60 protein-coding genes and 1 pseudogene (2 of these 61 only partly in view) are annotated in these 55,282 nt (G+C 71.1%); 21 read left to right on the top strand and 40 right to left on the bottom strand.

Annotated elements, in window-relative coordinates; translation table 11 throughout:
- From ABEA81_RS04285 to ABEA81_RS04220, 14 genes and pseudogenes are all read right to left on the bottom strand, one after another.
- On the bottom strand, positions 1-397 hold the 5' portion of the coding sequence (locus tag ABEA81_RS04285) for an MBL fold metallo-hydrolase (protein WP_345603433.1). The gene continues 470 nt to the left of window position 1, outside the view; the window shows 397 of its 867 coding nt (coding positions 1-397); the start codon lies at positions 395-397; the stop codon falls past the left edge of the window.
- Between the two features lie 36 nt (positions 398-433).
- The gene (locus tag ABEA81_RS04280) at positions 434-1,471 is read right to left on the bottom strand and encodes an aldo/keto reductase (RefSeq protein WP_345603432.1); all 1,038 of its coding nucleotides are present in this window, start codon (positions 1,469-1,471) and stop codon (positions 434-436) included.
- Positions 1,468-1,806 (bottom strand): hypothetical protein, encoded by a 339-nt coding sequence (locus tag ABEA81_RS42520; RefSeq protein WP_425570456.1) that lies wholly within the window; start codon positions 1,804-1,806, stop codon positions 1,468-1,470. Before ABEA81_RS42520 ends, ABEA81_RS04280 begins: the two co-directional genes overlap by 4 nt.
- Positions 1,807-1,905: 99 nt before the next feature.
- Positions 1,906-3,093, bottom strand: a complete 1,188-nt coding sequence (locus ABEA81_RS04270) for a mandelate racemase/muconate lactonizing enzyme family protein (protein WP_345603431.1) — start codon at positions 3,091-3,093, stop codon at positions 1,906-1,908.
- Positions 3,094-3,103: 10 nt separating this feature from the next.
- On the bottom strand, positions 3,104-4,054 hold the full coding sequence (locus ABEA81_RS04265; protein ID WP_345603430.1) for a 2-hydroxyacid dehydrogenase: 951 nt from the start codon (positions 4,052-4,054) through the stop codon (positions 3,104-3,106).
- The gene (locus ABEA81_RS04260) at positions 4,055-4,411 is read right to left on the bottom strand and encodes a thiamine pyrophosphate-dependent enzyme (RefSeq protein WP_345603429.1); all 357 of its coding nucleotides are present in this window, start codon (positions 4,409-4,411) and stop codon (positions 4,055-4,057) included.
- 80 nt (positions 4,412-4,491) lie between these two features.
- Positions 4,492-5,691: pseudogene (locus ABEA81_RS04255) on the bottom strand (thiamine pyrophosphate-requiring protein); the annotation flags it as partial.
- Entirely contained in the window at positions 5,688-6,683 is a 996-nt protein-coding gene (locus tag ABEA81_RS04250; protein ID WP_345603428.1) for a 2-hydroxyacid dehydrogenase, read from the bottom strand. The pseudogene ABEA81_RS04255 and the gene ABEA81_RS04250, both read right to left, overlap by 4 nt.
- The gene (locus ABEA81_RS04245; RefSeq protein ID WP_345603427.1) at positions 6,680-7,477 is read right to left on the bottom strand and encodes an HpcH/HpaI aldolase family protein; all 798 of its coding nucleotides are present in this window, start codon (positions 7,475-7,477) and stop codon (positions 6,680-6,682) included. Before ABEA81_RS04245 ends, ABEA81_RS04250 begins: the two co-directional genes overlap by 4 nt.
- Before the next feature lie 120 nt (positions 7,478-7,597).
- Positions 7,598-8,794: an enolase C-terminal domain-like protein gene (locus tag ABEA81_RS04240; RefSeq protein ID WP_345603426.1), complete on the bottom strand. Its 1,197-nt coding sequence runs from the start codon at positions 8,792-8,794 to the stop codon at positions 7,598-7,600.
- 34 nt (positions 8,795-8,828) lie between these two features.
- Positions 8,829-10,205, bottom strand: a complete 1,377-nt coding sequence (locus ABEA81_RS04235) for an ABC transporter substrate-binding protein (RefSeq protein WP_345603425.1) — start codon at positions 10,203-10,205, stop codon at positions 8,829-8,831.
- A gap of 81 nt (positions 10,206-10,286) precedes the next feature.
- Positions 10,287-11,153, bottom strand: a complete 867-nt coding sequence (locus ABEA81_RS04230; RefSeq protein ID WP_345603424.1) for a carbohydrate ABC transporter permease — start codon at positions 11,151-11,153, stop codon at positions 10,287-10,289.
- Positions 11,153-12,073, bottom strand: coding sequence for a carbohydrate ABC transporter permease (locus ABEA81_RS04225; RefSeq protein ID WP_345603423.1), 921 nt, complete (start codon positions 12,071-12,073; stop codon positions 11,153-11,155). Before ABEA81_RS04225 ends, ABEA81_RS04230 begins: the two co-directional genes overlap by 1 nt.
- Before the next feature lie 52 nt (positions 12,074-12,125).
- Positions 12,126-12,818, bottom strand: a complete 693-nt coding sequence (locus ABEA81_RS04220) for an RraA family protein (RefSeq protein ID WP_345603422.1) — start codon at positions 12,816-12,818, stop codon at positions 12,126-12,128.
- A gap of 323 nt (positions 12,819-13,141) precedes the next feature.
- On the opposite strand from ABEA81_RS04220, the gene ABEA81_RS04215 reads away from it, so the two are divergent.
- Both ABEA81_RS04215 and ABEA81_RS04210 read left to right on the top strand, forming a co-directional pair.
- Positions 13,142-13,858 carry a FadR/GntR family transcriptional regulator gene (locus ABEA81_RS04215; RefSeq protein ID WP_345603421.1) on the top strand — a complete coding sequence of 239 codons (717 nt, stop codon included), beginning with the start codon at positions 13,142-13,144 and terminating at the stop codon, positions 13,856-13,858.
- Between the two features lie 404 nt (positions 13,859-14,262).
- Positions 14,263-15,159: a LysR family transcriptional regulator gene (locus tag ABEA81_RS04210; protein WP_345603420.1), complete on the top strand. Its 897-nt coding sequence runs from the start codon at positions 14,263-14,265 to the stop codon at positions 15,157-15,159.
- A 7-nt stretch (positions 15,160-15,166) separates the two neighbouring features.
- Here the strand turns inward: ABEA81_RS04210 and ABEA81_RS04205 are convergent, their stop codons facing one another.
- The 4 genes from ABEA81_RS04205 to phnA are packed head-to-tail and all read right to left on the bottom strand — an operon-like array spanning position 15,167 to position 20,558.
- Positions 15,167-16,648, bottom strand: a complete 1,482-nt coding sequence (locus ABEA81_RS04205) for an aldehyde dehydrogenase family protein (protein ID WP_345603419.1) — start codon at positions 16,646-16,648, stop codon at positions 15,167-15,169.
- A 13-nt stretch (positions 16,649-16,661) separates the two neighbouring features.
- Positions 16,662-17,834: a TIGR03364 family FAD-dependent oxidoreductase gene (locus ABEA81_RS04200; protein WP_345603418.1), complete on the bottom strand. Its 1,173-nt coding sequence runs from the start codon at positions 17,832-17,834 to the stop codon at positions 16,662-16,664.
- A 21-nt stretch (positions 17,835-17,855) separates the two neighbouring features.
- The gene (locus ABEA81_RS04195; RefSeq protein WP_345603417.1) at positions 17,856-19,169 is read right to left on the bottom strand and encodes an MFS transporter; all 1,314 of its coding nucleotides are present in this window, start codon (positions 19,167-19,169) and stop codon (positions 17,856-17,858) included.
- 42 nt (positions 19,170-19,211) lie between these two features.
- Positions 19,212-20,558 (bottom strand): phosphonoacetate hydrolase, encoded by a 1,347-nt coding sequence (gene phnA, locus ABEA81_RS04190; protein WP_345603416.1) that lies wholly within the window; start codon positions 20,556-20,558, stop codon positions 19,212-19,214.
- A gap of 78 nt (positions 20,559-20,636) precedes the next feature.
- Between phnA and ABEA81_RS42515 the strand changes: the two genes are divergently transcribed.
- From ABEA81_RS42515 to ABEA81_RS04175, 4 genes are all read left to right on the top strand, one after another.
- Positions 20,637-21,161, top strand: a complete 525-nt coding sequence (locus tag ABEA81_RS42515) for an NAD-dependent epimerase/dehydratase family protein (protein WP_425570439.1) — start codon at positions 20,637-20,639, stop codon at positions 21,159-21,161.
- A 153-nt stretch (positions 21,162-21,314) separates the two neighbouring features.
- Positions 21,315-21,545 carry a hypothetical protein gene (locus ABEA81_RS04185; protein WP_345603415.1) on the top strand — a complete coding sequence of 77 codons (231 nt, stop codon included), beginning with the start codon at positions 21,315-21,317 and terminating at the stop codon, positions 21,543-21,545.
- Positions 21,546-21,573: 28 nt separating this feature from the next.
- Positions 21,574-22,443 (top strand): SAM-dependent methyltransferase, encoded by an 870-nt coding sequence (locus ABEA81_RS04180; RefSeq protein WP_345603414.1) that lies wholly within the window; start codon positions 21,574-21,576, stop codon positions 22,441-22,443.
- Positions 22,444-22,446: 3 nt separating this feature from the next.
- A complete protein-coding gene (locus tag ABEA81_RS04175) occupies positions 22,447-23,652 on the top strand; it encodes an FAD-dependent monooxygenase (protein WP_345603413.1) in 1,206 nt (401 codons plus the stop codon).
- 92 nt (positions 23,653-23,744) lie between these two features.
- Here ABEA81_RS04175 and ABEA81_RS04170 read toward each other — a convergent pair whose 3' ends face one another.
- Complete coding sequence (locus tag ABEA81_RS04170; protein WP_345603412.1) at positions 23,745-24,170, bottom strand: DUF6069 family protein; 426 nt, start codon at positions 24,168-24,170, stop codon at positions 23,745-23,747.
- Between the two features lie 213 nt (positions 24,171-24,383).
- Here ABEA81_RS04170 and ABEA81_RS04165 point away from each other — a divergent pair, with 213 nt between their 5' ends.
- On the top strand, positions 24,384-25,031 hold the full coding sequence (locus tag ABEA81_RS04165) for a helix-turn-helix domain-containing protein (RefSeq protein WP_345603411.1): 648 nt from the start codon (positions 24,384-24,386) through the stop codon (positions 25,029-25,031).
- 52 nt (positions 25,032-25,083) lie between these two features.
- Entirely contained in the window at positions 25,084-25,620 is a 537-nt protein-coding gene (locus ABEA81_RS04160; RefSeq protein WP_345603410.1) for a dihydrofolate reductase family protein, read from the top strand.
- A gap of 290 nt (positions 25,621-25,910) precedes the next feature.
- On the opposite strand, the gene ABEA81_RS04155 is transcribed toward ABEA81_RS04160, so the two are convergent.
- Positions 25,911-26,246 carry a hypothetical protein gene (locus ABEA81_RS04155; RefSeq protein ID WP_345603409.1) on the bottom strand — a complete coding sequence of 112 codons (336 nt, stop codon included), beginning with the start codon at positions 26,244-26,246 and terminating at the stop codon, positions 25,911-25,913.
- Between the two features lie 231 nt (positions 26,247-26,477).
- Between ABEA81_RS04155 and ABEA81_RS04150 the strand changes: the two genes are divergently transcribed.
- Together ABEA81_RS04150 and ABEA81_RS04145 are read left to right on the top strand one after the other, a co-directional pair.
- The gene (locus ABEA81_RS04150; RefSeq protein ID WP_345603408.1) at positions 26,478-27,383 is read left to right on the top strand and encodes an AraC family transcriptional regulator; all 906 of its coding nucleotides are present in this window, start codon (positions 26,478-26,480) and stop codon (positions 27,381-27,383) included.
- Between the two features lie 178 nt (positions 27,384-27,561).
- The gene (locus tag ABEA81_RS04145; protein ID WP_345603407.1) at positions 27,562-28,590 is read left to right on the top strand and encodes an aldo/keto reductase; all 1,029 of its coding nucleotides are present in this window, start codon (positions 27,562-27,564) and stop codon (positions 28,588-28,590) included.
- Positions 28,591-28,678: 88 nt separating this feature from the next.
- On the opposite strand, the gene ABEA81_RS04140 is transcribed toward ABEA81_RS04145, so the two are convergent.
- From ABEA81_RS04140 to ABEA81_RS04130, 3 genes are all read right to left on the bottom strand, one after another.
- Entirely contained in the window at positions 28,679-29,053 is a 375-nt protein-coding gene (locus ABEA81_RS04140; protein ID WP_345603406.1) for an ArsR/SmtB family transcription factor, read from the bottom strand.
- A gap of 22 nt (positions 29,054-29,075) precedes the next feature.
- Entirely contained in the window at positions 29,076-29,432 is a 357-nt protein-coding gene (locus tag ABEA81_RS04135; protein ID WP_345603405.1) for a VOC family protein, read from the bottom strand.
- A 223-nt stretch (positions 29,433-29,655) separates the two neighbouring features.
- A complete protein-coding gene (locus ABEA81_RS04130) occupies positions 29,656-30,003 on the bottom strand; it encodes a maleylpyruvate isomerase N-terminal domain-containing protein (RefSeq protein ID WP_345603404.1) in 348 nt (115 codons plus the stop codon).
- On the opposite strand from ABEA81_RS04130, the gene ABEA81_RS04125 reads away from it, so the two are divergent.
- The gene (locus ABEA81_RS04125; protein ID WP_345603403.1) at positions 29,995-30,174 is read left to right on the top strand and encodes a CoA transferase; all 180 of its coding nucleotides are present in this window, start codon (positions 29,995-29,997) and stop codon (positions 30,172-30,174) included. The genes ABEA81_RS04130 and ABEA81_RS04125 overlap by 9 nt on opposite strands.
- Positions 30,175-30,331: 157 nt before the next feature.
- Here ABEA81_RS04125 and ABEA81_RS04120 read toward each other — a convergent pair whose 3' ends face one another.
- The 5 genes from ABEA81_RS04120 to ABEA81_RS04100 all read right to left on the bottom strand — a co-directional run bounded on the left by ABEA81_RS04120 (position 30,332) and on the right by ABEA81_RS04100 (position 34,932).
- A complete protein-coding gene (locus ABEA81_RS04120; protein ID WP_345603402.1) occupies positions 30,332-31,156 on the bottom strand; it encodes an ABC transporter ATP-binding protein in 825 nt (274 codons plus the stop codon).
- A gap of 1 nt (position 31,157) precedes the next feature.
- A complete protein-coding gene (locus tag ABEA81_RS04115) occupies positions 31,158-31,949 on the bottom strand; it encodes an ABC transporter permease (RefSeq protein ID WP_345603401.1) in 792 nt (263 codons plus the stop codon).
- Positions 31,946-32,803: an ABC transporter permease gene (locus tag ABEA81_RS04110; RefSeq protein WP_345603400.1), complete on the bottom strand. Its 858-nt coding sequence runs from the start codon at positions 32,801-32,803 to the stop codon at positions 31,946-31,948. The genes ABEA81_RS04115 and ABEA81_RS04110 overlap by 4 nt, the downstream gene beginning before the upstream one ends.
- A complete protein-coding gene (locus ABEA81_RS04105; RefSeq protein WP_345603399.1) occupies positions 32,800-33,798 on the bottom strand; it encodes an ABC transporter substrate-binding protein in 999 nt (332 codons plus the stop codon). The genes ABEA81_RS04110 and ABEA81_RS04105 overlap by 4 nt, the downstream gene beginning before the upstream one ends.
- A 129-nt stretch (positions 33,799-33,927) precedes the next feature.
- Positions 33,928-34,932: a MarR family winged helix-turn-helix transcriptional regulator gene (locus ABEA81_RS04100; RefSeq protein WP_345603398.1), complete on the bottom strand. Its 1,005-nt coding sequence runs from the start codon at positions 34,930-34,932 to the stop codon at positions 33,928-33,930.
- 138 nt (positions 34,933-35,070) lie between these two features.
- Here ABEA81_RS04100 and ABEA81_RS04095 point away from each other — a divergent pair, with 138 nt between their 5' ends.
- Together ABEA81_RS04095 and ABEA81_RS04090 are read left to right on the top strand one after the other, a co-directional pair.
- Complete coding sequence (locus ABEA81_RS04095) at positions 35,071-37,017, top strand: FAD-dependent monooxygenase (protein ID WP_345603397.1); 1,947 nt, start codon at positions 35,071-35,073, stop codon at positions 37,015-37,017.
- Entirely contained in the window at positions 37,014-37,949 is a 936-nt protein-coding gene (locus ABEA81_RS04090; protein WP_345603396.1) for an amidohydrolase family protein, read from the top strand. The genes ABEA81_RS04095 and ABEA81_RS04090 overlap by 4 nt, the downstream gene beginning before the upstream one ends.
- Before the next feature lie 132 nt (positions 37,950-38,081).
- Here the strand turns inward: ABEA81_RS04090 and ABEA81_RS04085 are convergent, their stop codons facing one another.
- The 3 genes from ABEA81_RS04085 to ABEA81_RS04075 form a co-directional block, all read right to left on the bottom strand.
- Positions 38,082-39,257, bottom strand: a complete 1,176-nt coding sequence (locus ABEA81_RS04085; protein WP_345603395.1) for an FAD-dependent monooxygenase — start codon at positions 39,255-39,257, stop codon at positions 38,082-38,084.
- Positions 39,258-39,271: 14 nt separating this feature from the next.
- The gene (locus tag ABEA81_RS04080; protein ID WP_345603394.1) at positions 39,272-40,657 is read right to left on the bottom strand and encodes an aminomethyl transferase family protein; all 1,386 of its coding nucleotides are present in this window, start codon (positions 40,655-40,657) and stop codon (positions 39,272-39,274) included.
- Between the two features lie 377 nt (positions 40,658-41,034).
- On the bottom strand, positions 41,035-41,211 hold the full coding sequence (locus ABEA81_RS04075) for a hypothetical protein (RefSeq protein WP_345603393.1): 177 nt from the start codon (positions 41,209-41,211) through the stop codon (positions 41,035-41,037).
- Positions 41,212-41,491: 280 nt separating this feature from the next.
- Here ABEA81_RS04075 and ABEA81_RS04070 point away from each other — a divergent pair, with 280 nt between their 5' ends.
- On the top strand, positions 41,492-41,974 hold the full coding sequence (locus ABEA81_RS04070; protein WP_345603392.1) for a pyridoxamine 5'-phosphate oxidase family protein: 483 nt from the start codon (positions 41,492-41,494) through the stop codon (positions 41,972-41,974).
- A 333-nt stretch (positions 41,975-42,307) separates the two neighbouring features.
- Here ABEA81_RS04070 and ABEA81_RS04065 read toward each other — a convergent pair whose 3' ends face one another.
- The 3 genes from ABEA81_RS04065 to ABEA81_RS04055 form a co-directional block, all read right to left on the bottom strand.
- On the bottom strand, positions 42,308-42,550 hold the full coding sequence (locus ABEA81_RS04065; protein ID WP_345603391.1) for an SHOCT domain-containing protein: 243 nt from the start codon (positions 42,548-42,550) through the stop codon (positions 42,308-42,310).
- A gap of 40 nt (positions 42,551-42,590) precedes the next feature.
- The gene (locus ABEA81_RS04060; RefSeq protein WP_345603390.1) at positions 42,591-42,968 is read right to left on the bottom strand and encodes a hypothetical protein; all 378 of its coding nucleotides are present in this window, start codon (positions 42,966-42,968) and stop codon (positions 42,591-42,593) included.
- Between the two features lie 269 nt (positions 42,969-43,237).
- Positions 43,238-43,534, bottom strand: a complete 297-nt coding sequence (locus ABEA81_RS04055) for a hypothetical protein (RefSeq protein WP_345603389.1) — start codon at positions 43,532-43,534, stop codon at positions 43,238-43,240.
- 423 nt (positions 43,535-43,957) lie between these two features.
- On the opposite strand from ABEA81_RS04055, the gene ABEA81_RS04050 reads away from it, so the two are divergent.
- Positions 43,958-44,338 carry a hypothetical protein gene (locus ABEA81_RS04050; protein WP_345603388.1) on the top strand — a complete coding sequence of 127 codons (381 nt, stop codon included), beginning with the start codon at positions 43,958-43,960 and terminating at the stop codon, positions 44,336-44,338.
- Between the two features lie 437 nt (positions 44,339-44,775).
- On the opposite strand, the gene ABEA81_RS04045 is transcribed toward ABEA81_RS04050, so the two are convergent.
- The 4 genes from ABEA81_RS04045 to ABEA81_RS04030 form a co-directional block, all read right to left on the bottom strand.
- Positions 44,776-45,606, bottom strand: a complete 831-nt coding sequence (locus ABEA81_RS04045) for a polysaccharide deacetylase family protein (protein WP_345603387.1) — start codon at positions 45,604-45,606, stop codon at positions 44,776-44,778.
- A gap of 259 nt (positions 45,607-45,865) precedes the next feature.
- Positions 45,866-46,699 carry an SAM-dependent methyltransferase gene (locus tag ABEA81_RS04040; protein ID WP_345603386.1) on the bottom strand — a complete coding sequence of 278 codons (834 nt, stop codon included), beginning with the start codon at positions 46,697-46,699 and terminating at the stop codon, positions 45,866-45,868.
- Between the two features lie 277 nt (positions 46,700-46,976).
- Positions 46,977-47,915, bottom strand: a complete 939-nt coding sequence (locus tag ABEA81_RS04035) for an SDR family oxidoreductase (protein ID WP_345603385.1) — start codon at positions 47,913-47,915, stop codon at positions 46,977-46,979.
- A gap of 51 nt (positions 47,916-47,966) precedes the next feature.
- Positions 47,967-48,599 (bottom strand): NADPH-dependent F420 reductase, encoded by a 633-nt coding sequence (locus ABEA81_RS04030; RefSeq protein ID WP_345603384.1) that lies wholly within the window; start codon positions 48,597-48,599, stop codon positions 47,967-47,969.
- A gap of 289 nt (positions 48,600-48,888) precedes the next feature.
- On the opposite strand from ABEA81_RS04030, the gene ABEA81_RS04025 reads away from it, so the two are divergent.
- On the top strand, positions 48,889-49,800 hold the full coding sequence (locus ABEA81_RS04025; RefSeq protein WP_345603383.1) for a LysR family transcriptional regulator: 912 nt from the start codon (positions 48,889-48,891) through the stop codon (positions 49,798-49,800).
- 175 nt (positions 49,801-49,975) lie between these two features.
- Here ABEA81_RS04025 and ABEA81_RS04020 read toward each other — a convergent pair whose 3' ends face one another.
- Positions 49,976-50,617 carry a TetR/AcrR family transcriptional regulator gene (locus ABEA81_RS04020; RefSeq protein WP_345603382.1) on the bottom strand — a complete coding sequence of 214 codons (642 nt, stop codon included), beginning with the start codon at positions 50,615-50,617 and terminating at the stop codon, positions 49,976-49,978.
- A 255-nt stretch (positions 50,618-50,872) separates the two neighbouring features.
- Between ABEA81_RS04020 and ABEA81_RS04015 the strand changes: the two genes are divergently transcribed.
- From ABEA81_RS04015 to ABEA81_RS04000, 4 genes are all read left to right on the top strand, one after another.
- Complete coding sequence (locus tag ABEA81_RS04015) at positions 50,873-51,607, top strand: SDR family NAD(P)-dependent oxidoreductase (protein ID WP_345603381.1); 735 nt, start codon at positions 50,873-50,875, stop codon at positions 51,605-51,607.
- A gap of 184 nt (positions 51,608-51,791) precedes the next feature.
- Entirely contained in the window at positions 51,792-52,217 is a 426-nt protein-coding gene (locus tag ABEA81_RS04010; protein WP_345603380.1) for a nuclear transport factor 2 family protein, read from the top strand.
- A gap of 215 nt (positions 52,218-52,432) precedes the next feature.
- Complete coding sequence (locus ABEA81_RS04005) at positions 52,433-53,056, top strand: NADPH-dependent F420 reductase (RefSeq protein ID WP_345603379.1); 624 nt, start codon at positions 52,433-52,435, stop codon at positions 53,054-53,056.
- 222 nt (positions 53,057-53,278) lie between these two features.
- A complete protein-coding gene (locus ABEA81_RS04000; protein WP_345603378.1) occupies positions 53,279-53,749 on the top strand; it encodes a hypothetical protein in 471 nt (156 codons plus the stop codon).
- Here ABEA81_RS04000 and ABEA81_RS03995 read toward each other — a convergent pair.
- Positions 53,736-54,827 (bottom strand): amidohydrolase family protein, encoded by a 1,092-nt coding sequence (locus tag ABEA81_RS03995; protein ID WP_345603377.1) that lies wholly within the window; start codon positions 54,825-54,827, stop codon positions 53,736-53,738. The two genes, ABEA81_RS04000 and ABEA81_RS03995, sit on opposite strands and share 14 nt — an antisense overlap.
- A 329-nt stretch (positions 54,828-55,156) precedes the next feature.
- Between ABEA81_RS03995 and ABEA81_RS03990 the strand changes: the two genes are divergently transcribed.
- A protein-coding gene (locus tag ABEA81_RS03990) for a calcium/sodium antiporter (RefSeq protein WP_345603376.1) crosses the window boundary here: on the top strand, positions 55,157-55,282 show its start. 927 nt of this gene lie beyond the right edge of the window; 126 of the gene's 1,053 nt are visible here — the first part of the coding sequence; its start codon is at positions 55,157-55,159; the stop codon falls past the right edge of the window.

Here is a 55,282-nt window from a genome sequence, read left to right as displayed (position 1 = left end):
CCGGGCCGATCGTGAGCGGTCGCCCCGGCTGGGCCGGCTCGATCAGCTCCCGGCGGATCCCGAGCGACTCGAGCCCGTCGGCCACCGGCTCCGGCACCACCCACCGGGCCGCGGAGCCGGCCTCGGCGAACGCGCGGGCGACGTCGACGTCGAGGTGGTCGCCGTGCTCGTGGGTCACGAGCACGGCATCGACCACAGCCGTGTCCGCCGGCGGGAACGGCGGCGGGAACCGCCGCGCCCCGGTCGCGGTCAGGTACGGGTCGACGAGCAGCGTCGCACCGCCGCCGCGCAGCACGAACCCGGCCTGCCCCAGCCACCACAGCAGCACCTCGCCGTCGGCGAGCGGCACGCCCGCCGCATCGGCGAACGACCATGCGCGCATGGTCGCCCGCCGCATCGGCGAACGACCATGCGCGGGTGCGCGCGGCCGCCGTCATGCCGGGGTGGGGGCGTCGGGGGCCAGCAGGCCCGCGTCCTTCAGCGCGGCCCACAGGTCGGCCGGGATCTCGTGGCAGAAGGCCTCCAGGCACGACCGCGCCTCGCCGGCGTTCTTCACCCCGGGGATCACGGCGGCGACGGCCGGGTGCCCGAGCGGGAACTGCACCGCGGCCGCGGGCAGCGGCACGCCGAACGACGCGCACACCTCCTGCAGCCGGCGAGCCCGGTCCCGCTCCCCGGCGGCCGCCTCCCGGTAGTAGTAGGTGGCGCCCTCGGCCGGACCCGTGGCGAGGATCCCCGAGGCCAACGGTTGGCCGATCACGACGCCGGCCCCGCGGTCGGCACACCGGTCCAGCTCCGCCAGCCCGCCCTGCTCCATCAGCGTGTACGGGCCCGCGACGAGGAACAGGTCCGGGTCGAACCGGTCCAGCCAGTGCGACACCAGCCCGATCTCGTTGATCCCGAAGCCGACGCCGCGGATCACGCCCTCCGCCTTGAGGTCCTGCAACGCCGCCCAGCCCGACCGCAGCAGATCGTCGGTGTGGGCGTCCATCCGCGCCTGGGGCGCGAGGTGGACGGTGTCGAGGTCGTGCACGAGGACGAGGTCGATCGCGGAGATGCCCAGCCGCTGGATCGAGTCCTCGATCGAGCGCAGGACACCGTCCCGGCTGTAGTCGTGGTGCACCTCCCAGGTGGCGAGGTCGCCGATCCCGGTCCGCGCCGCGGGCCGTTGCGCCGCGCGGGCCGGGCGGATCAGGCGCCCGACCTTCGTCGAGAGGACGAACGACGGGTCCTCGCCCCCGGAGCAGCGCCCGCCGAGGAAACGGCCCAGCCGCTGCTCACTGATCCCGCGCCCGTAGAACGGGGCGGTGTCGTAGTAGCGCACCCCGCCCGCCCATGCCGCCTCGAGCGCCGCCGTCGCGTCGTCGTCGGAGTACGCGGGCCGGGGCAGCTTGAGCGCCCCGCCGCCGAACCCGAGCTGCGTGACCTCGACGCCGGTCCGCCCGACCTCCCGCGTCGCCGCCGGCTTCACGCCGTCCCCTCCCGCTGTGCCGTCTCCCGCTGTGCCGTCTCCCGCTGGGCCGCCTCCTCCAGCGCGCGCCGCACGAGGACGCGCACGAGGTGTTCGCGGTAGGCGGCACCCGCGCCGGGCTCGTCCGGGGGGTGGGTGCCCTCGGCCGCGAGCCGATCGATGACCGCGCGCAGCGGGTCGTGGTCGACCACCACGAGCTCGGCGGCGACCTGACCCTGGTAGCGCTCGTCGGTGACCACTGCGGCCACCGGCTCACCGACGTAGCGCACGACGTCGAGGCTCGTCAACAGTTTCGAGTCCTCCGTACGGACGACCCGCGTTCCCAGGATGCTCATCGCTCGGCCTCGCTAGCGCTCGGCCGGCCCAGAAAGGAACAACGCAGCGCGCGGGCGCTGTGACACTGGTTCGCTCGCAAGCTCGCTCACTTCTCTCCGCTACTCCCCAGGCGCGAGCCTGCGGGCCAGGTCCTCGTTCAGGTCGTGGCCGAGCCCCGGCCGGTCCGGCACGACGACGTATCCGTCGCGCCACTCGATCGGCTCGTCGAGCAGCTCTGCGTGCAACCCTCCGAACCGCTCGATCGACTCCATGATCAGGAAATTGGCGCAGCACGCGCCGAGCTGCACCGACGCTGCCGCGATCAGCGGACCACCCCACACGTGCGGCGAGATCTGCAGGTAATGGGCCTCCGCCATGCCCGCGATCTTCTTGCTCTCCAGGATGCCGCCCACCTGCCCGACGTCCAGGTTGAAGATCGCCGCCGCCCCGTGCTCGATCAGGCGCGCGAAGTCGTACTTGGTGGTCAGCCGCTCCCCCGCGGTGATCGGGATCCGCGTGCCCCGGGCCACCTTCGCCATCTCCGCCATGTTCTCCGGCGGCACCGGCTCCTCGAACCACAACGGGTCGTGCGGCTCCAGCCGCCGCGCCAGCCGGATCGCCCCCGCCGCCGTCATCTGCCCGTGCGTGCCGACGAGGATGTCGCAGCGACTGCCGACGGCCGCCCGGATCGCGGCGATCACCGCCTCGGCGGTGTCCAGCGCGGACAGCGAGTACTGCACGGGCACCGTCTGGCCCAACCCCTGCTCAGGGGTGACGGCGAACCCGAACGGATCCAGCTTGACCCCGGTGAACCCCAGGTCCACGTAGTACGCGGCGCGCTCGGCCACCAGGTCCGGCTGCATCCACATCTCGTGCCGGTCCACGTCGCTCGCGTCGTCGGGGTAGATGTAGGTGTAGGTGCGGACCCGGTCGCGCACCGCCCCACCGAGCAGCCGGTGCACCGGCCGGCCGACGTCCTTGCCGACGATGTCCCAGCACGCCATCTCCAGGCCGCTGATGATCGCCAGCTTCGTCTGCTCCGGGTAGTGGCTGTAGCCGGCCCGGGTGTAGAGCTTCTCCCAGAGCAGCTCGATCTCGTACGGGTCGTGGCCGAGCAGCTTCGTCTCGACGAGGTCCTCGATCAGCGCGGCCATCGCCCGCGGCCGGAACGCGCCGGCGAGCATCATGACCTCGCCGTAGCCGCGCATCCCCGTGTCGGTGTCCAGGCGCAGGAACAGCCACACCGTGCCGCCCTTGTGCGGTGGCGGAACCTCGATCGGGAAGGTCTCCACCCCGGTGATCTTCATCGTGGCCTCCTCAGGTGGCGGGCGTGACCGCGCCGTTGCCCGCGAACCACGAGCGGACGTTGTCGACCATGCAGTCGTCCATGTCCCGCCGGGTCTCCTCGGTGTTGCTGGCGATGTGCGGGAGCAGCACCACGTTGTCGGCGTCGCGCAGCGCCTGCGGCACGTTCGGCTCGTCCTCGAAGACGTCCAGGCCCGCCCCGGCGATCGTGCCCGAGACGATCGCCTCGACGAGCGCGTCCTCGTCGACGAGCCAGCCGCGCGAGATGTTGACGAACACGCCCTGCGGGCCGAGCGCGGAGAGCATCTCCGCGTCCACGAGGTTGCGCTGCCCGGGGCCGCCCGCTGCGCACAGGAACAGGAAGTCCGAGTCGCGCGCCAGCTCCACCCCGCTGGGGTACAGCGGGTAGTCGACGTCGGTTGCGGGCTTCGGGTCGAAGTACCGGACGTCCATGCCGAAGGCGGCGAGCCGGGTGGCCAGCACCCGCCCGATCCGGCCCATACCGAGGATGCCGGCGCGCTTGCGGGAGAAGCGGTGGCCCGACGGGAACTGCCCGCCCGCAGCCCACTTGCCGGTCCGCAGCCACCGGTCGGCCTCGGTGACCCGCCGGGTCACGTCCAGCGCCAGCACCACGGCGAGGTCGGCCACGTCCTCGTAGAGCACCGGCGTGGTGGTCACGACGACGCCGCGCTCGCGGGCGGCCACCAGGTCGGTGCGCTCGAGCCCGACGCCGAACAGCGCGGCGATCTCCAGGTTCGGCAGCGCGTCCATGACCTTCGTGGACACGCCGATCATGGGGCTGGTGACGACGCCGCGGACCCGCCCGGCCGCGGGGCCGAGGGCGGCGGCGACGTCGTCGGTGGCGGCGATCTCGTGCAGGGTGAACTCGGCGCGCAGCGCCTCCAGCACCCGCGGGCGCTGCGGCCCGATAGCGGCGATCTCAACGCGGTCCGATGTGGTCACTCAAGACTCCCTGGGGTATCGGGAGACCGTGGTCTCCTTGCTGGTCATGAACTCGAGCAGCGCCGGCCGTCCCGCCTCCGTCGCCGCGATGCCGCGCTTGATCGCCGCCACGATCTCCGCGGGCTCGGTGATGCGTTCCCCGTACCCGCCCAGCGCCCGGGCGAAGGCGGCGTAGTCGCCGGAGATGTCCGTGGCGCGGAAGCGCTCGGTGGACACCGGCATCCGGGACAGCTCGATCGCCATGCTGTGGTTGTTGAGCAGCACCGACAGGATCGGGATGCGTTCGCGCACCGCGGTCTCGAAGTCCATGCCGGTGAAGCCGATCGCCGCGTCGCCCCACACGTTGACGCACAGCATGTCGGGGCGGGCGAGCTTCGCCCCCATCGCGAGCCCAGCCCGTATCCGAGCTGGGTGGTCTTGCCCCACCCGAGGTAGGTCAGCGGGCGGGTGCTCCTCCAGAACGGCGAGAGCTGGTCGCGGGGGCTGCCGGCGTCGTGCGTGATGATCGTGTTCGCCACCTCGACCGTGTGCTGCAGGTCCCACAACACCCGGTACGGCGACAGCGGCGTCTCGTCCGAGGTGAGCTTGGGCAGCCACTCGGCGAGCCATTCCTCGCGCATCCGCGCGATCTCGGCGGCGACCGGACCCGCGTCGCGGGGCGCGACCCGTGTGCGCAGCTCGGTGAGCAGGGCGTCCAGGGTGAGCGCCGCGTCGCCGAGCAGGCCGACCTCGACGGGGAGGTCCTTGCCCAGGTGCATCGGGTCGAGCGTCGCGTGCACCACCCGCTTGTCCAGCGGCAGCTGGGTGCCGAACGCGGTCTCGGTGAAGCTGCACCCCACCCCGAAGATCACGTCGGAAGCGTCGAGGTAGTGCCGCACCGGCTTCGGGATGGCCAGCCCGCCCGAGCCGAGCGCGAGCGGGTGGTCCTCCGGGAAGGCGCTCTTGCCCTCCAGGCTGGTGGTCACCGGGGCGGCGAGCAGCTCCGCGAGCTCGCGCAGCCGGTCCCACGCCTTCGCGTAGTGCACACCCTGCCCGGCGTAGATCACCGGGTGGCGCGCCCCTGCGAGCAGCTCAGCGGCACGCCGCACGTCGCCCGGGTCCGGCCCGTACCGCATCCTGGTCACCGGTGCGTAGGCGAGCGGCTCGGGCACCTCCTCGTTCCACAGGTCGACCGGGATCTCGACCAGCACCGGCCCGCCGCGCCCGGTGCGCAGCCGGGAGAACGCCCGCCGCAGCACGTGCGGCACCTCGGCGGCGGCCACGATCGGCTCGGCCGACTTGGTGACGCCTGCCATCTGGCGGCAGGCGTGGTAGTTCGGGTCGACGTGGGCGAGCCGGCGCGGGTAGCCCGCCGGGAGCACGAGGATCGGCACCGACTCCGAGTACGCCTGGGCGATGCCGCCGTAGGCGTTCTCGGTGCCGGGGCCGTGCTGCATGGCGAACACGCCGATCGTGTCGCCGCTCGTGACCCGCGACATCGCGTCGGCCATGTGCAGGCCGATGCGTTCCTGGCGCACGATCACCGGGCGGATCCCGGCGACCGCGCCCTCCTCGAGGATGTCGTTGACCGGATATCCGGTGAGGATCTGCACGCCCTCGCGTTTCAGGATCTCCGCGACGGCCTCGCGGACCTTCATCCCGTCCCCTCCCGCGGGGCCACCTCGGGGTTCACCAGGCTCTCCGGGCGCTTGCCCGAGAGCGCGTCGCGGACGTTGCGGGCCGCCATCCGGCACATCTCCCGGCGGGTGGTGCCGGTGGCGCTGCCCAGGTGCGGCAGCAGCACCACCCGCTCGCGCAGCTGGACCAGCTGCGCATCGACCTCCGGTTCGCGCTCGAAGACGTCCAGGCCCGCGCCTGCGATGACGCCGTCGCGCAGGGCGGCGGCCAGCGCGGCCTCGTCGACGACGGGCCCGCGCGCGGTGTTGATCAGCATCGCGGTGGGCTTCATCGCCGCGAACGCCGCGGCGTCGAACCGGTGCCGTGTGGTGTCGGTGAGCGGTGAGTGCACCGACACGAAGTCGCTGCGCGCGAGCAGCTCCTCGAACTCCACGTACGTCACGCCGAGCTCCCGCTCGTCCTCGGCCGGCAGCCGGTGCACGTCGTGGTAGAGCACCGTCATGTCGAAGCCCCGGGCCCGCCGCGCCACGGCCCGCCCGATCTGGCCGAGCCCGAACAGCCCGAGCGTGGCACCGAAGACGTCCACGCCCATCTGTTCCTGCTTGACCCGCCAGTGCGTGTACTTCCCCGCCCGCAGGAACGCGTCGCCCTCCGGCACCCGCCTGGCGGTAGCGAGCAGCAGCGTGAACGCCAGGTCGGCGGTGGCGTCGGTGAGCACGCGCGGGGTGTTGGTGACGGCCACCCCGGCGCGGGTGGCCGCGGCCACGTCGATGTTGTCGAAGCCGACGGCGACGTTCGCGACCACCCGCAGCCGCGGGCACGCCGCGAGGAACTCCGCGTCGATGCGGTCGGTGAGCAGGCAGATCAGCCCGTCGTAGTCCGCCGCGGTCGCGCGCAACTCCTCCGCGGGCAACGGCCGGTGGTCGCGGCGCAGGTCCACCGTGATGCCGCTGCCCTCGAACTCCTCGAGGGCGTCCTCGACGATCTCCTGGGAGACGAAGACACGAGTCATGCGTACTGCCCCGTGGCGGGGACCTTGATCTCCCGGCCGCCCTCGAACGCCTGCGCCACCACCGCCGTGGCCGCCGAACGCATCAGGGCGGCGTCCGAGCCCACGGTGAACATCCCGTAGCCGCGCGCGTGCCAGCGGCGCACCGTCTCGACGCTGTCGCAGTGGATCCCCGCGACGATGCCGTGCTGCCGGCAGGCGTCGACGATCCGGTCGATCAGCTTCTCGTGCTCGGGGTTCTCGACCTTCAGCGTGGGCGTCATGCCGTGCCCGAGCCCAAGGTCCGACGGGCCCACGTACACCGCGTCGACGCCGGGAACCTGCAGGATCTCCTCGAGGTTCTCCACCCCGCCCGGCGTCTCGATCATGACCGCGACGATCGTGCGCCGGTTGGCCGACTCGGGGCTGTAATCCGGCACGTCGAGCGCGGCCCGGATCGGGCCCCAGCTGCGCATGCCCATCGGCGGGTACTTCGCCGCCGCGACCGCCGCCTTCGCGTCCTCGACGGTGCTCACCATCGGCACGATCACGCCCTGCGCTCCGGCGTCGAGGGACTTCATGATGTGGTCGGGCTGGTTCCACGGCACCCGCACGAACGCCGGCGTCCCCGTGATCGACAGCGCCTGCAGCATCGGCATCATCTCGTCGTAGCCGATCACGCCGTGCTGGGTGTCGATGCAGACCCAGTCGAAGCCGCAACGGCCCATCATCTCCGCGGAGAACGAGCTGGGGATCGAGCACCAACCGCCGATCGTCGCCTCGCCGCCGTCCCACAGTTCACGCAAAGACCTGCCCACGATCACTCCTTGCTGTTCGTTATCGGTCACTGTGTCCGATCGAAGGATCCGCTGATTTGTTTTGTCTAATTACTTAATCTAGTCGGCCGGTTCGTGGTGTCAACCCGCAGCCGGAAACCGTCACGAGAAGCTCAGCTCCCGGCGCGACTCGATCTTGTTCTCGTCGAGGTCCATGCCCAGCCCCGGCTGCGTCGGCGGGGTCACCCTCCCGTCCACCGGGTGGACCGGGTGGGCGTGGAACCACTGGTGGATCGTGTTCCACTTCAGCAGGTACTCGACCATCGGCGTGAGCGTCGCCGGTTGGGCGAAGCTGAAGTGGGTGTTGGCCGGCACCGAATGCCCGTGCGGGATCAGCTGCACGTCGTAGGCGCTCGCCAGCGCGGCGATCTTGAGCATCTCGCTGATGCCGCCCGCCCAGTACGTGTCGGGCTGGTAGAGGTGCATGGCGCCGGCCGCCATGAGCTGGTGGATGCCCCAGCGCGTGTACTCGTGCTCCGCGCCGGACACCAGGATGTCGTTGCGCATCCGCCGGGTGATCTCGGCGTAGGACTGCGGCTTGTCCGGCATGACCGGCTCCTCGATCCACCGCGGCGCGTACTCCGCGAGGCGGTCGGCCATCTGCAGGGCGTAGGGAACGTCCCACGACATCCAGGCGTCGACCATGATGTCGACGTCCGGACCCACGGCCTCCCGCAGCGCCGCGACCAGCGCGACGTTCGCCGCCATCCCGGCCTTCCCGTCCACCGGCCCGTGGCGGGGGAACCACTTCGTGGCGGTGAACCCCTCACCCACGATCTCGGCGGCCCGCTCGCGCGCCCTGTCCGGTTCGAGCGAGTAGCCGAGGGCCGAGGCGTACGCCGGGATGGAGTCCCGGGTCGGGCCACCGAGCAGCACGTACACCGGGACCCCGAGGTGGCGGCCCTTGAGGTCCCAGAGCGCGCAGTCCAACGCGCTGATCGCCATCATCTCGACGCCCTTGCGCCCGTGCACCGCGTACCGGTACATGACGTCCCAGAGGTACTCGGAGGCCAGCGGGTCCTGGCTCACCAGCAACGGCGCGAAGGTCGAGGTGACGAGGTGGGCCTGCTCGTGGGTGATCGGGCCCGCGGTGCCGGTGACGCCCTCGTCGGTCTCGATGTGCACGTACACCGACGTCATCCGGTAGGGGCCGGCTCCCTCCCGCGGCAGGAACCCCGGCCCCTCGGCCTTGAACTGGGGGTAGATGTCGACCGGGCGGATCAGGCGCTCCTCCCAGAACGCGCCCGGGTGGTCCATCGTGCCGCTGTACTCGACACAGCGCACGGCTGCGATCTTCACGATCGGTTCCCCTTCGTCATCGACATCGATCCGCTCAGCCGACCTCGAACTCCTTGAACTGCTCCTGGATCTGCTCCAGCGCCCAGTCGGCCCCCTCCTGCGGGGACGCCCCCTGCAGCGCCACGCGGCCGATCGCGTTGCCCCACACCTGCACCCGCTCGGACTGGCTGTAGGCCGGGCTGAGCGTCGCCCAGGACGGCACCGTCTGGCCGCTCATCTGCTGGATCGCGGCCTGCACGTTCGGGTCGTCGGACTGGGCGAAGTACGGGTCCTCCAGCAGCGAGGTCTGCACCGGCGCCCAGCGGCCCTGGGCACCCTTCAGGACCTGGATCACGTTCTCGGGCCGGGTGAAGAACGAGAGGAAGTCCAACGCCTTGTCCTTCTTCTCGCTCGCCTCGAACACCGCGGCGCTGTGCAGCAGCGTGATCGAGGGGCTCGGGCCGCCGATCGCCCGGTCCGGGAAGCCGGTGGTGACGATGTCCTTCCACTTCTCCGGCTCGTCCTCCTTGATCGCGCCCGGCATGGACAGCGACCCGTTCGGGGTGCACAGCACGGAGCGGTTGAGGAAGTAGGTGTTGTTGCTGCTGTCCTGCCAGTTGAGGCTGTCGGCGGGCGAATAGCCCTGCTTGTAGAGGTCGACGATCCAGGTGAGAGCATCGGCGACGCCCCGGCGCACCTCGTCGGTCGTGACGAGGTTGTTCTGGTCGTCGAGCAGCTCGACCCCGTACGCGCGCAGCACCTGCTGTGTGTCGTAGTTGGTGTCCCCCGCGGCCGAGCCCATCGGCCAGCCGACCGCGAACACGTCGTTGTTACCGCGGGCGCGGTAGGCGTCCTGGGCCTGCTTCCAGAACCCCCAGTACCCGTCCCAGTCGCGTGGCGCCTGGGCGTGGTCCATGCCGATGTCGGCCAGCATGCTGCGCCAGTGGAACAGCGACACGGTGAACTGCCACAGCGGCACCGTGTAGTAGGAGGCTGCCTCGGCCTCGCCGTTGTAGAGCCGCGCGGACCGGCGCGCGCCGTCGGTGATCTGCATCGGCTCGACCACGCGGGAGACGTCGGCCAGCAGGCCCTCGTAGGCGTGCTTGGCCGACTGGTTGATCTCGGCGAACAGCACGTCGGGGGTGCTGCCGGCGGCAACCGCGCTCTGCTCCTTCTGCGGGATGTCGTTGGTGCCGTAGAACTGCAGGTCGATCGGCATGCCGGCCTGCTGCGACCACGCCTGGGCGACCGCGCGGACCGCCTCGTCCTGAGCGGGGTAGAAGCCCTGGTTCCACCACACGACGAGGGAGTCGCTCGCGCCGGCACCGGAACCGCCGCAGGAGCTGAGCAGCGGGACCGCCGTGGCGCCCGCGGCGAGGAGGCCGGCCCCGCGCAGGAAGCTGCGCCGTCCGACGGTCCGCGCGAATGGCATGACCCTGGAATGTTGCGTGGTCATCTCGTTCTTCCTTCCCTCTCATCGTCGAGCGGGGGCCGACGTCGTCAGGTCGCGTCGTCAGGTCTTCACGCCACCGGCGGTCATGCCGCTGGCGACGTTCCTCCGGAACACGTAGTAGATGATCACCGGCGGGATGGCGTACAACAGCGATGTGGCCATCAGCAGGTTCCACGGCACCTGGTCGGTGTTGAGGAACGACCCGAGCGCCACCGGAAGGGTCATGTTCTCCGCGGAGTTGAGCAACAGGAACGCGAGCAGGTACTCGTTCCACGAGCTGAGCAGCGCGTACGTGCCGATCGCGACGAGGACAGGGCGCATCAGCGGCAGGTAGATCCGCACGTAGATCTGCCAGTTCGTGGCGCCGTCGACGCGCGCCGACTCGTCGAGCTCCAGGGGTATGCCCGTCTTCGCGTACTGGGTGAAGACCCACATCGCGTACGGCGACGCGAACGCGGTCATCGAGAAGATCAGGGCCCACGAGGTGTCGAGCAGGCTGTAGTTCGCCATCGCCCGGTAGAGCGGGATGGCCAGGAACGACGTCGGGATGACGTAGGTCGCGAGCGCCGCGTTCGACAACGCGTTGCCCCAGCGCGGCCGCAGCCGCGCGATCGTGAAGCTCGCGAGCGTGCCGATGAGCAGCACCAGGAACGTGGTGAGTGCGGCGACGAAGATGCTGTTCCACAGCTGTCGCCAGAACTGCTCGACGAAGAAGTCGCCCGCGGTGAGAACGGTCCAGTAGTTCTCGAGCGTCGGGCTCGCCGGCCACAGGTGCCGCGCGAACACCTCCTCGCTCGGGCTGACCGACATCATCACCATGTGGTAGATGGGCAGCAGCGTCCAGACCAGGACGACGACCGCGATCAGCGCGAGCCCCGTGTTGCGCCGAATCCGGGCGGCGGGGGAACCCATCCGGGTCGCGGCCATCAGAACCCCTCCCGCCCGAGCCTGCGGACCAGTACGACGATCAGCGGGACGATCACCGGCAGCGCGCTGAGGGCGACGGCGACACCCTGCTCGACGTCACCGACGTCGAAGGCGTACCTGATGCCGAGCGTGGCGAGCACGTGCGTCGAGTCGGCAGGGCCCCCACCGGTGACGAAGTGGATGCTGTTGTAGTCCGACAGCGTCCAGATGGTGGACAGCAGCGCACTGGTGAGGAACACGTTGCTGAGCATCGGGAACGTCACCCAGAAGAAGCGCCGCAACCCGGTGGCGCCGTCCACGGCCGCCGCCTCGTAGACGTCCTGGGGAATCGCCATGCGAGCCGCCAGCATGATGAGCGTCCAGAACGGCAGCCACTTCCAGATGTGGGCGCCGATCGCCGCGACCATCCCCCACGTCGAGTCGATCAGCCAGGCCGGGTTCGGAATGGCCATCGAGCCGAGCAGGGTGCCGAGCATCCCCCACTGCGGGTTGAGCATCCAGTGGATCGACAGCAATGCGGGGACCGACGGTATCGCCCACGGCAGGAGGCTGATCGCGAGCAGGCCGCGGATCCACCAGTTGCCCAGCGCGAAGAACCCGGACAGCAGCAGCGCCAGCACGAGCTTCAGATTGACCCCGAGGCCGACGAAGACGATCGTGTTCCAGACCGTCCGGAGATATGTGTCATCGGTGAACAGGTCCTCGTAGAGGTCCGGGTCGGCCCCCATCCAGAATCCGTAGACCACCGGGTAGACGACGACCAGGGTGGCCGCGATGAGGAACGGTATCGCGAAGACCACCGGCCAGTTCACCAGCGGCGGCAGCCGCGCCGGCCACGGCGGTGCGTCTTTGCGCCGGGTCGGTCGCGGCTCGTCGACGGGTGGTGTGAGGTCATGGCGCTCATCCACCGGCTTGGTCATTCGCGAGACATCCTTTGGCTCGTGGGCGACCGCTGCAACGAGTGCGCCTGCCTCAGCGCATGAATGCGTCCTTCATCTTCGCGCGCCGCTCCGGCAGCTGGGCGGCGTCGAACTCCGGTGACCGGATCCAGCCGATGAACTCCTGCTCGGCGGCGATCACGCGCTCGGCCGCGGCCGGTAGCTCCGCGGCGATCTCGGTCGGGATCAGGAGCACGCCGTACTTGTCGGCGTGCAGCAGGTCGCCGGGCCGAACGGTCAGCCCACCCACCGTCACCGGCTCACCCGCGCTCTCCACGTGCGCGTAGCCGTGGGAGACGGTCGTGGCGCGGGCGAAGAACGCGAAGCCCATCTCGCGGGCCTCGTCCAGGTCGCGCACCGAACCGTCGGTGACCGCGCCGAGGCAGCCGAGCCGCGAGAACATCGTGGCCATGACCTCGCCCCACATCGCACCGTGGGCGGGCTCGTCGTCCAGGTCCTGGACCACGACGATCCGCGGCTCCGGCACCTCCTGCACGTGCGTGGTCAGAGCGTCGGGGTCGTAGCCCTCGCCCCCGCCACGGGCCCGCATCGTCGCGGTGGCCGCGTACCCGACGATCCTCGGCAGGTCCGGGAACATGCAGCGCACCTCGTGGCGCATGTACCCCGTGTCCCGCGGACGTACCTCGAAAAGCTCGATCGCGTTGGACAGGGTCGGCGAGTCGTAGCCCTTGAGCGCGTCCAGGACTGAGGGGTCGAGCGCTGGCATGGTGCTCCTCTCATCTCTCGAGCCGGTCGGCGAGCGGCCGACGGGGACGGCACGCCGGTGCGTGCCGCAACGAGTCGCGATGCCTCGGGTGGATCGACGAGGCCCAGGTCCGGGAGCACACTGCGGGAAGGGGCGAAGCACTGCGTCCCCGGCCGCGGGGTGGTCGGCGGAGCGAGCGGGACACGTGCCTCTCGGTGTCGCTCGGCCCCACGGCCGCTCACCCTCCGTCGTCGTCTCCGGCTCGTGCCCACGACGCTAACATCTGGACTTACCAGATTGGAAGACCACCGGTGCGCCGCTGGACGAGCGGAAGACGGAGACGCATGAAGGAACAGCACCTGCTGGTGGCGGAGATCGTCCCGTTCCTGCTCTCGCGCGGCTACGCCCCCAACGAACGGGCCCCCTCCGAGAGGGAGCTCGCCGAGCGGTTCGGGGTCGGCCGGCCGCAGGTGCGCGAGGCGCTGTCCGTGCTGGAGGCCTTGCGCCTGATCGAGCGGAGACCGAAGTCGGGGATCTACATGACCACCGAGTCGGCCAGCATCGAGGCGTTGCGGCTGTTCGCCGACATCGGCGTCCCGCTGTCCGGCGACCTGGTCGGCGAGATCGTCGAGGTCCGGCGCATCCAGGAGAAGGAGGCCATCCGCCTGGCCTGCGGCCGGCACGAGGAGCACCACATCGCCGCGTTGCGCGACTGCCTCACCGAATGGACGGATGCGCTGAACGACCCGGCGAGGATCGCGGCGTTGGACCGCGCCTTCCATTGCGGGATCGTCCGTGCTGCACGGAACAGCGTGCTGCTCAGCCTGGTCGACCTCTTCTTCCTCATGACCGAACGACGACGTGTCTACTACTTCAGCGATCCGGCACGCTGTCGGCAGTCCCTCCGCGAGCACGAAGCGATCCTCGCTGCGCTCGTCGACCGCGACGAGGACGGCGCCATGCGCCTGATCGACACGCATCTGTCCAGCGCAGCCAGTCATTGGCAGTACCTGCTCAACGGGTCACCACCTACCCCGACCGACCCGCGGTCGCGCCCGTAGGCCGGTCCGAACCCTCCGAGATCGAGCCGCGCGACCCCGAGCCGGGACCGCCGACCACGGGTACGGCTCCACCGTCAGCCCCCACCGCCCCCGCCGGGACCGGATGCCGGCGATCCCCGCAGGGAGTCCGGCAGGCCGACGCGGACCGCGCCGACGGCGAGCAGAACCGGACAGGGCCCGAAGCGGTCCGTCGCCCGTCCGGTCAGGGGTGGCGCCGCGGCGTGGACTCACGCGATCACGACACGATGAGACGTCACTTTCTGCCGCCACATCTGACTTGTCCGACAAGTTGATGATGTGGACAGAAGACAGGAAAGCGACCTGCGCTGTCAAGACTTGTCTGATGAGCTACTGATGGGCTGCGGGCCACCGCCCGAGGCGGGCTCGCGGGGGATGATCCGGCCATGGCGATGAGCCTGAACCGCCTCGCCATCCTCGTGCAGGTCGTGGACTCCGGCGGCTTCTCTGCTGCCGCCCGCGCGCTGTACATGAGCCAGCCGGCCGTCTCCAGCCAGATCCGGGCCCTCGAAGGCTCGCTGGGGGTCCAGCTGGTGGAGCGGCGACCCGACGGCGCCCGGCCCACCCCCGCGGGACGCGAGGTGGTGGCCAAGGCGCGGATGGTGTTCGCGCTCCTGGAGGAGATCTCCCGCTGCGCCGCCGAGTACCGGGGGCTGGAGGCCGGCCAGCTGGTGGTGGCCGGCACCACGACCGTCGGCACCTACCTGGTGCCGCGGCTGGTCGCCGAGTTCTCCCGCCAGGTGCCGGGCGTCTCGTGCCAGATCCGGGTGGGCAACGAGGAAGTCGTCGAGGGCTGGCTGGTGGACGGCGAAGCGGGCCTCGGCCTCGCGGTGGACACGCCGCTGGACGAGCGCCTCACCGCCGAGCCGGTGCTGGAGGAGGAGATGGTGCTGGTCGCGGCGCCGGACTCACCCTTGACCGGCCGCCGGATCGGGCCGGCCGAGCTGGCCGAACAGCGGTTCCTCCTGCGCGAGGCGGGCTCGGCGACCCGCCGTCTCCAGGAGCAGGCCCTCGCCGGGTGGGGGCTCACCGAGGTCGACCGTTGGGATCTGTGGGGTCCCGACACGCTGAAGGAGGCCGCCCGGCACGGGCTCGGCATCACGCTGCTGTCCGACCACGCCACGCGGTACGAGCTGGAGCACGGGAGCCTGGCGCGGGTCGAGCTCGACGTGCCGGCCCCGAGCCGCACCATCTCGCTCCTGCACCGCACCGACCGCACCCTCACCCCGCCGGAGCGCGCGTTCGCCGCGCTGGTCCGCAGCGTCCGGGAGTGGCCGCCCTGAGCCCGGGTCAGGTCTCCGGGAACGTGATGCAGGCCGAGCGCCACTCGGTGTAGAAGTCCCACTGCTCCGGCGAGCACTCCGGCGGCCCGTACTGGGACATCTTCGTGCCCATGTGCGGCAGGTGCGGCCACGCGCCGACGCCCGGCCGGTTGACGTGCAGCATGCCCGCCTCGAAGTTGCGCAGGGCGTCGTGCACCCGGCCGAGGTCGCGGGTGAAGATCGTCCCCGACATGCCGTAGCGCACCGAGTTCGCGATCGCCATCGCGTCGTCGTAGCCGTGGGCCTCGACCACCGCGAGCACCGGCCCGAAGACCTCCTCCTTGGCCAGCTCGCTGTCCGGCGCGACGCCGGTCAGAACGGTCGGCGCGACGTAGAAGCCGTCGGGCAGCCCGGCGCGCACCGCGTGCCCACCGCACGCCACGGTGGCGCCGTCGGAGACCGCCTGCTCGACCGCGGCCAGGCAGGCGCCGCGGCGCTCGGCGCTGACCACCGGGCCGAGGTCGGTGTCGGCCGCGGCGGCTGGGCCGACCCGCAGGGCCTCGGCCCGCGCGACCACCCGCTGCACCAGCGGCTCCCGGACCGGGGCGTCGACGACGACCCGGCTGGTGGCGCTGCAGCGCTGCCCGGCCTGGCCGAACGCGCCGTGCACGATCGCGTCGGCGGCCGCGTCGAGGTCGGCGTCGGCCAGCACGATCACCGCGTTCTTCCCGCCGAGCTCGAGCTGGGTGCGGGCCAGCCGCGGCGCCGCCTGCTGCTGGATGGCCAGCCCGACCGGCAGGGACCCGGTGAACGAGATCCCGGCGACGTTCGGGTGGGCCACCAGCGCCTCCCCCACCTCCCGGTCGCCCTGCACCAGGTTGAGCACCCCCGGCGGCAGGCCCGCGTCGAGGAAGGTCTGCACGAGCAGCGCGGCGGTGTGCGGGGTGAGCGGGGAGGGTTTGAGCACCGCGGTGCACCCCGACAGCAGGGCGGGCGCGACCTTCCACGCCGGGATGGCCAGGGGGAAGTTCCACGGGGTCACGAGCGCGACCACGCCGATCGGCCGCCGCCAGGTCAGCGCCCACGACCGCCCGGCCTCGGCCGGCAGGGTCCGCCCCTGCAGCCGCCGGCCCTCCCCCGCGGTGAACCGCAGGATCTCCAGCGCCCGCTCGGCCTCGGCCCGCGCCTCGGCCGTCCGCTTGCCCTGCTCGCGGGCGATCGCGGCGGCGAACTCGTCGAGCCGCTCGGCGAAGAGCGCGGCGACGTCGAACAGCAGGGCGCCGCGCTCGATCGAGCCCAGCTCGTCCCACGCCGGGCCGGCCGCGGACGCCGCCGCGACGGCCGCGCGAGCGTCCGCCGCACCGGACTCGGCGAACTCCCCGATCACGTCGGAGACGTCCGACGGGTTCGTGTTGCGCCGCAGGGCGCCGGAGGCCGCCGGCTGCCAGCGCCCGGCGACGTGGTTGTGGAGGTGGTCCGGCGCGACCTTGGCGGGCTCGGTCTCGATCATCGTGCGTCTCCGTTCAGGCGGGCTGCAGCGTGCGCTCGGGGGTGATGCGGCCGGCGAGGTGGTCCTGGGCCAGGCCGAACGAGAGGGTCATCCCGGCCCCGCCGAGGCCGTTGACCAGCCGGACGCCGGGCTCCGGCTCCGCCACGAGGTGCGGCCGGCCGCCGACCAGCGACGGGTAGACGCCGTGCCAGTACTCCTCGATCCGACGGTGTGGCAGTGTGACGAACCCGTCGAGGTAGTCGAGTACGGCGTCGAAGACCGCGCGCGACTCGAACGGGTCGACGGTGCGCGCGTACTCGTGGCTGTCGCCGATCGTGACGCCGCCGCGCGCGGTCTGGGTGACCAGGACGTGGATGCCGTGCTCGCGGTGGAACGGCAGCTCGGCGTCGAGCCGGGCCCGCAGCGCCGGCAGCGACTCGAGGTGGGCGAAGCTGCGGTAGTGCAGCAGGGTAAGCCCGGCGCACAGCGTCGGGCCGAGCGCCCACCCGTCGGGCTGCGGCTCGGTGCGCAGCATCTGCAGCTTGCACCGGCGCACGACGTCGGCGCCCAGCAGCTCCGGGTAGAGGGTGTGGAAGTCGGCCCCGCTGCAGACGAAGACCCGCTCCGCGGTCAGCGCGCCGGCCGTGGTGTGGACGCGCGGGTGGACGATCCGCTGCACCTGCGCGCCCCGGACGAAGCGCACGCCGTGCCGCTCCTGCAGCCAGCGGGCGACGGTCGGGATCGCGACCACCGGGTCGACGTTGACCTCGGTGGGGCTGTGCATCGCGCCGAGCACCGCCTCCGGCCGGACGGCCGGGCTGAGCCGGGCCACCTCGGCGGGGCCCACCAGCCGGGCGCCGCGTTCGACGGCGGCCGGGGTGCGCGCCAGGAACTCCTCCAGCACGTCGAGCTCGTCACGGTGGCACGCCACGGTCAGGGACCCGGTGTCGGCGCACCACATCCCGGTCTCGCGGGCGATCCGCCGCCAGACCTCCGCGCCGCGGCAGCCGCGGTCGTAGTCCGAGGTGTCGTCGGCGTGGAACTGGCCGATCGGCCAGATCGAGCCGAAGTTGCGGATCGAGGCCCCGACCGCCCGGTCGTCGCGTTCGACGACGATCACCGACGCGCCCTGCTCGGCGGCGGCGAGGGCGTGCGCCAGGCCGACGATCCCGGCCCCGACGACGATCACGTCTGCGTGCGTGTCCATGTCTGCTCCCGTGGTCAGGTGTCAGGCCGAGATCGGGCGGCGGTTCCAGTGCGGCGCCAGGATCGCCGCGGCGACGGCGGAGGCTACGGCGAAACCGAAGAAGAGCGCGGTCGGCCCGAAGTAGCCGGGCAACAGGCCGCCGAGGATGGCCCCGACCGAGCCGCACCCGTTGATGAAGCCCGCCGAGCCGGCCGCGTGCCGGGAGGTCCCGAAGTCGACCGCGGCGACGCCGGAGATCATCGCGTCCGCGCCGTACGCGGCCAGCCCGATCAGCGCGAGCGCGGTGCTGATCAGCCAGATCGAGCCGCTGGACGTGAGCGGGCCCCACAGGCAGAGCACGCCGATGAGCAGCACGAGCGACAGCACGCACACCGGCACCCGCCGGGCGCCGAAGACGGTGTCGGAGATCCACCCCAGTGCGATCGGGGCCACCAGGCCCGCGACCCCGAAGGCGATCGGCACGAGGACGGCGGTGACCTTGTCGATCCCCGGCACCGCCTGCAGCACGAGCACGGGTCCCCACAGCAGGATCGCGTAGCGGGCGGGCTTCAGCAGGAAGTAGGACAGCCCCAGCCGCAGGACCATCGAGTCGTGCCGGGCCGCGGCGAGCAGGTCGGCGGGCCGGACCCGGCGCCGCTGCTCCGGCTCGTCCCGCTGCGTGGTGGGCGGCCCGGCGGGCTGCGCCGAGTCGATGACGTCGATGTCCGGCAGCCCGCACTCGCGCAGGTCGTTGCGCTGCAGGGCGAGGAACACCAGTAGCAGCACGAGGATGATGCCGCCGCCCGCGAGGAACGCCACGCGCCACGAGTCGAACAGCCCGTAGGCGATCCAGCCGGCCACCGGCGCGGCGACCAGGCCGCCGAAGGCGTAGCTGGTGGAGAACATGCCCATCGCCCGGCCCCGGCTCGACACCGTGAAGAAGGACGCGATGTTCTTGCTCAGCGCGGCCCAGCCGGTGGCCTGGGCCAGCCCCTGCACGATCATCAGCGGGGCGAACAGCCACAAGGCGGTGCCCAGCCCCATGAAGATCGCCGCCACCCCGGCGAGGATCATCCCGCCGGTCACGACGACCCGGGTGCCCCACCGTTCGGCGACCGCTCCCCACACGAACTGGCCCACCGCGTACGCCGCGAGGTACAGCGCGTCGAGGTTGCCGAGCATCTGCTTGGTGAGCACGTCGTTGACGGCGGGGTCCCCGAGGATGCCGACCTTGGCGGCGGAGAACGCCGAACGCGGGAAGTAGAAGGCGGCGTAGGTGATCCAGGAGACCGCGAAGACCTGGACCTGCCACTGGCGCAGCGTCCTCGTCGGCCGGACCGGTGTGGACACGTTCATGACGGTGCTCCTTTGCAGCGTCTGGTCGGCGTCGCCGCCGGGTCAGCGGGTGGCGGCCGTCACGGCGGCCTCGGACCGGTGCTGGGCGAGCCAGGTCGTCGCGACCCAGAACGCGTCGTAGTTGTGCACCAGCGCGGAACCGCCGGGCACCAGGTCGGGCGCCGGTAGGGCCCTGTTGACGAAGAACGGGATGTCCCGCTCGCCGAGCGCGCCGTGCGAGCGCAGCGGGGCGTCGAGCTGGCCGAGGTCGTGCCAGGCGGCGAAGCGCCCGAGCGCGGTCGTCTTCTCGGCCAGCACGACGAGGTCGCCGATGCGGTCGGCCGGCAGCTCGTAGCGCTCGGCCGCGGCGGCGCGGTCCAGCACCTCGGCCACCCCGTCGAGCGCGCGGAGCCCGGCGGCCACCCGGTCGCGGTCCGCGCCGTCGGGCAGGTGCACGCTGGCGAACGAGCCGAGCGCGCCGTGGTGCACGGTGTACGGGTCGGTGATCGGAAGGATCACCCGCAGGCCCTCGATGGGGGTGTCGACCCCGGCCAGGATCTGCTCGGTCTCCTCCTCGACGAAGATGACCCGCGGCGTCCCGTCCGGGTGCGACTTGGGGCTCATCCCGTGGTCGGCGGTGATGACCACGACCGCGCCGAGCGCGTCCAGCGCGGCCGCATAGCCGTCGACCATCGCGTAGAACGCGTTGGCCGGCTCCGAGCCGGGGGCGTGCTTGTGCTGGATGTAGTCGGTCAGAGACAGGTACATCAGGTCCGGGCGGCGCCGCTCGAGCAGCCGCACCCCGGCAGCCAGCACGAACTCCGACAGGTCCTGCGAGTACACGCTCGGCAGCGGCAGCCCGACGTACTCGAGCACGTCACCGAGCCCGTTCTCCGCCTCCGTCGCCTCGTCCGCCTTCTCCGCGGAGAAGCAGATCCCGCGGCGGGCCGGTGCGCGGCCCGCGGTGCCGTCCGGGTACGGGCCGTCCTCCACCAGGCCGGCGCCCAGCAGCCGGCGCAGCTTGTTCTTGGCCGTGACCACCGCGACGTCCAGGCCGGCCTCGTTGGCGGCGGCGAAGAGCGTCGGGATCCGCAGGAAGCGCTTGTCGTTCATCAGCACCTCGGTGCCGGTCGCGACGTCGTAGATGTAGTTGCCGCTGATCCCGTGGAAGCGGGGCGCGCGGCCGGTGGCGATCGAGACGTTGTTCGGGTTGGTCAGGGCCGGCATCGCGCAGTGCGCGGGCCACGAGCTCAACCGGTCGCCGAGCACCGAGGACAGCCACGGCATCCGGCCCGCCCGCATCGCCTCGACGTGGTAGTCCGGCTCGCTCCCGTCGATGCAGATCACCACGACCGGGTCCGGTGATGCGGCGTAGTCGCGTCCGTTCGCGCTGAAGGACCTCGGGGACATGAGCGCTCCTCGTTCGACGGCTCTCGGTTGCGGCCATCGTGAGCGGGCGGCCCGGCGCCAGGAACGCGGCAATCCCCTATGGGACGCATAACCTCCTGCGGTGGAGGGCGGCGTCGCCGTTGGCGTTCTGCACGTCGAACGCCACCTGTCGCGGAGCCGCTGAGGAACGTCCTGGTACCCCTCGAGGCCGGGAACCCGGCCGTCCGCCATCACGATGCGTCCGTCGACCATGACCTGGTCCAGGTCCTCGGGCTCCGCGTAGTAGACGATGTTGCAGACCGGGTCGCGCAGGCGCGTCATGAACGGACTGTCCGTCCGCCAGAACAGCAGGTCGGCCTTGCAGCCGGCGGCCATCCCGACCGAGAGCTCGCCGATCCGGCCCTGTTCGTCGAGGTCAACATCGGCGGCACGACGCACGTCCTCGACGCCGCCCGCCGGACGAGCTCGGTGGGCCGGTGCATCGTCATCAGCAGCGGAGCGGTCTACGGGGCCGGAACCGTGGACGGGCCCGACCCGCAACCCGAGAGCGCCCCGGCCCGGCTGCGTCCGGCCTCTAGGTCGGAGAGGACGCGGAGATCGCCAGGCGGACGTGCACGGTGGTGATGTCCTCGGCCTCAGCTCGGCCAGTTCCCCGGCGCGTCGGCAAGGCGGCGCCGGGCAGGGCCGGCACGCCGCACCGCCGGACCGTGACGTCGCGGTGGACGAGGTAGGTTCCCGTTCGCCTCGCTCGCTCTACCCAGCCCGGAGGAGAACGTGGTGACCACCGAAGACGATGTTTGCCGCTATACCGGGACGACGGACTGGCAGGAGGTCCACGAACGCGTCCTCGCCGCGTTCGCCAAGGGCTGGGACACGCCCGAACCGCGTGCGTGGGACAGCCTCATGGCGGAGAACATCGAACTCAACCAGCCGCTGACGCAGCCCGGCACGACCCGACGGACGTGGCACGACGAAGCACAGCGCATCGTGACACTCCTTCACCGTTGATCATCCCCCGCCCGAGGAGGCCGCACCCGTGAACGACAGGTCGGCGAGCGCGCAGACCGCACTCGGCCCGATGGTGATCGCGGCAGCGGAGCGGTACACGCCCCGGCGGCAGCGGCTCCTCGACGACGAGCTGGCCGTGCGGTTCCTCCCACCCGCCGGACGGTGGATCGTGCGGGCCTGCCGCTGGCAGCCGGTGCGCGACCTGCTGGTACGCGTGACGGAGCGGTCCGCGCCCGGGCTGTGGGGCAGCATGCTGTGCCGCAAGCGGTACGCCGACGACGCGGCTGCCGACGCGCTCGCCGCCGGCATCGAGCAGGTCGTGATCCTCGGCGCGGGCCTGGACACCAAGGCGTGCCGGCTGGTCGCACCGGCCGGAGCACTCGCGTTCGAGCTGGACCAGCGCGCCAACACCGACGACAAGCTGCGTCGGTTGCGGGAGATCTACGGGCAGGTCCCGGAGCGGGTCCGGGTGATCCCGGTGGACTTCGAGGGCGACGACCTGGCCGCCGTCCTGGCCGCGTCCGGGTTCGACAGCGGCCGGCCCGCGCTGTTCGTCTGGGAAGCGGTCACCCAGTACCTCACGGAGGAGTCCGTCCGCGCCACGTTCGCGTACCTGGCCAAGGCCCCCGCGGGCAGCCGGCTGATCTTCACCTACGTGCGCGCCGACTTCCTGGACGGCACGAACTCCTACGGTGCCGGGCGGCTGCGCCAGCGGATGACCGGACTCTGGAAATGGGGCATCGCCCCACCGGACGTCGCCGCGCTGCTGCGGGAGTACGGCTGGGTCGAGCGGGAGCAGGTCGGCCCAGCGGAGTACGCGGCGCGCTACCTCCGACCTGCCGGACGCGACATGCCGGTCAGCGAGATCGAGCGGTTCGTCGGCGCGGAGAAGGTGTGACGGGTGCGGGTCCTCGTGTCGGGCGCGAGCATCGCGGGTCCCGTCCTCGCCTACTGGCTGAGCCGCTACGGGTACGCGGTGACCGTGGTCGAGCGCGCACCCGCGCTGCGCAAGACCGGTGGCCACCCGGTCGACCTGTTCCGCCCCGCGATGGAGATCTCCGAGCGGATGGGGGTGCTCCCACGCATCGAGGAGCTCGCCACCGGCACGAACCGGCTGGTCGTCACCAGGGAGGGCGCCGCGGGACCGGTCGCGATCGACCTCACCAGGGTGTTCAGCGCGGCCTCGGACCGGCACGTCGAGATCATGCGCGACGACCTCAGCGAGATCTACTACGACGCCGCCCGCGACGACGTGGAGTACGTCTTCGGCGACTGGATCACGGCGATCTCCCCCGCGGGCGAGGTGACCTTCGAGAAGGGCGCGCCGCGCCGCTTCGACCTCGTGATCGGCGCCGACGGCCTGCACTCCGGCGTCCGCAGGCTCGTCTTCGGCGACGACGTGCGCCACACCCACCTCGCGGGCGCCTACATCTCCGTGCTGTCGGTCCCGAAGGAGCTCGCCACCGACGGGGAGATGCGCATGCACATGGGGATCAGGCGCGAGGCCGCGGTCTACGGCGCCCGGCACCTGACCGATGCCCGAGCGGGGTTCCTGTTCCGCAGCGACCGCGATCTCGACTACGACCACCGCGACGTACGGCGGCAGGAGCAGCTGCTGCGCCAGACCTTCGCCGGGATGCACCCGGACGTCGACCGGTGGCTCGACGAGCTGGAGCGCACCCCGGCGTTCTACTTCGACTCCATCACCCAGTTGCGGCTCGACTCCTGGTCGCAGGGCCGCGTGACGCTCGTCGGCGACGCCGGGTACTGCCCCGGGCCAGCGGTCGGCGGCAGCACCAGCCTCGCCGTCCTGGGCGCCTACGTCCTCGCGGGCGAGCTGGCCGCCGCCGGCGGCGACCACGAGCGCGCCTATCCCGCCTACGAGCAGGAGATGGGTGAGCTCGTCCGGCGCAGCCGCGCGTTCGCCCGAGGCGTCGCCAGAACGCTCATCCCCACCTCGGCACTGGGCGCCCGCGCGCTGGTGGCGGGCGCGCGCCTGCTGTCCGCCCTGCCCACGCCGGTCGGCCGCGCCATCGCCAAGGCCAACAACAAGGGCCTGCGCCTGCACGACTCGATGCGCGTCAAGGACTACCCCCCGGGCGTGTGAGCGAGCCTCAGGTATCGAGGCGAGCCCCCGAGAAGGGCGTCATGGACCACGAGACCGGGAACAGCGGCTTCGTACAGCGGTTCCGGTACGGGTCAGGCACGCAGTCGGCGGGCGACCGCGGGAATGACGATCCCGGCGGCCACCAGGTGCGTCACCATCAAGAGGATCTTGGTGGTGGCGGCGGCGTCGACGAGCACATCCGGCACCAGGGAGAGCACGGTGAGCGCCACGGTGGCGCGGATCCAGGTGCTGCGCGGCTGCCGCGCGAACCGGCGCAGGCCCACGGCGATGAGCAGGCCGATGAGCGAGAACATGACGGTCAGGGTCGCGAAACCGGACGCCGGGATCGGCGCGCCGGAGATGTCGGTGCTGATCCCGACCGCCTGACCGACGCCGGCGACGGCCGTGGTGGCGATCGCGGCGAGGACGGTGGCGACGGCCCCGCCCCGCAGCAGCGATCCGACGGTCGGAACGGACGAGGTGGTAGGGGTGGCGGTGGTGATGATGGTGGCGGACACGGTGACCTCCGGTGGTGGACCGACCGGCTCCGTGCCGGTCTCTCACCAATCAGACTCGCGACCCGGCCGGAACTCATCGCAGCTCGACGGGACCTGCGGGAGCTGCCCTCCAGTTCGACTCGCCGCGGACCGCGCTCGCCTCGAGGGCTCGCCCGCGGTTGAGTAGCCGGTGTGGGACTGAGCTTCGACGCCGTCTCAGGACCGAGCGGGCGGTTGGACCGCATCTGGTCGGCGGCATGTGACGGCCCGACCGAGTTCAGCTCGATCGCGAAGGTCAACCCGATGATCGCGTTCGCGCGGATCAGGGGTATCACGACGGTGCACCTGCGCGGGCCGGAGACGCGGGCGACGCCGGCGACGTGCCCGTCCGGTGCGGAGTTCTTCGGAGCCGAGCTGCGCATCGGCGCGTACCTGCCGATGTTCTCTCCCGCCCGCATCGCCAACCTGCAGGACGGGATCCTGCCGACCTTGCCGGATGGTCGGATCCTGATCGACAACCGGGGCTGGGAGATGCCGACACCGCAGAACCTCGACGTCTTCGTCGACCGCCTGGAGCGCGCGGGCCTGCTGGTGTTCGACCCGCTGGTCGAGGAGCTCCGGAACGTCGGCACCGTCCGCAACGTCCCAGAGCGGACGGCGCAGAGCCGGTTCGTCCGCGCCGTCGGGCTGCCGCGGCGCAAACTGCAGGTCATCGAGCGGGCACGGCGCGCCGCCGGGCTGTTGAGGGCGGGTGTGTCGATCGGGGACGTGGTCCGCGACGCCGGCTACTACGACCAGCCGCATCTGACCAGGGCGCTTCGGCAGCTGATCGGCCAGACGCCCGCCGAGCTCGCGCGGGGTGCGCGGTTCCTCGCCCTGTGATCTGCGGTTCGGTACAAGACAACCGCGATCTCCGCCGGTTGGATCCACGGCCATGAGGAAGCTGGTCGAATCGACGTACCTCTCACTCGACGGAAAGGTCGACGGCGAGAACTTCTGGGCCGCCCAGATGCAGTACCGGGACACCTACGACGAGCACGCCGCGAGGCTGCTGGAGCCCGCCACGGCGCTCGTACTCGGCAGGGCGACCTTCGAGGTCTTCGCAGCGACGTGGCCCGGCCAGACCGGCGAGCTGGCCGACAAGCTCAACGCGATGCCGAAGTACGTCGCCTCACGCACGCTGACCGACGCCCGCTGGAACGCCGAGATCCTCCAGGGCGATGCCGTGAAGGAGGTCGCCAAGCTCAAGGAGTCCGGCGATGGCACGCTGCTGAAGTACGGCACCGGTCCGCTGAGCCGGGCCCTGCTCGAAGCCGGGCAGCTCGACGAACTGCACCTCTGGGTGTTCCCCTTCATCGTGGGCTCCGGGGAGGCACTGCTGCCCGGGATCACGACCACCCACCTGGACCTGGCGGACGTGACCGAGCTCGGCAATGGCTGTGTGGTGCTGACCTACACGCCCAAGAGGTAGACCCCACCCAGGGCAGCCGCGTACGGGGAGGTCCCGACGTCCGATCCTCGTGCTCTCTACCCCGACGAGAACAGTGACAGCGCGGAGAAGCTACAAGTGCTGGCCTCGCTGACCGCGTCAACGGCGACCGACGAAGCACCATGCGGGCAACTGCCGGTACCCGGCCACGGAGGTCTCCGTCGGCACGAGGCCCAGCAGTTCCCGTGGCCATCCACTCGGGAGTCCGGGGGAATCGTGCGCCGGTCGGAGCCCCGCAACACGCAACTTCAACAGGAGAGCATTCGCTCGCGTCAACGGGGCGCCTGGATGTCGTCGGTGCGGTAGGTCAGCAGCGTTGTGGGCGCGTGATCGGCGAACCCGAACACCCACACCGCACGCTCGGCGCGCGCGGAGACGATGGTGTCGCTCGCCTCGTACGAGGGCACCTGCTCCTCCAGCTGGAAGGCACAGATCATCGCGTTCCAATCCGTCAGGTAGTCCTCGTCCGGGCCGAACACCATCCGGCGCACGGTGGAGCTCGAGCTCCTCGACGACACCTGCAGGGAAAGGCGCGTCGCCGGCCGCGCCTGCGCACCAGCGATCCCGGCGAGCAGCGTGGACGCCGGACCGATCCGCGACGCGAGCACATCGTCACCCGGGCGGGACCATGATCGGAGGATGAGGGACGGGCCGGTGGGACCGAGGCGACCTGGGGTCGTCCGTTCCCCGAGCCCGCAGCACCATGCGCTGCGCTCCCGGCTCGTCGGAACCCTTCGTTGGTTCCGCCGGTCCCACGCCTTGTGACAGAACTCGCGCGTTCTTGCACAATCCTCTTGCCGTCGACGGTCACCGGTGGATCGTGTGCTGGAATCTGTGACATGTCGCTGGACCAGCTCCGCGATCTGCTGGACCGCCATGTGCGCCCCGACGGGACTACCGCTATCGACGGCGTGCGGATCTGCAGGGCCGACCACGCCATCGGACCGGAGACCGCGATGTCCGGCACCGTGTTGGCGATCATCGCCCAGGGTCACAAACGACTCGCACTGGGCGACCGCGTGGTGGAATACGGCGCAGGCCAGTACCTCGTCGCTTCGGTTGATCTCCCGCTGAGCGGCCACTTCGTCGACACGGTGCCGGGCGAGGCGTCGCTCGGCTTCGGGATGACCCTGGACCCCGCCGCCATCGCGGAGCTACTGCTGGCGGCCGGACCCGGTGACCTGCCGCGGACTCCCAGCGGCCCAGGACCGGGAATCGCCGTCAGTGACGCCCCGGACGAGTTGCTCGACGCCGTCGTGCGGCTGCTGCGCCTGCTCGACCGGCCACGGGACCGGAAGGCCCTGGCCCCGTTGTTCGAGCGCGAAATCCTCTGGCGGTTGATCACCGGGGAACAAGGAGCCGTCGTGCGCCAACTCGGCCTGGCCGACAGCAGCCTGAGCCACATCAGACGTGCGGTGAGCTGGATCCGGGACAACTACTCCAAACCCTTCCGGGTCGAGGAAGTGGCACAGCTTTCGGGGATGAGCGTTTCCGCTTTCCACCGGAACTTCCAGGCCGTGACCGCGATGACCCCGATCCAGTTCCAGAAGCACATACGGCTGCAGGTGGCCAGGCTGCTGCTGGCGAACCGCCCGCGCGACATCACCAGTGTCAGCCAGCGCGTCGGATACGACAACCTCTCCCAGTTCAGCCGGGAATACCGCCGCCAATTCGGCGTCCCGCCCAGCATCGACGCGGTCCGCATGCGCGACCAGGCGGGTGCAGTCGTCGCGGTGCTGCCATGAAGATCTGAGCGAAGAGGATTGTGCAAGGAAGCGCGACCATCGTGCTAGCGGTCCGGCGGCGGCGCTGCTTACCTGGAGATACCGGAACATCACACTGCTTCCGGACGATCGGCAAGCGCACGAGACTTCGCGTTGATCGTTCACCAAGACGCACAGAACGAGTCCGAGGACACGACCCATGAAGTACCGCACGCTGGGCCGAACCGGGATCCGGGTCAGCCCCTACTGCCTGGGCGCCATGATGTTCGGGCGCATGGGAAACTCCGACCACGACGAGTCGGTTCGCATCATCCACAAGGCCCTCGACGCGGGGATCAACTTCATCGACACTGCTGACGCGTACTCCCTGGGCGAATCCGAGGAGATCGTCGGAAAGGCCCTCAAGGGTCGCCGCGACAACATCGTCCTCGCCAGCAAGGCACATCTGCCGATGAGCGATGATCCCAACCACCAGGGGAATTCACGACGCTGGATCATCTCCGAGGTCGAGAACTCCCTGCGACGCCTGCAGACCGACCACCTCGACCTGTACCAGGTCCACCGCCCCGACCCGAATACCGATATCGAGGAGACACTGTCGGCCCTGTCCGACCTGATTCACGACGGAAAGGTCCGCGCCATCGGCACGTCATCCTTTCCCGCCTCGGACATCGTCGAGGCACAGTGGGTCGCCGAGCGTCGTGGCCTCGAGCGCTTCCGGACCGAACAACCGGCGTACTCGATCATCAACCGCAGCATCGAACGCGAGGTGCTGCCGGTCTGCCAGCACTACGGCATGGGCACCCTGGTCTGGAGTCCCCTGGGCCAGGGCCTGCTCACCGGCCGGTTCCGGAAGGGGAAGCAGTCCGGCAGCCACCGCTACGGCCTGATGCCGCACCACTTCGACGTCGAACGCAAGCTCGACGTCGTCGAACAGCTCATCCCGCTCGCCGAGACGGCGGGCCTGCCGATGACCCACCTCGCGATGGCGTTCGCGGTCGCCCACCCCGGCGTCACCTCGGCCATCATCGGACCCCGCACCATGGAACAGCTCGACGACCTGCTGGCCAGCACCGACGTCACCCTGGACGACGAGATCCTCGACCGGATCGACGAGATCGCCCCGCCCGGTACCGACGCCGGCCCCAACGAGGTGACCTACGCACCGCCGCCCGTCACGACCGTGAGCCTGCGTCGCCGGCCGGTCGGAGAACGCTCCGCAGCATGAGCGACAGCCGCACGGGGGCCCGTCATTCAGGCCGTTCGCCCCCTTCACCTGGCAGCAGGCCCGTTGCCCGATCCTGGACGTGCCGCCCTCATCGCCGAGGGGCCGGGTCCCGGCCACGTCGAGGTTGATCGCCGGTTGATCGGCGCGACGGCGAATGATCGACGACGCCGATGTCCACGTTGTGCAGCCACAGGCCGAGCCCACCGACGAGTCGGTCGCGGCACACCGCGTACAGCCGCTCCCGCCCCGACCTGCGAACCGTGATCAGCCCCGACTTGACGAGGACGGCGAGATGACGGGTCGTCGTGGGCCAGCTCTGCTCGAACCGAGCTGCGAGATCACCAGCGGTCGTCTCACCACGCTCGTGCAGCACCAGAATTATCTCGCGCCGGGTGGGGTGCGCGAGAGCACCGAAGACCACATCGAGCTCGCCGAGTTCCCGAACGATCCGACTTCGGCTCATCGACTACCGCGCAAGCGCCGCGTCACCCCCGAGTGTGATCGGGCGAGGGATGCCTCGGTTCGTAGAGCCCGAGCTCTCCTCCGCCGGGGACGCGCATCGAGGTCATGAGCCCCCAACCCGCGTCCTCGACGGGTCGGGCGAACTCCACGCCTTTGCGCTCCAGTTCCTTGACGGTCGTGTGGATGTCGTCGCACATGAGGTACAGCTCGTGCGCGCCAGCACCCTCCGTCGGATGGACCGCCAACTCGGCGGGTGGCAGGGCGAAGATGGGCCAACCGCCTCCCGCGTCGACCGAGTCGAACTCCAGCACATCCCGGAAGAAGGCACGCAGAGCGTCCGCCCCGCCCGTGTAGATGATCGCGTGTACCCCGCTGATCACGATCGCTCTCCTGCCCTCGAATTATCTAGCAACTTTGCTAACTATATGCCGTCAGACACCACAGCCGCCAATGGACGCGACTACCCGGCTCGCCGGACCTGGTGGTCGTGCATCGACGGCAGCGGGCCCACGTGCTGGACGCGCTGCCCGGCACCGCCGAGAAGATGGCGCCGCCGTCCTCTGGCTGCGCAGCCCTGCCGCACGCTTCGTCGTCGGCGGCGCCCTACCCGAGGGCGACCCGCCCGGGCAGCGTGGCCCACGGCAGGGTGACCAGGCGATCGAGCTTCTCGTCGTCGGCCCGGACCCGCTCGGCCGCACCGCGGGCCAGGGTGAAGGCACCGACCCAGCCGTCGTCGTCGATGCTGTCGATCACGTCGGGTACATCGCGCGCGTCGACTCCGGCGCCGACGCGGGCGATCTTGTGAACCACGCCGACCCCGTGCCCGAGCAGCGCCCGGACGTCGTAGTCGGCGCAGGGAGTGCGGTTGCTCAGCTCGTCGGGCCGAACCGCCGCGATCTGTTGCTCGGTCTGATCCAGTGACCGGACGAAGAGCGGACGGAGGTGGACCACCCCAACGCCGGAACGCTCGAGCTGATCGGCTGCCCGGTCCGGCTCTCCGAGACCCCGTGGCGACTGCGGCACGCACCGCCGACCGTCGGTCAGCACACCACCGAGATCCTCTCCGAGGTGCTGGACGCGGACCGGCTGGCGGCCCTGCGGGCCGAAGGCGCGATCGCCTGAGGGCACCGCCGTCCCACCTCCCCGACGGCGCGATGCCGGCGGGGGAAGTGGGCGCTCGGCTCCTCTCGAGGCGAACACCTACGAGGCATTGCATCGACGACGCCGCACGCAAGACCCCGACCTCGACGACCAGCCCGTCACCCCGATCTCCGATCGCCTACGACGACCGATCCAGTTCGGACTTGCCCGTCCGGTCGACGTGCGGCCAGGACGAGGCGGTCGGCCGCGTGATCAGCTTCGCCACCTCGGTGCGCAGCTCGGCGAACCGGGGCAGGCCCTTCGTGCTGACCTGACCACGCGGGCGCGGCAGGTCGACGTCGATCACGTCGACGACCACCGAGGGCCGGTTGGACAGCACCACGACGCGGTCACCCAGGTAGACCGCCTCGTCGATGTCGTGGGTGACGAGCAGGACGGTCAGCCCCGCGTCCTGCCGGATCCGCAGGACGAGGTCCTCGAGGTCGGCGCGGGTCTGGGCGTCGACCGAGGCGAACGGCTCGTCCATGATGAGGAACTCGGGCCGGTAGGCGATGGCGCGGGCGATCGCGACCCGCTGCTGCATGCCGCCGGACAGCTGCCACGGGTAGCTGTCGGCGAAGCCGTCGAGGCCGACCTGGCGCAGCGCCACGTCGACGGCACGCCGGCGCTCGCCCCGGTCGCGGATGGTGTTGCGCAGCGGCAGCTCGACGTTGCGCCCAACCCTCGACCACGGCATCAACGAGCGGCTGTAGTCCTGGAACACGCACGCGACCTCCTGCGGCGGGGCGTCGACCACCGTGCCCGTGCCGGTCAGGACCACCGACCCGCCCGAGCGGGGCAGCAGGCCGGCCAGGCAGCGCAGCAGCGTCGTCTTGCCGGCGCCCGACGGCCCGACGACGGTGACGAACTCCCCGCGCGCGACGGTGAAGGACACGTCGCGGAGCACCTCGAGCGGCGCGCCCGCGGTCGGGTAGCTCTTCTGCAGGTTCTCGACGGTCAACACGTCAGTCCTCCCGGGCGTGCGAGTACCAGCGGAGCAGCCGCCGCTCCGCCAGGGCGAACAGGACGTTGACCGCCACGCCGAGGATCCCGAGCAGGAGCATGCCCGACCACATCAACGACACCCGGAAACTCTGCTGGGCGATGAGGGTGACGAACCCGATGCCGTTCGTGGCCGCGATCAGCTCGGTGACGATCATCATGACGAAGGCGACGCCCAGCGCGACGCGGACACCGGCGACCACCTGGGGGGCCGCGGCCGGCAGCTGCACGCGGAACAGGCGCTGGCGGCGTGTGAGCCGGTAGGAGCGCGTGACGTCCTCCAGCACCGGGTCGACGCCCCGCACCCCGTCGATCGTGTTCAGCATGACCGGGAAGACGGTCACGAACGCGATCAGCAGGATCTTGGGGACGTTGCCGATGCCCAGCACGGCGATGCTCACCGGCACCAGCGCGGTGGCCGGGAGCGCCCGGCCGAACTGCAGCACCGGGTTGAGGGCGTGCGCCAGCAGGGGCAGGCGCCCGAGGAGGGCGCCCAGGCCGACGCCCACTACGACGGCCGCGCCGAAGCCCGCGAGCATCCGTCCGAGGCTCGGGAGCACGTCGGAGACGACGCGGTCACCCAGCCAGTGCTCCGCGAAGGTCGCCAGGATCCGCGACAGCGGCGGGAAATACGGCGAGGTGCTCGCGGCCGAGGCGAACCACCACACGACGACGATCGCCGCCGGCACGAGCAGCGGGACGAGCACGCGTGCGGCCGCGCGCCCCCGCCCGCCGACGGCTTCCGCGGCCGTCACGTCCAGGTCTCCCGGTAGGAACTGTGCCAGTGCAACCGGCGGCGCTCCACCGCCCCGAGTACCGCGTTGAGGACCACGCCGACCAGGCCCACGACGGCGACGAGGGCGTACATCTGCGGGTAGACGGCGTTGGCCGCGTAACGCGCGATGTCGCGGCCCAGGCCGGGAATCGCGGTGATGAGCTGGACCGCGACGACCACGACCAGCGCGTGCGACGCGGAGATCCGCAGGCCCGTGGCGACGAACGGGGACACGGCCGGCAGCACGACGTGCGCGAGCCGCTGGTGTGGCCGCAGGCCGAAGACCCGTGCGGTGTCGGCGAGGACCGTGGAGATGCCGGCCACGCCGTAGTAGGCCTGGAACAGCATCGGCCACACCGTGCCCAGCGCGGCGAGCAGGAACGCCGTCCGCGGCGTCGCCCCCATCAGGAGGACCAGGACGGGCAGGTACACGACCGCCGGGATGAAGCGGAGGAAGTCCAGGACGTGGTGCGTGAGCCGGTACAGCACCGGGACCGCGCCGAGCGCCAGCCCGGCCGATACCCCGACGACGACCCCGATGAGCAACCCGATCCCCACCTGCGCGAGGGTGGCGCCGAGGCTGGCCGCGAACGTGGCCGTGGGCACGAGCTGCCAGCCCGCGGCGATGACCTCGGTGACCGGTGGGACCTCCTCGGGCAGCGCCCCGGTCCGGCTCAGGATCTCCGCCACGGCGAGGAGCGCGACCGTGGTGGCCCACGGCAGGACGGCCACCAGCACCCGCCGCCCCCGCCCGGGGGCCGCGCCCCGTGGCCGCGGGTCGGATTCCGGAGCGGTGGCGGAGACGCCGGTGCGCGGCGTGAGCGCGGAGGTCACGGCACGATCAGCTCCTCGAGTCGTGGGGCGGAGTCGAGCACGCCGTACCGGACGAGGAAATCGGCTTCCTCCTGCACGGCGTCGCGGTCGATCTCCGCGGAGTACAGCGGCAGCGGGGCGCTGCCCACGAGCTCGGCCTTCGCGCCGGTCTGCTCGATGATCTGGGCGCGGGTCTCGTCGGGATGGGTGTTGGCGTACTCCGCCGACCGCTGCAGCGCCCGGCGCCACCGCCCGACGATCCCGGGGTTGGCGTCGACGAACTGCCGGGACATGGAGAACACCGTGTTGCCGTTCTCCGGGTCGTCGTAGGCGGTCGCGGGCGAGTCGCCGATGTCGCGGTAGCCGTCGCGCCGCAGCCCCGTGGCGAACGGTTGCACGGTGCTGATCGCGTCGACCCGCTCCTCCCGCAGCGCGGTCACCGCGTCGGGGAACGGGAGCTGGACCATCTCCACCGAGTCGGGGTCGCCACCGTCGCGCGCCACGGCCTCGCGGATCCACAGCTCCCAGCAGCACTGCAGGGAGTTGACCGCGACCAGGCGGCCGGAGAGATCGGCGAAGCGCTGGATGTCGCTGCCTCCGGGCACCATCGTCTGGTACTGCGGGCCGGCGGGGTCGGCGCGGTCGTTGACCGACCCGGACACGATGACGACCGGGATGCCCTCGGAGACCGCGGTGATCGTCGCCGAGATGCCACCCAGCACCACCTGCTGCTGGCCGTTGAGCACCTGCGGGATCCCGGCGGCACCCGACGCCGCGTAGGTGATGGTCAGGTCGATGCCCTCGGCAGCGAAGAAGCCCTTCTCGGCACCGAGGATGAGCGCGGTGGACGACTGGGACGCCGCGACGCCCGCGGTCATCTCGACCAGCCCGTCGCCGTCGCGGTCAGCCGCGGCCGGCGCGTCGGCGCCGGACGCGCAGCCGACGGCCGACACCAGCGCGAGCGCGAGGGCGAACCCCGCGGACACGGTGCGGCGCCTTCGCCGTGTGAGCAGCAACGTCCGCTCCTCCGGTTCTCGGTGTCGGACTGCGTTTAGTACGTATACCGACGTTGTGCCCGGACCACAACCGTCGGACGGCGCGGCACGCGTTTGAACCGGCCCGGCAAACCCGGCTCCCCAGGGGTGTCAGGCCCTCCCCCGGTCGGGCCGCCCCCGGTAGGCGACGACCTGCAGCAGGTCGACCAGCCGCGCCCCCTCGGCCACCGTCAACGGGGTGACGAGGTCGCGCTGCACCCGCTCGACGGCGGGCGTGAGCTCGTCGAGGACGCGGCGCGCCAGGTCGGTGAGGACGACCAGCTTGCGGCGACGGTCACGGTCGTCCGGGATCCGCGCGACGAGCCCGCGGCGCAGGAGGCGGGCGATGATGTCGGCAGTGCTCGACTTGTCCAGTGACGCCAGGTCCCCGGCCGTGCTCTGGTCGACGGGCGCGTTCCAGGCGAGCCCGCTGAGCAGGCCGTACTGGGACGGCGTGAGCGCGGCACCGACCCGGCGCGCCCAGGCGGCCCCGTGCAGCTGCTCGCTGCGCCGCAGCAGGTGACCGGGCGTGACCGGCATCTGGAGGGCGCGCGCGGTGCCCGGCTCCGCCGACACGGCCGGTGGATCCCCCGCGTACGCGACCCGGGCCAGCGCCTTGGTGAACCAGCCGCGGTCCTGCGCGGCCAGCGGCTCGAGGAGCCGCACCTGCACGGTGGCCGCCTTCGGCGTCATGTACTCCAGCGCGGCCCGGGCCGGAGCGGTGAGCGAGAGCAGGTAGCGCCGCCCGTCCGACGGATGCCGCTGCCGGTGCAGCCAGTCGTTGCGCTCCAGCCGGGCGATCACGTCCGCCGCGGTCGACTTGTCGAGCGAGGCCAAGCGGCCGGCCGTGCCCTGGTCGACCACCGGCCCCTGCGTGAGCGCGCTGAGCAGGGCGTACTGCGGGCCGGTCAGGTCGCCGGCGAACTCGTCGCTCCACAGCGCGGTGTGCACCTGCTGCGCGCGGCGCAGCAGGTGACCCACCGTCGTGTCGAGCGGGAGCGCCGCGCCCGCGGAGGTGGTGCTCGGGCCCGCGAGCGACCCTTCGGATCTGATGCTCGGGCCCGCGACCGACCCTTCGGTCGTCGGGCGGGCGGGGCGCGCCGCGGAGGCCGACATCCCGCCCACCTCCCCAGGACTCACCGGACTTCTCGCTCCGGGCAACGCTAGCCCAGCGCCCGCGCCACCGGTCGGACTCGCCACACAGTACGTATACGGAGTATTATCGCACTTCGCGTGATGCGAGGAGGGTCTCCGGTGCAGTTCCACCTGAACGGCTTCCAGCCCGGCGACCCCGAGGTCGCACCATTCGCCTCCCGGCGCGATGTGGACGCCGGCGGCGAGCTGCCGCCCGAGGTGGACGTCCTCGTCGTCGGCTGCGGCCCGGCCGGCCTGGTGCTGGCGGCGCAGCTGTCGGCCTTCCCCGGCGTCACCACGCGGATCGTCGAGCGCAAGGCGGGCCCGATCGAGCTGGGCCAGGCCGACGGTCTCGCCTGCCGGACGGTGGAGATGTTCCACGCCTTCGGGCTGGCCGAGCGGCTGCTGCGCGAGGCCTACTGGGTGAACGAGACCAGGTTCTGGCGCCCCGATCCGCACGACCCGGCGCGCATCGCCCGCACCGGCTGGATCCAGGACGTCGAGGACGGGCTCTCGGAGTTCCCGCACGTGATCCTCAACCAGGCGCGGGTGCACGCCCTGCTGCTCGACGCGATGCACCGCTCGCCGAGCCGGATGGCGCCGGACTACGGCCTGGAGGTCGCCGACCTCGTCGTGCCAGAGGACCCCGCGGCGCGCGTCGAGGTCGTGCTGCGCCGGACCGGCACCGATCGCGCCGGCGAACAGGTGCGGGTCCGGGCCCGGTACGTCGTCGGCTGCGACGGTGCGCGCAGCACCGTGCGGCGCGCGATCGGCCGCACGCTGAGCGGCGACTCGGCCAACCAGATCTGGGGCGTGATGGACCTGCTGGCCGTCACCGACTTCCCGGACGTCCGGTGCAAGTCGGTGATCCAGTCCGAGCACGGCAACATCGTGCTCATCCCGCGGGAGGGCGGCTACCTCGTGCGGTACTACATCGAGATGGGCGAGCTGGCGCCCGGCGAGCGTGCCGCGGGCCGGCGGATCGGCGTCGACGACATCGTCGCGGCGGCCCGGCGCATCCTGCACCCGTACACGCTCGAGGTCGGCGACGTCGTCTGGTGGTCGGTCTACGAGATCGGCCAGCGGCTCACCGACGGGTTCGACGACGTGGCCGGCACCGGGCGCGCCGACCGGCCGCCGCGCGTCTTCATCGCAGGCGACGCCTGCCACACCCACAGCCCGAAGGCCGGCCAGGGCATGAACGTGTCGATGCAGGACGCGTTCAACCTCGGCTGGAAGCTCGCCGCCGTTCTGGAGGGCCGTGCGGCGCCGGCGCTGCTGCACACCTACTCCGCGGAGCGCCAGGCGGTGGCGCAGCAGCTGATCGACTTCGACCGCGAGTGGGCGGCACGGCACAGCGCCCACGCGCAGGCCGGCAAGGCCGCGCAGGCGGGGTTGGAGGACCTCTACACCGAGCAGGGCCGCTTCACCGCCGGTGTGGCCACGCGCTACGGGCCCTCGCTCGTCCGGGGCGGGACCGAGCACCAGGGGTTGACCTCCGGGTTCGTCGTCGGCACGCGCTTCCACTCCGCCCCCGTCGTCCGGTTCGCCGACGCGCGGGCGATGCACCTCGGGCACGTGGCGCAGGCCGACGGCCGGTGGCGGCTCTACGCGTTCGCCGACCGGGACGGGGTCGGGCCCGGGTCGCGGCTGCGCGGGCTGTGCGCCTTCCTCGCCGAGGACCCGTGCTCGCCGGTCCGCGTCCTCACCGACCCGGGCGCCGACGTCGACGCCGTGCTCGACCTGCGCGCCGTCGTGCAGCAGGGGCACCACGACCTCTCCCCCGCCGACGTGCCGACGCTGCTGCGGCCGCGGAAGGGCCGCTTCGGGCTGGTCGACCAGGAGAAGGTGTTCTGCCCCGACCCCCGGCCGGGCCAGGACGTGTTCGCCCTGCGCGGCGTCGACCGGGAGCGGGGCTGCCTCGTGGTCGTGCGCCCCGACCAGTACGTGGCCCACGTCCTGCCGCTGGACCACCACGACGCGCTCACCCGGTTCCTCACCGCGGTCCTGCGGCGACCCGAGCCGCCCGCCGAGCCCGTCGCCGACGTCGATCGGAGCGCATCGTGACCGCCGGACGGATCGACACCCACGTGCACTACGTGCCCCCCGCCTACCGCCGCTACCTGGCGCAGGAGGCGTTCTTCGGCGGGCAGGCCACCCCCGCCTGGAGCCCCGCCGCGGCGCTCGACGAGATGGGCGTCCTCGGCGTGCAGACCTCGGTCCTCAGCGTGGGCCGACCGGGGTTCTGGTTCGGCGACGTGGGCAGGGCCGCGGGCATGGCGCGGGAGGTCAACGAGTACGCCGCCGACCTCGTGCGCGAGCGGCCCGACCGGTTCGGGTTCTTCGCCGCGCTGCCGCTGCCGGACCTGGACAGCGCGCTCGCGGAGGTCGCGCACGCCTACGACCACCTGGGTTGCGACGGGATCGTGTTGCTCGCCAACAACGACGGCACCTACCTCGGCGACCCGCGGCTCGACCCGCTCATGGCCGAGCTGGACCGGCGCGGGGCCGTCGTGTTCGTGCACCCCAACGCGCTGCCGGCCACGCCGGTGCCCGACGTGCCCGTCTTCGTCGCCGACTTCCTGCTCGACACCACCCGCGCCGCGCTCAACCTGGTGCGGCACGGCGTGCTGCGCCGCTTCCCGCGGATCACGTTCATCCTGGCCCACGGAGGCGGCTTCCTGCCCTACGCCGCCCACCGCGTCGCGAGCCTCACGCCGATGGCCGACACCGGCGCGGTGGACCGGGCGCGGTTCCTCGACGACTGCGCTGACTTCTACTACGACACCGCACTGACCGCGAGCGCGCACAGCCTGCCGAGCCTGCTCGCGTTCGCCCGGCCCGGACACGTCCTCTACGGCAGCGACTGGCCCTACGCCCGCGAGGACAACTCCGAGTACTTCACCGCGCAGCTCGACGCCTGCACCGACGACGAGCAGGTGCGCGCTTCGATCCACCGGGGCGCGGCCGAGCGGCTGTTCCCGCGCCTGCGTCGCTGACCGGCCCGCGTGACCGGCGCAAGGCCCCGCACGAGCCGCCCAGGTGGAGCGAACGGCACCCTCGCACACCAGGTGCGAGCGATCGTGCCGTTCGCCCACCCGTGCCCGGCGACCCGGTGAAGGTGCGTGGCCCTATGCGGGTACGCGGTCGACAGCGGCGAGCACGTCGTAGTCGTAGAGCTGCTTGCGGTACTCGACGTGGGCGCGCATCTCCGCGTCGCGCACCGCCAGGTCGGCGTAGGCGGAGTCGTACCGCAGCCCGTTCTCCCGCGCGCCGCGCTGCACCTGCGCGACCCGGTCGAGCCGCAGCCGCTCGTAGGCCCGCAGGGCGGCCGGCGCGCCGGCGCGCCCGGCCCGGGCGAGCAGCGCGGCGAGCGCCATGCCGTCCTCCATCGCCTGGTTGGCGCCCTGCCCGAGGTGCGGCAGCATCGGGTGGGCGGCGTCGCCGAGCAGGGCGAGGCGGCCCGACACCCAGCGCGGCAACGGGTCGCGGTCGTAGAGCCCCCACCGCAGCGTGGCCTCGACGTGGGCGAGCAGCTCGCCGATGCGCGGGTCCCAGCCGGCGAACTCGCGGCGCAGCCGGTCGGGGTCACCGGGCAGCGACCACGACTCCCGCATGGCCTCGTCAGCGGGGACGAAACCGACGTAGTTGATCAGCCGACCGGAGCGCACGGGGAAGGTCAGGAAGTGCCGGCCCGGGCCGAGCCACATGTTCCAGCCGTCGGTGGGCCAGTCGGGCACCGCCTCGTGCGGGACGAGGCCGCGGTAGGCGACGGCCCCGGAGAACACCGGCTCCGACGGCGGCACGACGTGGTGGCGCAGCGCCGAGTGGATGCCGTCGCAGGCGATCGTCACGTCGCCCTCGACCTCGGTGCCGTCCTGGAACTCGACCCGCACCCGGTCGCCTGCAGCGGCGAACCCGACGCAGCGCCGATCGGTGTGCACGACCCCGTCGGGCAGCCCGTCGGCGAGCAGGGCGACGAGGTCGGCGCGGTGCATCCCCACCGCGCACAGCGGACCGGTCGACCCGGTGAGCTGCACGCCGGCGATCTCCGTGCCGTCCTCGCGGTGGTAGCGCGAGCCGGGCCCGACGTGCCCGGCGGCCCGCGCGACCGCCTCGCCCAGCCCGACGCGCTCCAGGTGGCGCAGGCCGTTGGGGGTGAGCCACACCCCGGCGCCGATCTCGCCGAGCGCGCGCGCCTGCTCGTACAGGGTGACCGGAATGCCGCGGGCAACCAGTGCGTGCGCGGTGAACAGGCCGGCGATCCCGCCGCCGACGATGACGACCTCGGGTGCGGGATCGACCACCTGTTCCCCCTCGTTCAGCGGCGGGCAGACGCGATCGGCGCCGGCGCGACGGTGGCCCGGACGGTCGTCTGGCGGTGCCGCTCGACCTGCGGTTTGCGGGACCCGCCGTCGGGCTCGCCCCAGACGATCTCGACCTCCTCGCCCGGCGCTGCGTGCTCGACGTCGATCATCGCCAGGGACAGCAGCCGGCGCTCGTTGACGGTGTAGCCGGTCTTGGTGGCCAGGCCGATCAGCCGCCCGCCCGCGGTGCGCACCTCGTCGCGGTGCTGCACGTTGCCGTAGTCGCACACCGGCAGGTCGAGGTGCTTGTACGGGGTGCCCGGCTCGAACTGCGAGCGCAGGACGCGCAGCACGTCGTCGGTGTTCCACACCAGCGTCACTCGCGTGCGCGGAGGCCGCTTCGCGACCTCCTGCAGCGCGGCGCGACCGATGAAGTCGTGGTCGAAGTGCACGAGCTTGCCGTAGCCGAGGTCCCACGGGGTGACGTAGTAGTCCTCGATGTCGGTCGGGCGGAAGCTGCCGGCGAGCTGGAACCGGCCCTCCCATGACGTGGCGGGTAGCCACTCGCGGTAGCGCCGCAGGTCCTCGCCGGTGTAGACGCCGGGCAGGGGGTAGGCCATCCACCCGCCCTCGAAGCTCGCGCTGTAGTACGCCTTCGTCCCGCCCTGGAGCAGGCCATGGCGCTCCCCGGCGGCCAGGATCGCCCCGCGGACGGTGTCGGCGTGCTCGAAGGGCCCCGAGATCTCGACGCCCCGGTGCCCGGACATGCTGTGCCGCAGCACGATCACCTCGACCCCGGCGATCGTCAGCCGGGCGGTGCGGAAGAAGCCGATCTCCGGGGGCCGGCCGTCGACGACCTCGTCGAAGATCGCGCCCGCCTGCGGGCCGTCGAGCTGGTAGCGGAACCTGCGCCGGCGCCCCGTCGGGTTGTCGGAGGTGTTGTTGTCGCGCTCCAGCGACACGTCCCAACCGCCGGTCTGCGCCTGGTACTCGACCCAGTTGAGCAGCGGCGTGCTGGACACCAGCTCGTAGCCACCACCGCCGAGGTCGTAGAGGATGCAGTCACCGATCACGTGCCCGCGCTCGGTGCACCCGATGAACTGCTTCGCCCGGCCGTCGCCGAGGTTCGAGAGGTTGTTGACCCCGATCCGGTCGAGCAGCGCCAGCGCGTCGGGTCCCGACACGAACAGCTCCGGCATGTGGTGGCTCTGGTCGAACAGCACCGCGGTCTCCCGCCAGGACCGCTGCTCGTCACGCCAGTTCGTGAACTCCTGGCGGACCGGCGTCAGGTCGGGACGCCCGCGGCTGTGCGCGCCGGGCGAGTCGTTGTAGAGGAAGTCCACCAGGTCGCCCCGGTCGATGAGGTCCTGCAGGGAGACGACGTCCGTCGCGACGCTCACGGTGTTTCCTTTCCGACCGATGCGAGTACACGGAACATCGCCCTGACGCCTTGGTTCGCAGGCCTGAGGTCCGATCCGGGGACCGTCCGCGGCACACCGTCCGTATACATACGATTGGATGCTCGCCGCAACCAGCGCGGATGTCAAGCTGCCCTGCACCCCCGTTCACACCGCCGCGTGGTCGTCGGTTCGAGGTCGACGGCGTCGAACGCGAAGGCACCGCCGCGGTGGGCCATCTCGGCCACCTCAGCCGGCAGTCAACGCACTTCGGTCACGTCGACGGAATCGTCGGTGCCCGACCCGCGGTCGGCGAGCAACTCCGCGAGCGGTGGGGCCCGGGCGGGGTCGGCGCGCCCAACCGGTCGACAGCCGTTCGGCTACTGAACGGCGTGGCAACCGCGGTCCGGGCCGGGCGCCGCGTCACCGTCCAGGCGGACGACCTCCAGCCGGCCCTGCGCGCCGGGTGGACGGCGCTGATCACCGGCGCCGCCGAGGTGATCGAACAGGGGCGCGAGGCCGACCGGCTCGGCGCCCTCGTCCGGCCGTGGGCCCACGGCGCCAGGCCGATCATCGTGCGCGCACGGGCCGACCAGACGAGCGGACGGCGCCTCCTCCCGCATCGGGGGCGGTCGACGTCGTCCGGGCGCCGCACACCGACAGCGACCGCTGACCGGAGCCCGCGACACGCCCGCAGCCGCGGCTCCCACCTCCGGGCGGAGGGCCCTTCGTCGCGTTCGCGCGGGACCTTCGACGGGCGCCGGACGGCCGGAAGCCGCGATGACAGGGCGCCCCGGTGGCGAGAACCTCGAAACGGTGACCACGAGGAGAAGCCCGATGACCGCATCACCGTCCACGACGCCGTCCGACCACGAGCGTGGGGCCGAGCTGCAGGTCCTCACCACCGACGAGTGCTACCGCCTGCTCGCCACCCGGCAGATCGGCCGCCTCGGCGTGAACGCCGAGCACTACCCCCTGATCATCCCGCTGAACTACGCGGTCGACCGGGACGTGATCGTGATGCGGATGGCTCCCGGCACGAAGCTCAGCGCCGTCCAGCACGCAAACGTCGCCTTCGAGGTCGACGAGATCGACCAACGCACCCGCTCAGGGTGGAGCGTGCTCGTCCGCGGCCTCGCCGAGGAGATCACGCCCGCGCACCGCGAGGAGCTGGTCACCCGCACGGAGGGCACCGGCCTGACGACGTGGGCGCCCGGCGAGCACGGGCACTGGGTGCGGCTCATCCCGCAGGCGATCAGCGGCCGGCGCATCATCCCCGGGCAGCTGCCACCCGCGTTCGAGGCATCGGCATACCTCTGATCGTCCAGGGCCCGGGTCACCCGGCCTTCAGGTAGGTAGTGCTGACGCCCCTCGGACATCCCGACACTCAGGCGCTCGCGTCGAATCCGCGTGGCGGCGGGCTCGCCCCAGGTGCCCCGCGTACCCGTGCGACCTCCCGGCGAACCGCAGCGTCTTTGCGGGTTCAGCGCCGGCGGATCCGGTCGAGCGAGGCCGGAGAGCCGAAGCGGAAGGTGATGACGACGAGCGCGCGGAGCGCGACGGCGACCAGCGCGGCCGCCGGTAGCCGCCGGTAGCCGCCGCCACCGCGACGAGCCGATGGGCTCGAGCTCAGCCATTTCCGGCGCCGGGGATTCAGCGCTTGATCGCCGGGCCGGACCTGCCATGCAGCGTGTCCAGGCGCCCGCGGTACTCCTGCTCGTCGATCTCGCCGCGGGCAAACCGCTCGGCCAACAGATCTTCCGGAGTCGCGCGCACCTCCGGCGAGCGGCCGCCTGCCGACTGCAGGTACCGCACGAGGGCGATCAGCCCGAGAATGATCAATGTCCAGAACAGGACCATCCCGACGGTCATGAGGGCAAAGCCCCACCCGCCCATGCCCGGGCCATACCACCACATCATGTCGATTCCTCTCGAATCACCGGGCCGAGTGCCCGGCGCTGGTGCCGATCAGCCGGGTCCGAACCAGTTCCGCCAACGCCCACGCCACGACGACCGCAACGACGAACGCGGCTAGCAACCCCTCGCTCAACGCGCCCTCCTCGGCGCGGACGAACGTCACGGCCCCGAGCGCGCCGGACGTCACGGCGAAGAAGGCGGCGACCGCTCCCCACGTTCCGCGGAACGCCTCTCGGCCCACGACCGCGGCCGCGGCGAGTCCGAGGACGAGCCCGGTCGCGGCCATCCCGCGCGGGTCCTGGATGAACGGCATGCCGTGCACCAGGTAGCCGATGTACGGGACGACGATCGCGGCAACGAGAAGCGTGGCGACCACGTCCCTCCAACCGATCTTCACGGTCCCCACCTCCGCCACCAAGCGTGCTCGCCGTCGCGTGCTCACGGCACGGCCATCGGTCACGTGCGATAGGCCCGTTGGTCACCGCTCGCGGGATCGGGAGGTGCGTGCACCGGTCCGGTGGACGGGTCCGCATCTGTGGGCGGAACGGACGCCCGGGCGTGACCGGACTCGCGGCGTGGGGCACCGGCGCAGGGCGGCTGCTGATGACGGTCGACGCGGGCCGGGCGCTGCGCTCGTCGTCGCTCACCTCTTGCCTGTAAGACCCTTCATGATGTTGCGCCTTCGATGAGCTGCGGTTGGACGGACGGCCGGCCGCGCAGCAGGGCCAGCGCGATCGCGGGGAAGCACAGGACGGAGACCGGGCCCGCGGCGATCAGAGCCGCGGCGGTGGCCGAGGAAGGGGCGCCGAGCTCCCGCCGGATCGCCACGGCCGCGACGATGAACGGCAGCGACGTGGCCTGCAGGAGGCCCGCGGCCACTGTCCGTCCGGTGCCGAGCCGGCCGCGGTGGAGCACCGCGGGCAGCCCGCGCACCAGCGCCAGCGCGAGCAGGAAGAGTGGCACCTGGAGCAGCGACGCCGACCGAGATGACCTCGGGGACTGTGGGGTGGATGACCAAGCCCGGTGAGCCGGATCCGATGGGCCGCGGCGGGGTGTCGCCGGTGATCGCAGTCCACCAGGCGACGAGTAAGACACCGGCAACGGTGACGACCCTGCGCGCCCCATCGCGCGCCCGCGCGCATCTGCGCCCACGAGCAGCAGTGCGAGCGGACGGCACGGGAACGTTGCGAGTGCAATGAGCTGGCCGATGAGATACATCGGGTCGGCGGCTCGCCGACCGGGGTTGTCTCGCCACTCCACCGGCATCTGGGGCACACCGAGTCGCGATGGCCGCTCGTGGGCCGAGATCGGGGACCCCTCCCCGGAACACGGCGTTCGCTGTTGATTTCACCCGGTCGCCCGCCCCCGAGCCCCAGAGGTCCCGTCATGATCCGCATGCCCGCCGCCTCCCGGACCTCCGCCGCTCGGCGACTGCTCGCCGGCCTTGCGCTGGCCCTCGTCACCACGGTCGGGTGCGTCTCCGAGACGGCGGGGACCCCGCACCCCGCGCCGGCCCCACCGCCACCGTCCGCCGCGGACGACTCCGACCTGGGCGCCTGCCAGGACGGGATCTGCGAGGTGCGCATCGAGGAGTCGCTCGCGATCCCGGTGGACGCCCGCTACGGCGCGGCGAATCTCCGCGGCGAGGCGGTCGGACCGCCCACGGTCATGATGGCGGCAGAGCGGACCCGGGCCAGCCGGGCGAGCAGCGCCTGCACCGACGAGAGCCCGCCCAGTGCCAAATGCGGATCACCGGGCCGGCCGTGATCCAGCTCGACCCGCAGCTCGGGTTGCGCGACGGAATCGCAGGGCCTCGACACCTGCCCGACGACCTACCGCGGCGACGTGGTCGAAAGCGCCCTCGTGTTGGGTGGCGAGCTGTCGTTTCCCCGCGTCTGGGTCCGAGTCGTGGCAGTTGACACGGAGGGCGCGGTACTCCGGATCCATCCGGAAGCGGGATGAGAGGCCGCGCCGCACGCCGTCCGGACTGGGCCGTTCGCCGGCCGTGCGGGAAACGCGTCGATCGTCGAGGAAGGTGACCGTCAGTGCTCCGAGGACGTCGATGGACGCGACCCAGACCTCGTCGAGCAGCCGGCCAACGAATCACGGATCGGGCTCACCCGCGCACGGAGGCGTCGACGATCGCTGACTCGCCGGTGATGAAGTCGATGGCGAGGAGCGCCGTACTCCCCCCAGCACGCCGCTCACTGCTGCGACCCCCCTCGCGCGGGCTCTGCCTCCTCCTTCGCGCCCCGTTGGGCGCGGTAGGCATCGAGGATCTCGTCGCTCGTGGCCAGCCAGACGCCCGCGTGTCCGGCGATGTACTCGAGCGCCTGGTCGAAATACCGGTGACGGAACGGCTGGCTCACGCTGAACGGGTGCACGCACAGGGCCATCACCCGCCCCGACTCGGCGGAGTCCTCGTAGAGCTGGTCGAGCTGGTCTCGGACCGCCTGGAGGAACTCCGGCCCGGTATAGCTCTTGGTCACGAAGAGCGTGACGTCGTTCAACTCGATCGAGTACGGCACGCTGTACATACCGGGCACGGCCAGTTCATAGGGCTGCTCGTCGTTCGTCCAGTCCAGTGTGTACTGCAAGCCCAGCTCGGCCAGGAGGGACGGCGTCTCGAACGTCTCGGTGAGGGCGGGGCCGAGCCAACCTCGCGGGCGCCGGCCCGTCGCCGCCTCGATCGTGTCGACGACCTCCGTCAGGTACGCCCGCTCCTCCTCCTGCGTCATGCCGGCCTGCAGGGTGGAATTGTCCCGACCGTGGGCAACCCACGCCCAGTCGCGGTCCAGGCCGGCCTGCACGATCTGTGGGTAACGGCTGAACACACCAGAGTTGACGAGAGCGGTCGCCCGCACGCCGTGACGGTCCAGGCTCTGGAGCATCCGCCAGATGCCGACGCGAGGGCCGTAGTCGCGCCAGCCGTAGTTCAGCGGGTCCGGCGCCAGGGCGGCCGTGCCCCCGAAGATGCTCGTGGACGGCTTGTCGACCTGGTAGTGCTCGATGTTCAGGCCGAGGTAGAAGGCCACACGGGCCCCTCCGGGCCATCTGATCGGAGAACGATCCACGATCGGGCTGTACGCGAAGAGCTGGTTGTCCATCCCGGAGGACTCCTATCCGTAGGGCGCAGACCGGAACGCAACCCCCGTTGCCGGTCCATTCTGCAAAATGATTACCGGGCTTGGATCCAGCCTCTCCGTCGCCCAGGGTGATTCATTCTGGGACAGGTGGTCGACGGTGCTCCCGATCACGCGAGTGCTGCGCCGGGAGGCTGGACCGCTCACGGCCTCAGGGCTTCCGGGCGACGCCTCCGTAGGCGTCGACCTGCAGCGAAGACCGGGCGGCGATGTCGTTCTCGTTCGGCCTCCACCGGGACAGCTGCACGACGCCCGGTTCGACGAGTTCGAGGCCGGTGAAGACCTGCTCGATCTCCTCGATGGTGCGCAGCGTGTACGGGTGGCCCATCTCCGCCTGCAGATGGTGTGATTCGCGGATCGCGTCGCTGGTGTCGGTGCCGTCCCAGAAGGTCAGGTAGCTACCGGCGGGTACGGCCGCCATGGTCCGGTCGACGATGGACCGTAGCTCGTCGAAGGGGGGAAGGTAACCGAAAACGCCCATGAACATGACCGAGATCGGCTGGGTGAAGTCCAGCGTCTGGCTCGCTCGGGCGATGACCGCGTCGGTGTCCCGGTAGTCCTCGCCCACGAATGCGGACGCTCCCTGCGGGCTGCTGACCATCAGCGCCCTCTGGTGGGCCAGCACCACCGGGTCGTTGTCGACGTAGACGACCTTCGCGTCCGGAGCCACGGACTGGGCGACGGTGTGGGTGTTGTTGCCGAGCGGATCGGGCAGGCCGCCACCGAGGTCGAGGAACTGGCGAATGCCGACCTCCTCGGTCAGGTAGCGGACGCTGCGGATGAGGAACCGCCGGGACTGGGTCGCCATCGTGCGGATCCCGGGATAGATGTCTGCGACGGCGTCGCCGACCGTCTGGTCCGGCTCGTAGTTGTCCTTCCCACCCAACCAGTAGTTCCAGACCCGGGCGGGCGACGGCCGGCGGAAGTAGTCGTCGGGAAGTTGCTGCTCGGCTTGGGACCAGTCCGGCGCAGAGCCATCGGGCACGAAGCCTCCTTGGTGACACCGAGTGAGTTCGCGCGCACTATACCGAGCCGATCAGGTGAAGACATGCGCATGGCACCTCGGTCGGGTTTCCGCGCTCCTCGGCAATCGTGTCCGAGGGGTGGGATCGGCCGAGCCGCCGAGCCGCCGAGCCGGTCAGACCGACCACCGCAGCCACGAGGAGCAGAACGTCGGCATCGCCGGCTACGTCCGCCGACGCAACACGCGAGCCCAGCCGCGGCGCGGGGCGAACGCGGCAATGGTTGTCGAGTCCCTGCCGTCAGCCGGCGGAGAAGTAGTGGCCATTGTCCAGATCGGCGAGCAGGCCGGGCTGACTGGGTTCCCAGCCGAGGGTCCGGCGGGTGATGAGGTTGGACGCCGGGTAGTTCTGCGTGACGATGTTCGCGAGGAAGCCGAAGTATCCCGGCACCATCAGTACGTCTGCGGGAACGCTCACGGCGGGCAGGCCCAGACGGCTGCCAATGGCCTCGGCGATCTCACGCAGCGGGATGGCCTCGTCCCCGACCGCGTGCCAATATCTGCCAGCCGGCCCCTTCTCCAGCGCCAAGCGGAACAAGGCGGCGACATCGCGGATGTGCACGGCGTTCCACAGGTTCGCGCCGTCTCCGGGGTAGCCGACGAAGCCCTTCTCCTTCGCGAGCGCGATCAGCTGCACGAGGAAGCCGGCACGATCGGTCGTGCTGTGCGCGATGTTGGCAATACGCACGACCGAAGACCGCACTCCCCGCTCAGCGAGGCCGACTACGGCGGTTTCCACGACGTTGCGAACCCGCAGGGTGCCCTTGTACTCATCGCCGCCGGGAAGGGCCGGATCCTCCTCGGTGGCCGGCCGGCCCAGGTGCTGCCCGGGCGAGCCAATGCTCCCCGCCGCGACCAGCGGCTTTCCGGTTCCGGCCAGTGCCTCGCCGTACGCGAGCATGATCGGGAGCTCCGCGGCGGCCACGGCGTCGATCCCGCCGGAGGGAAGCAGGTCCTGCCTGTGCGCGACGTGGATGACGCCGTCGGAGTCCGCGGCCGCCTCCTTGAGCCCGTCGAGATCCTCGAGATCGCCGCGACGCACCTTCGCGCCGAGCGCGGACACCGCCGCCGCGGCCGTGTCCGACCGGGCCAGGCCGGTGACCTCGTGTCCGGCGGCGATGAGCTCGGGGATGATGTACGAACCGGAATGGCCGGTCCCGCCAGTGACGAAAACGCGCATGCTCTGCTCCTTGTGAGCGACGTGGCGGGAGAAGTGGTGGTGCCGGTGTGCTCAGCTGAGAATGCTGACGCCGAGGAAGAAGTTGGTGTGCTTGACGGAGTGGGCGACGAGGCCCAGCTGCAACAGGGCGACGTTCTCCAGTGTCCGCGCCATTGCCAGCTGCCCGGTGTCCATCGCGCGCAGTCCCAGGCTCTCGATGAACGCCGACACGCGTGTCTTTGCCTCCGCGTCGTCGCCGGCGATGAACACGTCCAATAGGCGACCCTCGGCTGGGCCGGCCGCCAGAACATGGGAGAACAGGGTGTTGAACGCCTTGACGACATGCGCGCCGGCGGGGGCGGCCTTGGCGATCTCCTGCGCGCCGGAACTGCCGTCGGGGGTGACAAAGCCCTGGAAATCGGGCGAGACGGGATTGGTGAGGTCGATGATGACCTTGCCCCGCAGTGCGTCCCCGTACCCGCTCACCACCGCCGCCACGCTGGCGTACGGCACGGCGAGGACAACGATGTCCCCGGTCGGGGCGGCGCCGGCCGTCCCGACAGTGGCGCCGCCGAGGGCGGCGGCCAGTTCCTTGGCCTTGGCCGGGTCGCGGCCGATGATCTCGACGGCGTTGCCGCCGGCGAGCGCCCGGTCGGCCAGCGCGCTGGCCATGTTCCCCAGGCCTATGATGCTGATGCTGCTCATTGGTGTGTCTGCTTCCTGGACCTGGAGCTGGATGGGACGTCATGCCGCGGCCCGTCGTTGTGAACGGTTCCGTCGCCGACGCCGTCGAATGACTCGATCGACGGCAGTCAATTCCTGATGTGCGCATTCTGGGCCGGGCCCTGCTATCGAGTTCCGATGTCGGATTCTCCTGCCGAATTCGCTCCGGCCCCATCAGTTACCCCTTGAGGGTGTCATTGGCCTGAGCGGTTGTCCAAGACTTCTTCCGGCCGTGGTGATACCCTGGAGATATCACCGGGCGGGAGGTGCCATGGATCTGGACCTGCGCAAACTGCGCTACTTCGTCGCAGTGGCCGACCGGTTGCACTTCGGCCGCGCCGCCGATCAGCTGCACATCGCGCAGCCGGTGCTCAGTCGGCAGATCCGCGCGCTGGAGCAGGATCTCGGCGCCTCGCTGTTCACCAGGGATCGCCACGGCGTGGCGCTGACCGACGCGGGCCGACAACTGCTGGCCGACGCCGGTCCGCTGCTGGCCTCCGCGCACGCGGTCCGGCGCCGCGTGTCCGTGGCCGCCCGCGGCAGCCGGCGGCTGGTGGTCGGATTCCGGGCCGGCATCCCGGTCATCCCGGCGGCGCAGGCGTTCGAGGCCCGGCATCCGGACGTGGTCGTGGATGTGCAGCGGATGGAATGGGACGACCAGGCCCTGATGCTGCTGGACGGCCGCGTCGACGTCGGCTATGTGCGGCTGCCCATCGACGAGACCGGACTGCGCCTGGCTCCCCTCTACACCGAGCCGCTCATGGTGGTGCTGCCCGCCGGTCACCGGCTGGCCGGCAAGGAGGAGGTCACCGAGGCCGACCTGGCCGGTGAGCCGCTGGTCTGGCATGCCGACCCGAGCACGCAGCCCACCAGGCGCCCGCACCCCGACTCCGGACACCGGGTGCGCGGGGTGGAGGAGAAGCTCGAGCACGTCGCGGCCGGCCGGGGCATCTCGTTCGTGGGGCGTTCGGAGACCGTGTTCTACTCACGTCCGGACATCAGCTACGTGCCCATCCCGGATCTGGCGCCCGATCAGGTGTGCCTCGCGGTGGCGGCATCGCGCACCTCGCCACTGGTCGATGACTTCTTCACCACGGCTCAGGCGACGGCCGAGATCACGGCAGAATGCGGGAACTATGAAATGTGGCAGCTTGGTGGCGATGCCGTTACAAAGCTCGGTTGAGCAGTCCGGCTGACACCAGCGTGCCAACAGAGGCACGCGGCCACAGCAATGGCGAAGGTACGGATGGCCGCGGCCAGATCTCGCGACCCGCTCTCCAGCCCGAGTCCCGGCAGCTACCGCGCCGGCCGCGCCGAACTCGACGTCGTCTTCCGGCCGACGAGGCGTGATCGGGCCGTCATCGGCCTCCCACCGGAACGGGAGCAGACCTGGTAGTTCCGCGGTCATCGCTGGGCTGCCGAGGAGATGACGCGGGGATGGCGTTGTCGATGAGGACGGCGGCGATGGCGGCGGCGGTGGAGAAGGATTCGCGGTTGAGGACTCGGGTGCGAGCCGAGGCCCCGTCGATGAGCAGCGCCAGTTGTTCGCCGAGTTGTTCGGGGTTGGTGGCGCCGGCTTCGCGGGCGGTCTCGGTGAGCCGCGCGGCGATGGCGGTCTTGTAGTCGCGTGCGTACCGGGATGCGGGGTGCTGGGGATCGTGGAGTTCGACGGCCGCCGCGAGGTAGGGGCACAGGGGCGTGGACGCGGGTATCTCGAAGGCGGCGAGGAGTCGTTCGCGGGGTGTGAGGTCGGTGCGGTCGAACACTCCGGGCATGACGTCGGGATCGAATCGGCGCAAGTATTCGGCGACGAGTTCGTCCTTGCTGGTGAAGTGCTGGTAGGCCGTGCGCTTGGACACCTGGGCCACGGCGCAGAGTTGGTCCATGCCGGTGCGGTTGATGCCCTGATCGCGGAACAACTGCTGTGACGCGCTGAGGATGCGCTCGCGTGCGCCCCTGCCGCGGCGCCGGCCCAGCGGACCCTTCTCCAACTCCGTCATGCCTCCAGCATAGACCGTTCGGTACTGACCGGTCTACATAGCTTGGCTTCGCGCTGGTCATCCGCACATCTCGCGAGGCGAGGGTGACCCGGTGATCGTCGGCGCGCCATGGCGCGCCGGGCGCGCGGCGGCGGTTCGGTACCGACCGGTGTACGTAGCTTGCGCTCAGACCAGCCATCGGCTACGTTACGTACACAGTCTGGTGTATATAAGAGCCGAACTGTTTCGGACACCCATCAATTCAACGGAGTGATCGTGGGAAAGCTCGATGGCAAGGTAGCGGTGATCACCGGCGCTTCCACCGGCATGGCACTGGCCGGCGCCAAACTGTTCGTCGAGGAAGGAGCGCACGTCTTCATCCAGGCCCGGCGGCAGGAAGCACTGGACGACGCCGTCAAGCTGATCGGCCGCAACGTCACCGCCGTCCAGGGTGACGCGGCCGAGCTGGACGACCTGGACCGCTTGTACGACACGGTCGAGCGGGAAAAGGGCTCCATCGACGTGCTGTGGGCCAGCGCCGGGATGGGCGAACCCGCCGTCCTCGGCGAGATCACCGACGAACAGTTCCACCGCGCCTTCTGGCTCAACGCGCGCGGCACCCTGTTCACCGTGCAGAAGGCACTGCCGCTGATCAACGACAACGGCTCGATCTTCATGACCGGATCCAACGCCTCCCTCGGCGCCTTCCCCGGCTGGAGCCTCTACGCGGGAAGCAAAGCCGTCCAGCAGGCGTGGGCCCGCGTCTGGCTCAACGAACTGCGCGACCGCAAGATCCGGGTCAACGTCCTGACCCCCGGCCAGGTCGCCACCGCCAAACAGGAAGAACTGTTCGACGAGGCAACCAAGGCCGCATTCGAGTCCCTCATCCCCCGCGGAAAGATGGGCCGGCCCGAAGAAATCGCCACCGTCGCCCTGTTCCTCGCCTCCGACGACTCCAGCTACGTCAACGGCCTGGAACTGGTCACCGACGGCGGCACCACCGCCATCTGAGCCACACCAGGAATGCCGCGGGCACACCCCACAACAACGCAGTCGCCACGACGAACTGGTCTCGAACGCGGACATCCGCAACACGCCGAAGTGTTGTGCGGGCGCCGAATTCGCGTGCTGTCGATGATTCGTCGACCCCGGTCGGTGTCTAGGTGAAGCAGTGACCGACCAACGAGGAGTAGCCATGACCACGTTCGCCCAGCACCGCACCACCGTCGAGTCCTTCGTCGACTGCATGCACGGCGGCGCGGACAAGGACGCTCTCGCCCGGGTCCTCGCCGAGAACGTGGTGCTGATCAGCCCGCTCAGCGATGAGCCGCTCACCGGCCGCGAGGCCGTCACGGCAGCCATCCAGGGCGTCTCCACGGTGGCGGCGGACCTCACCTACGAGGAGGTCCTCAGCGGCGAGGACCACCACGCCGCATTCTTCCGGCTGCAGATCGAAGACACGGCGATCGACGGGATGGACTACATCCTGCTCGACGCGGACGGCAAGATTGCCGAGGTGACCATATTCTGGCGCCCGTTGCCGTCCGCCGTCGAGATGCAGGGTCACCTCGCGCCTCTCGTCGGCATGCAGCCCTGGGAACTGCGCACCAAGGGAGAGTAACGATCACGGGATGCCCTCGTCCCATGTCCCTGACCTGACCCCTTCTTCTTGGAATGGCGGCGGGTTCACGCATCCCGATCTACCGGCGGAAGGCGAGCCGGAGGTGCCGGGAAAGCACGGCAGTTGACCCAGAAACGTCGCGGCCGAGGCCCTGCGCCGGACCCGGCGCGAACGAGACGGCGCGACATCTCGAGAACAGGAAGAGAGCACACCTCATGAGCAGCATCACCCTCATCGGTACGGGGAACATGGCCCGTACCATCGGCACGCTCGCGGTGGCGGGCGGCAACGCCGTCGAGGTCATGGGACGCGATCAGTCCAAGGCCGATGACCTGGCCAAGGCTCTGGGCGGCGACGCGACGACGGGCAAGTGGGGCGCCGTCCCGGCCGGGGACATCGTCATCGCGGCCCTGTTGTACGACGGTGTCGTTCCGGTCGTCGCCGAGTACGGAGACGCCCTCGCGGGCAAGGTCATCGTCGACATCAGCAACCCCTTCAACGCCACGTTCGACGGACTGGCCCACAGCGAGGAGACCTCGATCGCGCAGGAAGTCGCCAAGGTGGCCCCGGCCGGCGCCAGCGTGGTGAAGGCATTCAACACCATCTTCCGCAATGTACTGGAGAAGGGCCGGCCCAACGTCTTCGTCGCTGGCGACAATGCGCAGGCCAAGGCGGGCGTGGCGGCATTCATCGAGAGCCTCGGGCTCCGCCCGCTGGACGTCGGCGGCCTGAAAATGGCGCACTGGCTGGAAGGAGTGGGCGTGATCACGGTGGGCCTCGCCGGCAACGGGGTCGGCCACTGGGACTTCGCCCTCGGCGTCAACGAATTCACCGGCTGAGCACCCGGGGCCGAGCAGTCGGCGAACAGGGCGCCGGGCGCCCTGACAATGTCGGACCCGCCGTCAGCGGCGCCCCGGCCCTCCTCCCGACTCCACGGATCGCGACAAGCAACGCTGTGTCCCGGCGCTACGCGTCGACGTTCGCACGAGCAGGACGTCGCCCGGTTCCGGGCCTGGTCGGAGGAGATCACCCGCCCGGTCGGCAACCACGGCGGCGATCCGGTGAGCCGGGAGCAGGTGCAGGAAGAGTTCACCGGCTACCTCGGCAGGCTCCTGGACCGGTGGGACGGGCAGGTCGACTCCAGCGTGCTGTCCCGGATCGCCGCCGCCGAACGGGCCGGCGATCTGACCCGCGGGAGTGCGTCCGGTTCGTCGCGGAGCTCCTGGTGGCCGGCAACACCACCCACGACGCACCACCTCGCCAGCAGCGTCACGTTGCTCGCTGGCCGAGCGGAGCTGTGGGACCGGCTGCGAGCCGAGCGCGTGCTGGTCAGGTCGTGGGTCGAGGAGTCGTGGCGGCTGGAGGCGCCGATCCAGGGCTTCTACCGGCTGGCCACGGCCGACACCGAGATCGGCGGCGTGGCCCTACGGGGCGAGCTTCATCAACCACGGCCCGGTGAGCGTGCCGGCGCGCCTGGAGTTCCGCGCGCCGCCCCGCGGTCGACGCCGCGGCAAGCGCCTACGGCCGGGTGATCCGGGCCGCTCCGGTCCGAGCCGCCCCGACGTCCAGCGCGAAGACCCGCTCGGCGTTCGTCTGGAAGAACTGGCGCTTCTCGTCCGGTGACAGCGGCAGCGCGTCCTGGTCGCGGACCTCGTCGAGCTCGTACTGGTAGGGGTAGTCCATCGCGTACATGACGTGGTCAGGCCCCAGCACGTCCCGGCAGAACAGGATCGCAGGCGCCCACGGCATCCCGCTGGTGGTGACCCAGACGTTCTCCCGCAGGTAGTCGCTCGGCCGGCGGGCCAGCGGCCGCATCGTCTCGTACCGCCCGGCGCGCACTCCGGCGGCGTGCATGTAGTCGAGCCGGTACAGCCAGAAGGGCAGTGCCTCGCCGAGGTGACCCACGACGAGCTTGAGCCGGGGGAACCGGTCGAAGACCCCGGCGATCACGAGTCGTAGCAGGTGGAGCCCCGTCTCGACGGAGAAGCCGTAGATCGCACCCTCCAACCCCACGTCCAGGAACGGCTGGATCATGCCGCGCGACGGCGTGTTCGGATGCAGGTAGACCGGGGTGTCCAGGGCTTCCGCCGCCTCGAAGATCGGCCAGTACTTCGGGTCGTCGAGGTACTCGCCGTTCGTGTGCGAGTTGAGGATCACGCCCTTGAAGCCCAAGTCGTGGCCACGGCCGACCTCCTTCGCCGCGGCCTCGGGGTCCTGCGGCGCCACCGCGGTCAGGCCGGTGAAGCGGTCGGGACGCGCCCGGCACGCGTCCGCCAGTCGATCGTTCGCCAGCGTCGCCATCGCCACGGCGGTGTCCCGGTCGAACGCCTGCGTACCCGGCGCGGTGAGCGAGAGGACCTGGTGATCGATGCCGGCTCTGTCCATGTCGGCCACGCGCTCGTCGCCCAGGTCGACCAGCCTCCGCCGGATCGACGCGGGCCGCTCGCTGCTGCTGAGCGCGTAGAACCCGCCCCACATGCTCAGGAAGCCGGGATCGCTGTTCGTGCCCTGCTCGGCCATGTCCCGCCACCGCGAGAGCAGCTCCGGGATGACGAACGCCTCCTCGGTGGCGATGCGCAGGTAGCCGCCGTCCGGATTGCTCTCTTCCACATGTCCTCCCGGGAAATCCGACCGGCGGCCCGGCAGCCCGAGGGCTACGGCGACCGCGAGTTCACGCTACGAGGAGATTCCACCCAGCAACAAGGCTGCCCAAGGAAGTTCCCTATAGAAGAATCAGCGACCCGGCAGTACCACCGCGTCGCCATGACCCGTCGACGGTCCAGCGGATCGTCGAGGACCCGTCCGCATCCCGCGCCCCGCTGCCCACTGGGATCCTGCGCGGTCGTGGCGCCGTGGCGGATCCCGGAGATGCCGGACAGCGGGGTTGTCGTGACCGCGGTCGATGACATGCTCGCGGCGCGCCTCGCCGTGATGACGAGATGGCCGGCCGGCGTCCGGCCGCTGACACGATCGAGCTGGTCGCGTCGGGAGGTTCCGGGCCCGACCGGCGGGAGGGCAGTGCTGTGAACCCGGTGCTCGCGTTGCTCCTCGGACTCGCAGCCCTG

Source organism: Pseudonocardia adelaidensis (genome assembly GCF_039543345.1).
Classification (GTDB): domain Bacteria; phylum Actinomycetota; class Actinomycetes; order Mycobacteriales; family Pseudonocardiaceae; genus Pseudonocardia; species Pseudonocardia adelaidensis.
The sequence above is the reverse complement of the archived record's forward strand: the minus strand, read 5'-3'. Positions and strand labels throughout refer to the sequence as shown.

What these genes read in the sequence shown, in the direction of transcription:
- ABEA81_RS04150 (WP_345603408.1), top strand. Translation starts at nt 26,478, where the DNA reads ATGTCGCTGGACCAGCTCCGCGATCTGCTGGACCGCCATGTGCGCCCC.
- ABEA81_RS04210 (WP_345603420.1), top strand. Translation starts at nt 14,263, where the DNA reads ATGGCGATGAGCCTGAACCGCCTCGCCATCCTCGTGCAGGTCGTGGAC.
- ABEA81_RS04220 (WP_345603422.1), bottom strand. Translation starts at nt 12,818, where the DNA reads ATGCCAGCGCTCGACCCCTCAGTCCTGGACGCGCTCAAGGGCTACGAC.
- ABEA81_RS04140 (WP_345603406.1), bottom strand. Translation starts at nt 29,053, where the DNA reads ATGAGCCGAAGTCGGATCGTTCGGGAACTCGGCGAGCTCGATGTGGTC.
- ABEA81_RS04100 (WP_345603398.1), bottom strand. Translation starts at nt 34,932, where the DNA reads ATGTCGGCCTCCGCGGCGCGCCCCGCCCGCCCGACGACCGAAGGGTCG.
- ABEA81_RS42520 (WP_425570456.1), bottom strand. Translation starts at nt 1,806, where the DNA reads ATGAGCATCCTGGGAACGCGGGTCGTCCGTACGGAGGACTCGAAACTG.
- ABEA81_RS04010 (WP_345603380.1), top strand. Translation starts at nt 51,792, where the DNA reads ATGACCACGTTCGCCCAGCACCGCACCACCGTCGAGTCCTTCGTCGAC.
- ABEA81_RS04205 (WP_345603419.1), bottom strand. Translation starts at nt 16,648, where the DNA reads ATGATCGAGACCGAGCCCGCCAAGGTCGCGCCGGACCACCTCCACAAC.
- phnA (WP_345603416.1), bottom strand. Translation starts at nt 20,558, where the DNA reads ATGTCCCCGAGGTCCTTCAGCGCGAACGGACGCGACTACGCCGCATCA.
- ABEA81_RS04215 (WP_345603421.1), top strand. Translation starts at nt 13,142, where the DNA reads ATGAAGGAACAGCACCTGCTGGTGGCGGAGATCGTCCCGTTCCTGCTC.
- ABEA81_RS04260 (WP_345603429.1), bottom strand. Translation starts at nt 4,411, where the DNA reads ATGCTGTGCGTCAACGTGTGGGGCGACGCGGCGATCGGCTTCACCGGC.
- ABEA81_RS42515 (WP_425570439.1), top strand. Translation starts at nt 20,637, where the DNA reads ATGGGACGCATAACCTCCTGCGGTGGAGGGCGGCGTCGCCGTTGGCGT.
- ABEA81_RS04025 (WP_345603383.1), top strand. Translation starts at nt 48,889, where the DNA reads ATGGATCTGGACCTGCGCAAACTGCGCTACTTCGTCGCAGTGGCCGAC.
- ABEA81_RS04035 (WP_345603385.1), bottom strand. Translation starts at nt 47,915, where the DNA reads ATGCGCGTTTTCGTCACTGGCGGGACCGGCCATTCCGGTTCGTACATC.
- ABEA81_RS04270 (WP_345603431.1), bottom strand. Translation starts at nt 3,093, where the DNA reads ATGAAGATCACCGGGGTGGAGACCTTCCCGATCGAGGTTCCGCCACCG.
- ABEA81_RS04050 (WP_345603388.1), top strand. Translation starts at nt 43,958, where the DNA reads ATGATCCGCATGCCCGCCGCCTCCCGGACCTCCGCCGCTCGGCGACTG.
- ABEA81_RS04070 (WP_345603392.1), top strand. Translation starts at nt 41,492, where the DNA reads ATGACCGCATCACCGTCCACGACGCCGTCCGACCACGAGCGTGGGGCC.
- ABEA81_RS04020 (WP_345603382.1), bottom strand. Translation starts at nt 50,617, where the DNA reads ATGACGGAGTTGGAGAAGGGTCCGCTGGGCCGGCGCCGCGGCAGGGGC.
- ABEA81_RS04230 (WP_345603424.1), bottom strand. Translation starts at nt 11,153, where the DNA reads ATGGCCGCGACCCGGATGGGTTCCCCCGCCGCCCGGATTCGGCGCAAC.
- ABEA81_RS04225 (WP_345603423.1), bottom strand. Translation starts at nt 12,073, where the DNA reads ATGACCAAGCCGGTGGATGAGCGCCATGACCTCACACCACCCGTCGAC.
- ABEA81_RS04195 (WP_345603417.1), bottom strand. Translation starts at nt 19,169, where the DNA reads ATGAACGTGTCCACACCGGTCCGGCCGACGAGGACGCTGCGCCAGTGG.
- ABEA81_RS04160 (WP_345603410.1), top strand. Translation starts at nt 25,084, where the DNA reads ATGAGGAAGCTGGTCGAATCGACGTACCTCTCACTCGACGGAAAGGTC.
- ABEA81_RS04235 (WP_345603425.1), bottom strand. Translation starts at nt 10,205, where the DNA reads ATGCCATTCGCGCGGACCGTCGGACGGCGCAGCTTCCTGCGCGGGGCC.
- ABEA81_RS04030 (WP_345603384.1), bottom strand. Translation starts at nt 48,599, where the DNA reads ATGAGCAGCATCAGCATCATAGGCCTGGGGAACATGGCCAGCGCGCTG.
- ABEA81_RS04250 (WP_345603428.1), bottom strand. Translation starts at nt 6,683, where the DNA reads ATGACTCGTGTCTTCGTCTCCCAGGAGATCGTCGAGGACGCCCTCGAG.
- ABEA81_RS04200 (WP_345603418.1), bottom strand. Translation starts at nt 17,834, where the DNA reads ATGGACACGCACGCAGACGTGATCGTCGTCGGGGCCGGGATCGTCGGC.
- ABEA81_RS04145 (WP_345603407.1), top strand. Translation starts at nt 27,562, where the DNA reads ATGAAGTACCGCACGCTGGGCCGAACCGGGATCCGGGTCAGCCCCTAC.
- ABEA81_RS04065 (WP_345603391.1), bottom strand. Translation starts at nt 42,550, where the DNA reads ATGGGCGGGTGGGGCTTTGCCCTCATGACCGTCGGGATGGTCCTGTTC.
- ABEA81_RS04005 (WP_345603379.1), top strand. Translation starts at nt 52,433, where the DNA reads ATGAGCAGCATCACCCTCATCGGTACGGGGAACATGGCCCGTACCATC.